The organism is Paenibacillus sp. EB106-05-06-XG162 (assembly GCF_058791655.1).
Window position 1 is genome coordinate 1,268,773 of sequence record NZ_JBYTDT010000001.1, and the last position, 57,671, is coordinate 1,326,443.

Here is a 57,671-nt window from a genome sequence, read left to right on the forward strand (position 1 = left end):
AGCAAAATCAACGGAATGGGCAAGCTGGAGTCCTATAACGCGGTCGCATCCGCAATTCTGGGGCAATCGGAAGTATTCATTTCCGTCAAAAAGCAAATCGGCATGCTGCCGAAGCATCGTCTTTATACGCTCTGCGCTTCCGCCATGTCCACGGTTTCAATGTCGATTGTCGGCGCATACATGCAAATGATTAATCCGAAGTTTGTTGTTACCGCGCTTGTGCTTAACTTATTCGGGGGCTTTATAATCGCTTCGATCATTAACCCGTATACTGTTTCGAGAGAAGAGGATATTCTGGTAGTACAGGATGAAGAGAAGCAGTCGTTCTTTGAGATGCTGGGCGAATACATTATGGATGGGTTCAAGGTAGCCGTCATCGTCGCAGCAATGCTGGTCGGCTTCGTTGCGCTGATCGCGCTGATTAACGGCATCTTTACTGGCATTTTCGGTATATCCTTCCAGGGCTTTCTCGGTTATCTCTGTGCGCCATTCGCTTTCGTCATGGGGGTACCATGGAGGGAAGCGGTGGAGGCGGGAAGCATCATGGCGACGAAAATGGTATCCAATGAATTCGTGGCGATGCTAGATCTCGGCAAGCATACCGCCTTCTCCGCACGTACGATTGGCATCGTATCGGTGTTCCTTGTATCGTTCGCCAACTTCTCGTCCATCGGCATTATTGCCGGCGCTGTGAAGGGACTACATGAGAAGCAGGGAAATGTGGTGGCCCGTTTTGGTCTCAAACTACTTTACGGAGCAACGATGGTCAGTGTATTGTCCGCTACAATAGCGGGATTGTTCCTGTAAATGGGAACATGTTTACTCCGTATGCTTAAGGCTGCCATATGGCAGCCTTTTCTCATCTGCGTGTCCAGAAGCACAAAAGTACTGGTTGGAGACCAGACGAGCGACATACCAGGGCGTAACATAAAGTGAATCCTGCCGAGTCCCGAGTTGATGAACGAAGGCCACGGAATCTGTAAAGAACTTGGAGCAGCAGAGAAGAATCCTCCGGCGTATGGGGATTGGCATAGCATGAAAGAGGAAGCAGTGCACTGGGGAGAACCCCCCCTGCACGGCTTTTTTTTTGAAAACTGTAACAAGGCACTCTATAAAGTGAAGGATTTCTAAAATTAAATGAGTTTAAGATACTGCCATCAGTTAAATCTTGACATATAATTACATTAATGCTCAATGGATTGAATTGAAGAGGAGGGTTATTGATGAAAAGTACAGTAGTGGGAACGATCGCTGCATTATTTGCCGTTTCCTTGCTGGTTGGTTGTAATCATGCAAAAGAAACGGAAGCTAAAGAGTTGAAAATAGAGGGGAACTGGAAGCTTGCCGCCGGTTCCCAATCGTCAGCTTGCTTTACCGGGATGAAATTTCTTGAAAATCCTACTTCCGATAGGGACCCTTTATCCGTTCATGAAACGACAGGGAACTTTACCCAAATATGGTTCGGGGAATACGAGAAGAATGGGAATGATATTCGGGTTATTTTGCACGAGCCCAAAGCGGAGCCATTCATTATGACCGCCGACCGAAGCGGAAACGAATTAATGCTTCGATACGAATGGAAATCGGCAGATTTAGTCTGCTCGTATCAGCCTGATTAACAGCTATATCCTCGGAAAAGCTTGATGCCCTATTCGGTCAATCTGCGTATAAATGGGTTCATACCTGCACCCAATGTTTCATACCTTAGAGATGGCAGTGGCGAACCGTCACCAGAAGAATATAAATTGGAGGTAAGTTGATGATTCGAAGGTCTATTTTCATATTTGTAACGTTAATCATATTCCTTGCTGGTTGTAGTAATGAACCGGAAAAGAATACCTCAAAAGTTCAGAACCCAACAAATTCAAATCAAAGCAATGAACCGGAAAAAAATACCTCAAACATTCAGAACCCATCCGATTCAATTCGAACTAATCCTCAGACTCCCTTAACAGATGAACAAATATTAATGAAACCTCCAGGACGTTTTGCTGGCTCTAACTTTGATGAACAGAAAGTTCAAGAGGCTCTGGACCAATTACCAAGCGATATGACAGCTGATCAATATGAGGAAGAACTACTCCTCTTATTGGCTGAAGACTATCGCTCTTATATGACCACTTTCAATAATTTTGAAACAGAAGTTAAAGTGAATAATGAGCGACCTAATGGTAACATCACATTACCCACAAGTAGGAAGTTACACATTTCGATCCTACTTGATGCCAGTGGCAGCATGAAAGCGCAGATCAATGGCAAATCAAAAATGGACTCTGCCAAAGAAGCTATTCAGATCTTCGCAGATAAATTACCCGAAAATGCAGAGGTATCTTTGCGGGTGTATGGACATAAAGGAACAAGCAGTCAGAAAGATAAAAAAGCATCCTGTAGCAGTACAGAAGAAATCTTTCATGGTCAAGGTGCGCAGACCAATCAAATAAAAACAGTACTTCAAGATATAGAACCAGCAGGATGGACACCAATTGCGAATGCCCTAAAATCCGTAAAACAAGATATTAATCCTGAGACAACCGATTCGGTCGTATACGTGGTAAGTGATGGAATTGAAACATGTGGAGGTAATCCAGTACAGATTGCCAAAGAACTCAACCAATCCAAAGTGAAGACAGTTGTAAATATTATTGGCTTTAATGTGGATAACGAGGGACAGAAATTGCTTCGACAAGTTGCTACATCTGGTGGTGGAGAGTTCACTTCTGTAGATAATGACGAATCACTAAAAAAATATATCAATAAAGCGTATGCCAAATTACAAGGCGAATGGACGACATGGAAAGAAAAAGGAGAAGGACAGGCAAATACACAAAAAGAACAGAAGCAGGGAGCTATCAATATTACAGAAATGGATATGCAAATTCTAGCGAACAAAGAATATGATAATCTGTTAGCAGCCCTTAAGTATCTAGAATCTAAAAACGGAAATGCTATCCCTCACGTGAGGACACAGATTACAGAACGTAAGAATATCGCATGGACTTATGCTCGTGATACCGGGAGGCGTTTGTATAACGAAGTCACTAAAAGTGGAAATCAGGTTTATGACGATATCAAGGATGAAGGCGATAAGAATATCGATGATTTGAAGAATAAGAAAAAATAATTAGCGGCAGAGGCTTGCAAGCAGTAGAGGCTGCTGATATTTTGGTGTTAACGCGTTACGGATATGTCTTTCTAAGCGGAGACAACCCCGATTTGTTGTTGGGGTTGTCTCCTTTTTCGTATTCATTCTCGCTCATAGTTCCGAAGTTTCCCGGTTTTTTATCGACAAAATCATCAAGATTTGAGACCATAGCCCTTTACCACATTTTGTAAGAACGTCTATAATACAAATATCTCGCGAGAAGTAGGTTGCGTTGCGGGTTGTTACTCTTTAAACCTCCGCTTCGATCGATCGGTAACCATGGTTTTCTGATCGGAGTCAAGGGAGACGTCCCGCTCGAACAAGATCGGCTTTTAAAGGAGGCGACCGTAATAAATACGATCTGGTCCATTCGAACTGGAATTCGGGATTTTCTTGAGGCCATCCACCGAACTTGCCAAGCATGGATTAAGAAATATCCGTTTATTAAAACGATGTATACGATTTATTCCTGGTTGTCGCTAATCATGTTTGTTTTAAGCTTGTTTTTCGTTAAAGAATCGCGTACCATGGTGGTTCAATATTTATGGTCGTTTTATGTGCTGCTTCAATTTTGGTTTCTGTGCCGCAGCAAAACGATGCCGTGGAAGCCGATCGTTCTGTTCGTATTGGCTGGCGTTTTTCTAGTCGTACCGTTCACGACGCTTACGGTCAATGCTCTCCACATGCTTTTCGGCGGAAAAACATCCGACACTTGGTCCATTGCCGTGATCACGCCAATTTTCGAAGAATTATGGAAGCTACTTCCGCTAGGCATATTCCTGTTGTTCTCGCGTCGAGCGTCCGCTTTGAGCTTGAGTGATTACACGCTTATCGGCGCGGCAACGGGCGTAGGCTTCCAACTGATGGAGGAGTTGTCTCGAAGGTGGATGAGTTCCGGCGCTCTTGCGGAAAAGTTCGGCTACAGCTATACATGGCTGGGCGGCGAAACGATCCATTGGGACTTTTTCTCGCTGTTTCCCGGACGTTTCGAAGAAAGTTTGTTTCCGACGCTAATGGCCGTCGGTCATCCCGTACATACCGCTATGATCGCGCTTGCGTGCGGAATAGCCTACCGGCTGCGAAGAAGACTGACGAAATGGGTTTTTCTGTTCCCGGTAATCATTTTGCTGTGGTCCATCCTAGATCACGCGGCTTATAACGGCCAACACCAGTTGCCGGGTTGGGTGTTCCGGCTTCATGAGTGGACCGGCAGCGGATATAAAACTCAGCCGGCCTTCCTGCTGATGCTGGTCGCATCGATTTTTGCCGACTACTGGTCGCTGAACAAAATACGAATCCGCCTTCCGTCACTGCCGAATGAGCCGTTTCTTAATCCATTTACCGAGCTGTGGAATATGATCCGCTCTTTTTGTCAGGACCGGGGAAAATTCATCTATTGGCTCGGATTTTACCGGGAGCGCAGGGAGCTTGGATTTCATATGCTTTATGGAAATGACGAAGCGGCCAGAAGACAGGAGCCTATCGATGCTCGGGTAAAAGCTTTTTGCCAGGCGTTAACCGGACTCGCTATAATTCTTCTCGTGGCCGGTCTGTTCGCAGGCATAGGGGCACATACGAGCGGAGGGGAACCGGCATGTTTCGCCTGCATGTTCGATTCGCTGCAAGATTGGTGGGATCGGCTGGATTGGTATGAACAGGGCGCGATCCTGCTTGGAGCCCTTGCCTTGTCACTGCTGTTCGTCGGATTCTGGCCGGCTTTTGGTATCGTAACGACGGGGATGGGAATCGCCGGGAGTGGGCATGAGATTGCCGGCTATATCCGTGATCCGAAGAAGCTGCTGACTCCCGAAAATGCGCTTTCCGTCGCTATAAACATTGCACTTAACCGAATCCCGTTTGGTAAAGTGCTAACATGGCTGGGGAGTAGAGGGCGTCACTATGTACGTATGATTCTGGATAAGCTCGGTTCCCGGAAGCCGGATATCCACGTCCCGGATAAACCGAAACCTCCGAAGAATGACGTCAAAGGGTCGGGTGATCATCCGGACGATCCCAATAAACCGGATGACGATACGCCGAATAAGGATAAAGCCGATGAGGGGACGGATTATTCTGGTAAGCCTTATGCAGGTACAAGGAATGCCGATTCTGATTTTACAAGAGGCAATGGCAGGAGTACTCTGACAGGACACTTTACCGATCATAAAGATGACTTTGGTTATACGACTGAAACTCAATATCTAAATGGTGCAAGAAATTTTCTTGAAAAGTCCCCGACTCCAACAACAAAATCTTTTGATTCATTACAAGGCACATATTTTAGATATGATACAGCTACTAACGAATTTGGAATAATAAACAAATATGGTGGGATATCAACTTATTATAAACCAACAAATGGGCTTGAATATTGGGAAGAACAAATAAAACTATATGCCCCCCCTAAGTGAGGGAGGAAGAGGAAAAAATGAAGAGATTACAATGTCCTTGTTGTGATAATTTCACTATAGAAAGCGAAGATGAGGTTGTTGTAGAGATTTGTGATGTATGTTTTTGGCAGTTTGATGCTGTGGCTCATGCTAAGCCCGATATAAGCATAGGAGCAAACCATATCTCATTGAATCAAGCAAGGGAGAATTACAAACTATTCGGTGTTTGCAAGCCCCAATACAAAAGTATGGTAAGAGAACCGCTAGAAGAAGAATTGCCGGAAAATAATGTAGAATAGATGTCCTCTTGAATCTTATACCCTAAGTATCGCTATTCCGTTACATTGAACAGGTCGATTATGGACAGATACCACCATGACTGACCTGTTTTTTGTTATCTTCGTTTCCTCGCAGGTTTTGGTCGCTGAAATCGGAGACTATGTAACAAGTTGGAAATTAGGCGAATATCCTGCTTATGCAACGAATGATAAGGAGGATTCGCAATGATTCCATATTATCCATATTACAATTATGAAATGCGCTGCAGGCAGGTGCCTATTACTTTTCCGCCGCAACATCAGAACGTTCAGCCCGGTCTAGAGTATTTAATGAACCTGTTACCGATATCCGACAATCCCGCATACCAGGGAAGCGGGAAATTGGCTGGGAAAATAGCCATCATCACTGGAGGGGATAGCGGTATCGGTCGTGCAATCGCGATTGGCTTCGCCAAAGAAGGTGCGGATGTAGCGATAGCCTACTTGTATGAACGCGTGGATGCGGAAGAGACTAAACGCAGGGTGGAGTATTACGGGCGTCGCTGCCTGCTAATCGAAGGAGATTTAAGGGATCCTGCTTTTTCTGAGGAAGTGGTAGGAAGGACATTGGAGTGCTATGGCACTCTTGACGTTCTCGTATTGAATCAAGGCGTTCAGTTCCCTCAGGAAAGCATATTGAACATTTCAAATGAGCAGCTTGAAAATACTTATCGCACCAATATTTTTCCGCATTTCTATATGACAAAAGCAGCACTCCCACACTTGAAGCCAGGAAGTTCGATTATTTCGACGGCATCCGTAACCGCCTATGCGGGCGCCCCTCTCCTTGTCGATTATTCCTCCACAAAGGGCGCGATTGTATCCTTCACTCGTTCATTGTCACTTCAACTTGTTAGCAAAGGCATTAGAGTCAACGCTGTGGCACCAGGCCCGATTTGGACCCCGCTTATCGTATCAAGTTATTCTGCCGAATATGTAAAAACATTTGGTTTGGAAACACCTATGAAACGCGCCGGACAGCCATTCGAGCTTGCACCCACCTACATTTATTTGGCCTCGGATGATGCTTCCTTTGTAACGGGGCAAGTACTACATGTTAATGGCGGTATCATGACGGAAACGTGAAGAATCGGATATTTATTTAACGACGGAGAGGGGGCATCTCCTTTACTCAAAGTGGGAATTAATACAGCCCCCCCTTTTTAGTTGAAATATAGTTTTAGTAGTTCTTGTATTTGTAAGCTATTTATATTGTTCACAGCAACAAAATATGGTAATTGCCATTTTTGTGTTGCTATAGCATGTTTACTAGTCGGGGTATCCCAACTAGGGTAAACTCTTATTGCCATTTTCCCTTTCGAAGTAGCTGTTTTAAGGATATTTTGTTTTACAAGAAGTTCTTTTGGGAAAATGAATTGTCCAAAATCATGATTGTTATTAGCAAAGGTATTAATAACCAATAAATCAGTAGCGTTTTCATATGAAAATGCTTGGTTCTTATTATCAAAATCTTTTTCCCAAAAGGCAACAAACTGTCCAATCTTAGTAGGTGTTATTTTTGCAACTCTAAATCTAACTAATTTAGAATTTAGCTGAAATATTCCAGCTCCATATTCTGAATTTTGAGTTTCTTCTCGGATGGAATTTATTTTTAAGTGATTAGGCTCATAAAAAAATTCATTTACATATGTTAACGCCCTATAAAAATTATTCATTGTTGTACTCCTCATTTTTATACTACGAAATAATACTTCTTAAATAGAATAGGCTAATCTTAAAAAGTCGTCAAAACTCATTCTACAACCGATATATGATTGTTCTTTGATGTCAGGTATAAACTCGGCAACTATAATAGAATAAGACATAAATAGACGACGATAGGTTGGGGGCAAGTATGAGCGAATTACTAGGACTTAGCAGGGAGAACTTGGGGCTCTTTAAGATCATTTGGGAGGATTCTGGGAGCGGTGTGCACGATACTGATGTCACCGATAGGTCGGTGGAACGGTGGTGAAGCATTTGCGGAGCGGGTATAAGACGATGAATCGGATCGTGGGATGGACGCTGATCCCGATCCTATCGTTCCTTGTTCTACTTGGCATCTATTCCTATACAATACCGAATAGGAATGCGCCTGTAGCGGTACAAGGCGTGCTAGATTTGAGTCATTGGGATTTCGGCACGAATGGATTTATCTCGTTAAATGGACAATGGGAATATTACCGCGGGCGGCTACTTTCTCCTGAGGAGCTAAAGGGCCATGCCGTTAAGCCGGATCGATTTATCGAGATTCCAAGCGCATGGTTCGGGGGACGCGCCCCGATTGAGGAGGATTATGGAATTGGTTCCGGCACCTATCGTCTGACTATCAAGTTGAATGATCCGAATGAAATGTATGGGATTCGGGTGAACAATATTTTGACCGCTCATCGGTTATTCGTGGATGGCTATGTCCGTGGAGAGAGCGGAACGCCAGCGGGCGATGAATTGTCTTACCGACCGGGAAACACGCCATACACGACGATTGTGAGCGCTGGCGGATCGGAAATGGTCCTAACGCTCCAAGTGTCCAATTATACATATTGGAATGGGGGCGGCGTAGACGACATCCAGTTCGGGCTTCAGAAGGATATGCTGCGGATGAGTCACGTGTTATACGGGACCGAATTGTCGGGAATCTTCATCCTGCTCTTGTTCGGCGGGTATCACATGAGCATCTATGTCATGCGGTTCAAAGACAAGGCCTATTTGTACAGCGGGATATTCTTCTTGACCTTGCTGTTGATGCTATCGATGATGGGGGAGAAACTGCTGCTGCAGCTTTGGCCGCAGTTACCTTTTGAATTCGCATCCAAGGTCTATGATCTAGGCGGATTCTCATGCTATGCTGTACTAGCTTTTTTCTTGCATCACTTGGATAAGAAATTAATATCACGGAAGCATCTTCTCTATTGGATTACGCCGATTGCAATCTATTTGGCTGCGGTGCTTGTTCTGCCGTACTCCGTCTACCAGCAGCTTGGCAACATTCCGTGGGATTACGTGCTGCTGTTGGTTATATTTTATTTCTACCGCACGGTTCGTCTGTTTATAAAGCAGGATGGCGAGCAATTGAATCGCAAAGAAGTCGCGATGCTCGGCGGGGTCATGATATCGATTGTGATGATCATGGTCCTCGGAGTACTCTACTCCTTGGGACTGCTGGAGACGGATGTGGGACGAAGAATCTTCTTCTTGTCCGTCATTGCCTTCATGAACACCTTGCTTGCATTCCGTCTTGCGCAGGCTACGGAACAGACCGAGAAGCTAACAGAGCAGCTGCTGCTAAGGGATCAGCTCAAGAATGAATTTCTGGCGAATACTTCGCATGAACTGAAGACGCCGCTGCATGGCATTCAGAATATGGCCTCTTATCTCCTCGAGGAAAAGGCGGGCGCATTAACGAGCAGGCAGCGTAAAGAAATAACGCTGATTCGCGACAGCACGACCAAGCTATCGACGCTCGTGAATGATCTGGTGGACGTCGTTCAGATGAAGAATGGTGATTTGCGGCTGCAGGAGTCGGTGATGGATGTGCGGGTCATCGCGGAGACCGTGTTCCAGGTGCTCGAGTTCGAGCTGATGGGCAAGGATGTGCAATGGGTGAATCGGATCGCTCCTCGGTCTCTGGTTCGCGGGGATGAGAACAGAGTGTGGCAAGTGCTGTATAACCTGATCCACAATGCCATAAAGCATACCCAGAGCGGTTGGATTGAGGTGTCTGCCGGGAAGATGGGAGATGATTTGTCCGTGTCGGTAGAAGATACGGGGACAGGTATCCCCATTGAAAGCCAGGAGGCGGTCTTCGGCTACTTCGAGCAGGCGGGACAAACATGGTCGCAGGACGGTTATACGGGGATGGGACTCGGCCTATACATCAGTCGTCAGCTCATCGAGCGAATGCATGGTGCAATCTATGTCGAACGTTCAACGCCGGGGGAAGGGACTCGCATGACGTTCAGACTCCCCTTGGTGGAACTTGCCGAGGCAATGGGGAGCGAGTCCGAGCTTGCGCCTATGAAACGGCGAGAGTCTTTGCAGTCAGGACATCTGGATATAGTCGATCCGCAGCATGGGCAGACGGTACTCATTGTGGACGATGAAGCGGCTAACGTTCGGGTACTGCTCAATTTATTAAGCGAGGAATACAACGTGTTGACGGCCTTCTCTGCTAAGGAAGCGATCGGCAAGCTAGAATCAAAGCCGAAGATTGATCTGATGATTCTGGATGTGATGATGCCGGAAGTCTCGGGGATTGAGTTATGCCGAATAATCCGGGAGACGCGCTCTCCGGTGGAGCTGCCGATCCTGTTCGCGACAGTGAACAACTCGAAGCATGATATTGACCTATGCTTCCAGGCCGGAGGGAATGATTTCATTGCAAAGCCCTTTGATGCAAAGACGCTGGCTGCGAGAGTACGCACGTTGTTATCGATGAAGACGTCGATGGAGCAGGCATTGAAGAATGAACTCGCTTTTCTGCAAGCTCAGATTAAACCGCATTTCCTATATAACGCGATTAGCAGCATTATCTCTTTTTGCTATACCGACGGAGAGAAAGCCGCCTATCTATTGTCCATGCTTACCCGCTATTTGCGGTTCGTATTTCGGCGTGATTATCTCTCACTCCACATCCCGATCGGAACCGAGCTGGAGTTAATCCAAGCCTATGTGGAAGTGGAGAAAGCGCGGTTCGGAGAGCGGTTGGAATTTAAGATGGCCGTTGATCCGGCATTGAAGAACGAGATGATTCCGTCGCTATCGATTCAGCCTTTTGTCGAGAATGCGATTCGCCACGGCTTGTTCGATAAGGAAGGTCCGGGGCAAGTTATGTTATCTATTTCTGAAAGCGACGAATACATCTGCTGCGACATTACCGATGACGGGGTCGGCATGACTCAAGAAATGCTGGTACGACTAAATGCAGGAGAGGGTACAACCGAAGGGATCGGCGTAGCGAATGCCCGCAAACGGTTATTGTCGATCCAGGGGGCTCGCCTAACGCTGGAATCGGCTTTGGGCCAGGGAACCCGTGTTATTATCCATTTACCTAGAAATCATGAGGAATCGGAGAGATAGGTTGTAGACAGAACGTGAGAGGAGATGAGCGCATGATTCGCGTGATGATCGTAGAAGACGAGCAGCCAATTCTTGATTTAATGGAGAGGCTTGTCCGCCAGCATCCGCAGCTGGTGATGGTAGGGGCGTTCACAAGTCCGGCTGAAGCGCTCGTTCAGTTCGATGTCATCAAGCCGGATGCGGTTTTCCTCGATATCGAGATGCCGCGAATGGGCGGGATGGAGCTGGCAGAGCGACTTATAGCGATAGATGAGGAGCTCCCCATCGTGTTTACGACAGCATATCCGGACTATGCCGTGGATGCTTTTCGCATCCGTGCGGTCGATTACTTGCTCAAACCCGTTCTCCCAGATGATATCGAGCGTGTATATGCCAGACTTGCCAAGCATCAAGCTTTGCGGTCGCGGCGACCAGCGCAAGAGGATCCGGTCGTTCGATGCCTGGGCACATTTGAGACGAGGGGTGCGAATGGGAATGTGATGAGTTGGCCAACGCGTAAGACGGAAGAGCTATTCGCATATTTCCTGATTTATCCGAATCGTTATGTGAGCAAGTGGCAGTTAGCCGACTTGTTGTGGCCGGATCTGTCCGAAGAGCGGGCCGCCCATAATGTGCACCATACGATCCACCGCTTGAAAAAGGCATTGAAGGATGCTGGAATCAGCGTAGAGCTGATCAGCATGAATGAAGGATATCATCTGCGGATTGCGGCGGAATTTTCCGATATCGAGAGCTTACGGCATTTCATGCAGAGAACGACTGCCTTCGACAATTGCAATGTAGGTGAAGGGGAAAGTTACTTCAAAAAGTATCGCGGTCAGCTCTTCGGGGGCAAGGATTATGTCTGGAGTACAGGAGCCGCGGCAGAGCTCGCGCTGCAGTACACGGGGTTGACGCGAATGTTAATCGCTTATTACCGTGCGAGAAAGGATAACGCGGCGCTAAAGGATATCCTTCGTGCATACTTAATGCAGGCGCAGCTCGATGAAGAGATGAATGCTGTATTGCTCCGCTTGTATCTGGAACTTGGGGAGAAGGGTCCGTTTCTTCGCCATTATGAGCAATATGCTAGAAAGTTAGAGGAGGAGTTCGGTATTGCTCCCTCAGCGGAGATCCAGTCACTTTACGTTGCCATTTCAAGTTCGTGATAGAGAGACGCTCAGGTCTCTCTTTTTTTTGTCTTTATCTATGTTCATGTTTTTGGGAGAATTCTGGGAGGCTGCTTTGCTACAATTCGACACAGTATTCTGAAATGGAGGAACGAAGATGAAGCAATGGAAATGGAAAAGGCGGCTGTCATTCATGCTCGTGATTACGCTTGCCGTAACGCTCGTGATCCCGATTCGAAGCACCGTATGGGCCGCGGATGGGACAGGACCGGAACTGGTACGTCCATCGGTTATGAAAGATGCAATAAGCCTATTTTTTACTCGCGATTTATTTGCGTCAAAAGGAAGCTTCACTGACCAAGATTTTGAAGTGAAGGTGAACGGTGAACCCGTCAAGGTTTGGAGCGTTAGTCCTTTGTTTGAATCGAATCATATTACATTCTCATTTCTATTTATTGATCGGCAGGTCGTGAAGGGGGATCAGGTCACCGCCCGCTATACGAACATGTCTGATCCGATTGGGGATGATCAGGGGAATCCGCTTTCTACTGCAGAGGTCGAGGTCAATAATATCACCCCTGGTACGTTCCTTACTACGCCTATACTCGAGCTGCCTGACAAAGTGGGATACAAGCTTAAAGCGAATGACCCGATTGTGACGTTCACGCCAACCAGCGGGAATGCGAACCGAGTTCAGTTCCGCTTTCCTGGTGATGAGTTGAATGCGTCGTGGCTTGAATCGAATGATAAGCTTCATCAGAAAAGCGACTATATCATTTATAACAATACGGATCATACCTCGTATTCGCCAAGAGTCATGTTTCTGAATGCTGGCTTATCGATGGTGGATTTCATCCTGCCTGAAGGTATCTATATGCAAGAAGGAAAGTCGTACACGCTTGCGATGTCGAGTACCGTAATAGGGACTAAGGTGAGACTTCCCGCGAGAGCAACGGCGACGAGCCAAGCGAATATTATATTATTTCGGGACGCGATGGATGGATTAGGTATTATCGATGACTATACATTTAGCCCGCTCAAATTCATAGAGTACCCGAATCAGCCGCCGGTTGCGGTTACAGGGAAGGTTGCACAGTTCCAGCGAGGCGATATGCCCTATATGTTCCAACCCGGCCAATTGGCAACGGATGAGGATGAGGATGATCTAACACTATCCAATCCGAGTTCGGATGACATGAGTATAGCCACGGCTGTTGTAGAGTCTAATATATTGCAAGTCAATCCTGCGGGCGCAGGGACGACCCATGTGCGAGTTGATGTTAGCGATGATCACCAACATACGGTAACGGTGACGCTGGAGGTCATTGTGAAGAAACCTCAGACGCCGATGATTGCCCCACAAAATATACAAATAGTAAAAAAAGACGGGACCTATACCGTTTCAATTGCTGAGGTTGCCGGTAGTGCCGAGGTAAGAGTGTATGATGCAGCGGCCGGAGGGAATCTCCTTGGGAAGAAGATTCAACGAGATGAACCCGGTTCCTTGATAATTTCACTTGATGCCGAAATCCTAAGCGAGCAGGTCTATGTCACACAGACGGATCATGCAGCGGATAAAGCAGAAAGCGAACGGACATCAGTCACGCTCCCGCACGACGATTATACAGCTCGATTATCAGCTGCGGTTCGAGCGGCCGAGCAACTCTATTACGATGCTGAGAAAGGGGATCAAGAGGGGCAATATCCAGCAGACGCCATGGCGTCGCTGCGCAGCGCCATTGATGTTGCGGCAGCTGTACTTGATAATAATGAAGCCGCACAGTCGGAGGTCGAGACCGCAGTAACCGTGCTGAATCTGGCTGTCGATGTCTTCAAATCCAAGCAAGTGCATATTGATAAAACGTTGCTAAGCACAGCTATCACATCGGCGCAAACGCTGCATGATAGCGCGGTGGAAGGAACATCCTTAGGACAGTACAAAGCAGGCGCGAAAACAGCGCTGCAAACGTCGATCAACGCAGCGAAGACGGTGCTAAGCGATGCAGAGGTTACGCAAAAGAAAGTGGATGCGGCCGTAACCGCATTAAACCAAGGGGTAAAGACATTTAACGAAAATAAATTCACGAGCAGCGGCGGCGAAGATGGTGGACAGGGCAGTGGCGGATCAAGTGGCAGTTCGAGCGACAACTTGTCAAACGCTGGATCGCAGCAGCAACTGACGGCTATACTTGTCGTTATTGATGGTAAGATCTACACGGTATATATGGAGCGGGGTAGAGACGCGGCCGGACAGGTGAAGGATCGTCTTGAGATTACGAAAGATGTTGCAGCTAAGCTCGCGCCGCTGTTAAAAGCTGCTGGATTGGATAAGCTGCGGCTTGTCATTCCAGATGCAAGCCAGAGTGCCGAATTGAATGTCACAATTCCACAAGATGCAGCTTCGATCCTGGCAGACAACGGGCAGGCCTTCAAACTCGTATGGCAAGACGCAGAGATTGGAATTCCTATTCGCACGTTAAGGGACAGCAAACAACCGATTCCATTGAAAATTTCGCGTGTACAGGTGAAATCCAATGGAACGACGGATGCTGATTCCAAGAAAAATGGCGGGACAACGAACTACGCGTTCGACCTTCCAGCTGCGTTCTTGTCCGAGAATCCGAATTTTGTCATTGAAGTAAACACACCAGATGCATCGGTTGACTTGAACGGACAAATGTTCAAGAAGTCGGAGCTTGGCAAGCAAATGCGCTTTATCGTCAGTGAAGGCGATCGCAAACCGTTAAGCAAAGCGGTGCAAGCGCAAGTCGGAAACCGGCCGGTAGTACAATTGTCCGTGCAGATGGATGGCAAATCCGTAGCTTGGAAGAACGAGAAGGCTTCGGCTCTGGTAAGGGTTCCTTATGAGCTCGTCGGTAAGGAGATGGCATCTGGCATCGGTATTCTGTCGATTGACGATCAGGGTGTTGCAACCGTAGTCAAAGACGCAGCGTACTCCGCTGCCGACAAGCAGCTTCGCTTCCAAGCGAACCAAGATGGCATTTATGCGGTATTTTATGTGCAGCCAGCTGCATCTTTTGCAGATCTTAGCAAGCATGCATGGGCACAAGAGGCGATCGATCAATTGACTTCGCTAGGTGTCGTGCAAGGAACGTCTGCAACGACGTTCAGCCCGGCTGAACAGGTAAGCCGTGCGGACTTCGTCGTGATGCTGGTCAGAGCGCTGAATCTGAAGGCAGGTGCTGGTACGGCATTCACGGATGTCGACGCACAGGCATACTACTACGACGCTGTAGCGATTGCGAAGCAGCTTGGCATCGCGACGGGTACGGATGGGGATCAATTCGCGCCGCAAGCGAAGATCTCTCGTCAGGATATGATGGTCATGGCAGCGCGTGCGCTGGTTACAGCACAAGCCAAAGATATCAAGGGGGACCTCAAAGCGCTGGATCCTTTCAAGGATGCCGACAATGTGTCAGAGTATGCAGCAAGTCGTGTTGCAGGCATGATCGAGCAAGGGCTGATCCAAGGAGATAGCGGCTTGATCAATCCAAGCGGCCATACGACGCGTGCAGAAAGCGCTGTGTTCTTAAGCAGATTGTTGAAAGTGCTGGCGGAGTAAAGTAGCTATCGCGATAGCATAGGAAGGACACCCCGCGGGGTGTCTTTTTCTTGTGGGTTTAAACAGTGACCTGATGCTAATCGTGGAAAAATGCTGGACATTCAAGGTCTGTAAAGGCAGGTTTAATCGAATCACATCTGGAATGCATCTACATATATGCCGCATGCCATTGGGCAAATACATACAATACCCAGAGCTTACGGGAGTAGTCGCCATACCCATCCTTGTGGAGACGGAACATTTTTTCTACGGTATTTAAGTTAATAATCGATTCAATACCACTCCCCGAAATGTGCTCCCACATCAGATCAGAACGTTGTGTGCGCATCCAGTCACGCAGCGGGACAGGGAAACCGAGTTTTGGACGATTGATGATTGAATCTGGAATAATACCTTGCATGGCTTTCCGTAACGCATACTTGGTTGTGCCATCCGCGATTAGGTATTTCATCGGGATCCGGCTCGCTACATCAAACACTTTGCGATCTATGAATGGTACACGAAGTTCCAAGGAGTGAGCCATGGTCAGTTTGTCCGCTTTCATCAAGATGTCGCCTGGCAGCCACAGGTTCATATCAATATACTGCATGCGAGTCACCGGTCCTAAATGAGGTGTACGATCATAGTACTGTTTTGCCTTGTCGAACGGTTTCGAATACGATAGGATCTGTTCTACCGTTACACGTAAAAGATCGGGCTTCACGTCATCCGTGAAGATATTCGCATTCCCTAAGAAACGCAGGGCGAGCGGTGTCGTGCCGCGGAGTATATAGTTCTTTCCATAAAATTGATAGGGGATCTTCTTCAGCATTTGATTGATGACACGCTGCGTGCCATCGGACATCCATGAGAGGAAGCGCAAAGCGTTCGGCTCACGATATATGCGATATCCGCCAAATAATTCATCGGCACCTTCACCGGATAGAACGACTGTAACATGTTCACGCGCGAGTCTTGCTAATTCATAGAGCGCAATGGCAGCTGGATCCGCAACAGGTTCATCCAAATGCCATATGGCTTGTGGGACCGCATCAAAGAACATATCCTCTGTAATCATTCGGTCATAATGCTCCGTATAAATTTGATTAGCCGTTTCTCGTGCAATGATCGTTTCGTTATTAACTCCTTCAAAGCCGACACTAAACGTCTTCATTGGCTCCATCGAACGCATGAGCGTTGAAGTGATGGTCGAGTCGATTCCGCTGGACAAGAAGCATCCGCGCTGGACACCATGGTCGCTATAAATGTGATGTTGGACGGAGTCTGTTAGAACATCGCGAATTTCTTCCAGCAATTGCGCCAATGGACGATCAACTGGCTCAAACATAGGATCCCAGTATTTCCGTAGCTGCGGATTACCTTGGAAAGGAATAGTCATCGTATGCGCTGGCGGCAGCTTCTGAACGCCTTCATACATCGTATCTGGATCCGGGACATATTGGAACGTCAAATAATTATAGAGACTGTTCATATTTAATTTGCGAGGCAACCCGGGTACTGTAAGTATACTCTTGATCTCGGAGCCAAAGGCCAGCATGCTGTGATCGTAGTAATAATACAAAGGTTTAATGCCAAAATGATCCCGTGCTAGAAATAACTGTTTCTTTCTACGATCCCATATCGCAAAACAGAACATTCCCCTAAGATATTCTACGCAATTTTCCCCGTGCTCTTCATACAAGTGTACAATAACTTCCGTATCTGTTCGCGTCTTAAATAGATGACCACGTTGAAGCAAATCATTTCGAAGATCTAAGTAATTATAAATTTCACCATTAAATATGATCCATATCGAATCATCTTCATTACTTAGAGGCTGTGAACCTTCCGCCACATCGATAATGGACAGACGTCGAAATCCAAGTCCAACACAATCACCGATCCACAACTTGCCGTCATCTGGACCTCGGTGATGAATGATCGATATCATGTTGTCAATTAGATCCTCTGAGGGCTGCTGACCGTCAAAATTCAATAGACCCGCTATGCCGCACATGCTTCCTAACTCCTTCTTTTACATACGAATCGTAGTTCCGGTTTTTTTATTAAGTGGTTTATTTCCTGACATGAGCAAAGGTACATAGATAGTATGCGGTCCAATAGAAATCTTATGACGAATATGCCATTTTAAATAATTATGGCTCACTAAGAAGAGGTCATTAAAGTTCAAGTCCTTAATCACTACATCTTTGTTGGACCCACGGATTATGACTTTCCGCACCTCATATTCTCGGATACTTTCAGTATAGAGGCGTAATATTAATATTTGATGAGAAGATACAATTCCTGCGATGAATTTTACACAATGATTACGTAGCGTTCATATAACTCCCGAAGTCCTTTTATATACTTAAATTGTTTGATATAGCGAATCAAAAGGACTAGGTGATAGAAGAAATGTTAAAAAAACGAGATTTGCATGAATGCCATTCACTGTATAACTTAATGATGGATCCTGTCGTTTTTCCTTATGTTCGTTATAAATGCCAATCGTATGAAGAGTATTTATTCATAACCAAACAGTTGATCGTCGAAGAAGAACAGAGGACATGTATTTCTAGAACGATTCTTAACGAGATGGGACATCCCATTGGTACCATTGATCTATATAATATTGTTAATAAAACAGGCTTCTTGGCCACATGGATTGGAACGCCTTATTTTGGAAAAGGATATAACCAACGAGCGAAGGAATCCTTTTTTGCAGAACTGTTTCTTGAGCATGATATAGATACGGTATTCTTGAAAATCCGTAAACAAAATATTCGGTCGAAAAAAGCAGTAGAAAAACTACAGTATGTCAAATTAGCCAATGATACCAACCATGAAGTATATCAATCGATAAATCTTACGGAACAGATCTATGATTTATATTATGTGGAACGGGTAGGCTTTTTAGAAAGTAATGAAGACATGCAACATGTAGTTGCTACGTAACAAATGATGTTCAGTGAGAGGCAAATAATGATGATCTGTCTCCCAGAATGTCTTATATTTGGGACACCATACGGCAATAATGATTCCCATTGGAAGCCCATACCATGATGTGGATTTTGCTGACTGACAGTTTTCATGTGGTATATAAAAATGATGTTGACACGACACCAAATGGTGTCTTATAATCAAAGCGTCACTAAAAGGTGTCTAATTAGCAGCTTGCAGTCTACTACAGAATTAAGATATTGGAGAGGGTGTTGTGACCGAGAACAATCAGATGCGGGATGTGTTTGATGCAATTGCAGATCCAACGAGACGCCGACTGATTCAGCTATTAGCAGAGGCAGAGGAGCTACCGCTTCATGAGTTAACGACACAGTTTCAAATGGGCCGCACAGCGGTATCCAAGCATTTGACAATCCTGAAAGAAGCCGGATTGGTGCTTGACCGTAAAGTGGGCAGAGAAACACGATTTAGACTAAACGCCGAACCCCTCAAAGAAGTTCAAGATTGGGTGGGTTTCTACAGAAAATTCTGGCTTACGAATATGATGCGCTTGAACCAACTATTAGAGGAGGAAGAAGAATGAGTTTAACATTATCATTAGATTTTCAGTATACGTCATCAATCGAGAAGGTGTGGGCCGCTTTAACCGATTCCAATAAGCTTGCGAAGTGGGTAGTCAACAATCAAACTGGTCAGCCGATGGAAAATGACTTCAAGCCCGTTGTAGGATATCGCTTTCAATTCCGCACACAGCCAAGCGAATGGTGGAATGGCATTATTGAAGGCGAAGTGCTTACCGTGGAAGAACCACACCAGTTGTCTTATACGTGGGAAAGCGGGGAGAAGCACACGGTTACCTGGACGCTGCAGGATTTAGGAGACGGCAAGGTGAACCTTCATCTGGAACAAACCGGTATCTCCAATGAGCAAGCCCTTGGAGGCGCTAAGTATGGCTGGAGTAATTGGTTCAAAGGGTTTGATCAGGCGTTGGAGGACTAATCGCATTCGGTCGGTAGATCATAAAACCTGCTTTACCCGAAACAACATAAACCGGCTGCATGTCGTTTGCAGCCGGTTTGTGTCTACTTCGGGCAATTCTAAGAATGCTAACCATGTAATATGAATAAAAATTAACACGATCGGAAGGATGTTATGCATGAGTGACTCTAATCAGGAGCATATCGTCATCTCGGGTGCGAGGGAAAACAATCTCAAGAACGTATCCTTGCGCATTCCCAAGCGGAAGATTACAATCTTCACCGGCGTATCCGGCTCCGGCAAGTCATCGATCGTCTTCGATACGATCGCTGCAGAATCCACGAGATTGCTGAATGAGAACTTCAGCATGTTCGTGCGCACTTTCCTGCCCAAATATCCGCAGCCGGATGCGGACGCAATCGAGAACCTGAGCATGGCTGTTATTGTCGATCAGAAGCGGCTAGGCGGGGGTTCCCATTCCACGATGGGTACCATTACCGACATTTCCCCCATTCTCCGACTTCTTTTCTCACGAGTAGGACAGCCCTATGTTGGAGGAGCGAACATGTTCTCGTTTAACGATCCGCAAGGCATGTGTCCCGAATGCAACGGGATCGGCCGCAGCCTTTGCGTCGTCATGGACAAAGCGGTAGACAAGTCCAAGTCGTTAAACGAAGGGGCAATTATGCTGCCGGGCTATACGGTGAACGGCTGGGAATGGAACATGCTTGTACAGTCGGGTTCCTATGATCCCGATAAGAAGCTCAGCGATTACTCGGATGAAGACCTAGAGCAGCTGCTGTACGGCAAGGCAAGGAAAGTGAAGATGGATTTCGCCGGGAAGGCAACGAATATTACCGTGGAAGGCGTCATCGAGAAGTTCACCAACAAATACATCAAGCAGGACGTAAAGACGAAGTCCGAACGCACGCAACAAACCGTTGCGCCGTATATCTCCGAGGGTCCCTGCTCCAGCTGTCACGGTGCGAGACTCAGTCAAGCCGCACTTGGCTGCAGGATCCATGGACATAACATTGCGGAGCTGTCCTCCATGGAGGTCGGACAACTCATCCACACCATTCGGGAGATTGACGATGCTGCCGCCGCGCCGCTGGTCAAGTCGCTGAAGGAGCGGCTGCAGCATCTGGTGGATATCGGACTTGACTACTTGACGCTGGACCGCGAGACGGATACCTTATCCGGCGGCGAGTCGCAGCGCGTCAAAATGGTGAAGCATCTGAGTGGGAGTCTGGTGGATGTCACTTATATTTTCGATGAACCCAGCGTTGGCCTCCACCCCCGCGATGTACACCGACTAAATGAATTCCTTCAGAAGCTGCGCGACAAGGGCAATACCGTGCTTGTCGTCGAGCATGATCCCGATGTCATCAAGGTGGCGGATCATATCGTCGACGTTGGGCCTTATGCCGGCAGCCGAGGAGGTAACATTGTGTATGAAGGAAGCTACACAGGACTGCTGGAGTCAGGTACATTGACAGGCACTCATATGAAACAGCCGCTACAACTAAAGAATGATTGCAGGCACCCATCCGGCAAGCTGTCCATCAAGAACGCCAAGCTGCACAACTTGCAGAACGTGAGCGTAGATATTCCAACCGGAGTGCTGACAGTCGTTACCGGCGTCGCCGGCTCGGGTAAGAGCACCCTAATTAACGACGTATTCCTGAGCCAGCATCCAGATGCGATCGTCATCGACCAATCAGCGATTGGCGTGTCGACACGCTCGAATCCCGCGACCTACACGGGCATACTGGATGATGTCCGCAAAGCGTTTGCTTCCGCGAACAAGGTGAGCCCAAGCTTGTTCAGCTTCAACTCCAAGGGAGCTTGCGAAAACTGCCAAGGGTTGGGTGTAGTGTACTTGGACCTTTCATTCTTCGAAAGCGTGAAGCTGCCATGCGAAGTATGCGGAGGGAAAAGATTTAAGGAAGAGGTACTCGCATACAAACTGAACGGTAAGTCTATCGCAGATGTGCTTGAGATGACGGTGGAGCAGGCATTGGAATTTTTCCAACTAAAAGAGGTTGTACACAAACTCCAGGCGATGAGCGATGTGGGGCTGAACTATATTACGCTCGGCCAGCCGCTCAGTACACTATCGGGCGGAGAGTGCCAACGCATCAAGCTGGCAAGCGAGCTTCACAAAAAAGGTAGTATCTACGTGATGGACGAGCCGACGACCGGCCTGCATATGTCAGATATCGGTCATCTTCTGGAGATCATGAACCGCCTTGTCGATGCTGGCAATACGGTGATCGTCATCGAGCACAACATTGGTGTGATCAGCCATGCGGATTGGATCATCGATATGGGACCGGACGGAGGTAGCAGGGGCGGCCAGGTGGTGTTCGAGGGCACACCTCCGCAGATCATCCATACGGAGCAGTCGATCACTGGACAATACTTGAAGTAAACTTTAAATTCGCTTAGACTAATAATTCCTTTAAAGAAGTTGCCAAAATGGCGGCTTCTTTATTTGATATGTTCTACTAGCCTGCACCTTACGTAACGTTAGGATTTATAATGAAGCTACCGGTTTAAAGCTAGCGCCAAAGAGAGGGGAGGACAGCTTAAGCCCATTTGCGAAGAGGCAAATGAACAAAATTTAGACAGGCTCGGATCGCTATTGAAATCCATTTCCTAACGAGAGTCGTATAACAAATACAACCTTCCTAAAGATCCAATTGTTTTGGGAAGGTTGTATTTATGATGTGTTGTGGTATATGGCCTCTAGAGAATGGATACGGCAATATCCCCCAAGTTTGAAACCACATACTTTGGTGCTCCATATATTGAAGATAGGACAAGCCTCCATTTTAGAAATGCTTCTGCATCAATTCAGACATTTGCCCAGTTACACGGGACAAATCATGTACATTGCAAAGATGAGGAAGGGGCAGCTACAATGGTGTTAAGAAGAACTTAAGGGGGATTTCAGGTTACCAGCCTGAACTGTCTGTTCATACGATGACGAGAGACCCCATGGGATCACAATTGTATTACAAGTTCATATATATTTGGGGGGAGAAAAAATGACATTCGGGCAAACGATTGAACAATTACGTAAGCAGCAGAATATGACGCTACGCAAACTGGCAGAAAAAAGCGGAATCAGCTATTCGCTCATCCAGTCCATGGTGAATGATGAGAGGGTGCCCACCAAGGAGGCTATTGGTTCTTTGGCTAGAGTTCTGCAGTATGATGACATAGAGGATTTGCTAAGGCTTGCTGGCTATTGATCTGAACGATTTCATTTTTTGGGAGGGAACAACATGGAAGTTTTCGCAGAGTATTTAGCACATATTGTTCATCCACAACATAGGGCCCGAACGGAAGAAGTTTTGTCATGGGTACATAAAAATTTTCCGAATTTAATGCCAAAAATTGCGTGGAATCAGCCTATGTTTACTGATCACGACACATTTATCATTGGATTTAGTATAGCCAAACCTCATTTGGCTGTTGCCCCTGAGAGGGCGGGGATTACTCATTTTTCTGATGAAATTGTGCAGGCTGGATATGATCACACCAAGGAGTTAGTTCGTATTCGGTGGGATCGTCCAGTTGATTTCATATTACTTGAGAAAATGATCGAGTTTAATATTTTGGATAAGGCAGACTGTTCAACATTTTGGCGGAAATAAGAAACCCATCCTTAATGGACGTACGAGTAGCAGACCTTCCTGTTATCTCACTTATTCATGGAAAACGAGAAAGTATTTTCTGTTTATAACAAGACGATTATAATGAGATACAATTGAATGATAGTAAAATAGTAGAGGGGTGTTCCTTGATGATAAAAGGTGAAAGGAATTCTAAGATTGATCCCTATTTTAACAAGCTTAAGAAGTGGAAGGAAGAATTCGAGCTGCTCCGAGAAATCGTTCTTGACTGCGGGCTGACCGAGGATTTTAAGTGGATGCATCCTTGTTACACGTTTGACGATAAAAACATCGTTCTGATCCATGGGTTTAAGGATTATTGCGCGCTATTGTTTCACAAAGGCGTGTTGTTAAAAGATCCCCATGGGATCCTCATCCAACAAACGGAGAATGTGCAAGCGGCGCGCCAGATTCGGTTCACCAACGTTCAAGAAATAGATGAGATGCAGCTTATCTTGACTGATTATATTGATGAAGCCATAGAAGTTGAGAAAGCCGGTTTGCAAGTGAACTTAAAAAAGAATACGGAATACGTCATGCCTGAAGAATTACAAAATAAATTCGTTGAAATCCCCGAATTGAAATCGGCTTTCGAAGCCTTGACGCCGGGACGGCAAAGAGCGTACATTCTGCATTTTTCAGCACCCAAACAATTCAAAACGTGAGAGTCAAGGGTTGAAAAATATATCCCGCAAATCCTCGACGGAAAGGGATTAAATGATTAGTATATGCTATGGAGCCGCGGAAATCGCGGTTTTTTATGTTTATGGCGAACTTGAGCATCACCAGCAAGAATGATTAAATGAATCTGCAAAGAATGAAATATTGTAGGAACCTTTGTCGATACTATTGCTTAAGATTTACCTATCCCTTATTTTAGGGGAAGGGAACGTTAAAACATATTTAGTAACCATCACAATCAGGCGTGTAACTAGCGTTGCTAGGCATGAGCTTAAAGAGATGCTTCTTTAGGCTTGTGCCTTTTTGCGTGTTCAAACGTTCTCTAGCTGTAAGAATTTCTCGGGAAGGAGAGATGTGTGAGTAGCATAGCCGTCATATAAGTAATGCAAAATATTAATTCTGAATTGAGAAAGTAGTAAACGCTTTATTTAAATGAAATGGTTGCCTGTACTTCCGAATTACTCGTCCAAAACATAGAAGGGGTGAAATAAGGTTGAAAAAATTAATGTTTAAAAAAGCAGTTTCTACAGCCTTAACCTTACTTATATCATTGCAATTGATGAGCTTATTTCCAGATCCGGCTAACGCAGCAACTAGTCAGCCTTCGATATTACCCAAGCCTGTAAGTTACACGATTGGGACGGGCCAATTTCTTCTAACACAATCCACTTCCATCTATGTAGCAGGTAACAATGTAGCGGAAACAGATGAATTATATAAAAATGGACAAATGCTCGCGAATAAGCTGAATAAATCAACCGGATACCAGATCAGCGTTATAAAATCAAACAATCCTGTTGCCGGTAGTATTGTTCTAACGACAATAGGTGGAGATGCTGACCAAGGAAGTGAGGGATATAAGTTGATCACGTCTTCCGATCAAGTTACCCTAACTGCTAATAAAGCGGAAGGTGTCTTTAGAGGGATTCAAACCTTATTACAACTATTACCGGCAGATATTGAAAAGAGCACCGTTGTTCCTGGTGTACAATGGGTGATCCCGAGTTCCAATATCAGTGACAAGCCTGCATACGAATATCGTGGACTCATGATGGATGTGGCACGACACTTCTTTACCGTGGATCAAGTGAAACGTCAGATCGATCTGGCATCGCAGTATAAGATCAACAAGTTTCATATGCATTTGTCTGATGATCAAGGTTGGCGAATTGAAATTAAATCTAGACCTGCTCTCATAGAGATTGGAAGCAAAGGGCAGGTTGGCGGTGGTCTTGGCGGATATTATACGCAGGAGCAGTTCAAAGAAATCGTCAATTATGCTGCTGAACGCTATATTGAAGTCATTCCAGAAATCGATATGCCTGGTCATACGAATGCGGCGCTAGCTTCCTATGGAGAATTAAATCCGGATGGGCAAAAAAAGTCGATGCGCACCGATATTGCTGTAGGGTATAGCACGCTCATGGCTCGCTCTGAGGTAACCTATCAGTTTGTTGATGATGTCATTCGCGAGCTTGCTGCGATATCACCTTCACCTTATATTCATATTGGGGGAGACGAATCTGACGCAACTTCAGCGTCTGATTACGATTATTTTGTTGGCAGAGTGACGACGATTGCTAAAAATTATGGCAAGAAAGCGGTTGGATGGGACCCTTCTGATACTTCAAGCGGAGCAACTAGTGATTCTATTCTACAGGACTGGCATTGCACCGCTTCAGCTGGAACTTCAGCGAAAGCAAAAGGGATGAAGGTCATCGTATCTCCGGCAAATGCTTATCTCGACATGAAGTACTACAGTAATACGCCAATTGGCTTATCTTGGAGAGGATTAGTCAGTACCAACAAAGCTTATGCTTGGAACCCAACGGATTGTATATCGGGAGCCAATATTTATGGCGTTGAAAGTACTCTATGGTCAGAAACGCTTGAGACATCAGATCATTTGGATTACATGCTCTATCCACGATTAATCGCGAATGCTGAAGTTGGCTGGACTGCGCAGAGCAATCGAAATTGGGATGATTTTAAAGGAAGACTGATCGATCACACTTCAAGATTGCAAAATAAAGGCATCAAATATTTCGCTGATCCGATCGTATGGGAGCCTCCGTTCGTCCCTATTCATTCCGAGTGGAAGATGGATGAAGGAAAAGGAACCACCTTGGTCGATACGTCCGGCTATAAGAATGGAACGTTAGTTGGCGGCGCGACGTGGGCAACGGGTAAGTTCGGAAATGGAATCAGCTTCGATGGCAGCTCCGGTTACATCACTTTAGGCGGCGAAGATATAACAGGAAACTGGACGGCAGGCGTGTGGGTCTACGGTCAGCCGAATACGACGGGAAATGAGGCACTTCTAAGCGGCGCGACTTCAGCCATAAAAATCAACCAATATAATAAAACAGGTAAAGTTGGGATTACCGTCTACGGTTCTAAAGATCATATTTACAACTATAGTATCCCTTCCAACCAATGGACTCATCTGACTTTTGTAGGTACCAGCACCGGAACTGCTCTTTATGTAAATGGTGTGCTAAAAGAAACGATCAACGCTAAAATGAATGGTCCAATGGCGTTAATCGGCGCAGAAGTATCTGGAGGTTCTAGAACTTCCTATTTCAAAGGCAGCCTTGATGAGTTGAACATATTCAACAGGGCGCTCAGCGCAAGCGAGATTGTTGACTTGGCCAAAGCGACTAGAGATCCGAATGCCGTATTAACGGGTCCTCAGACGGCGAATTCCGGCCAATCCTTCGATCTGACCATGGGATTAAGCGACGTTACCTCGAGTGTATTCCAGCAAGTGTATGGCCAAGATCTGACGCTTAATTATGATCCGGTAAATTTGATTTTCGAATCTGCCCAATCGGTTAGAGACGGATTTCAAATCATCGATCAAAAGGAGGCCGTGTCTGGTAAAGTTCGAATTGTCGCTGCCAGTGTAGGAGTAAATCAAGGCGTGCTTCCTAAAGGCGATTTGGTAAAATTCAAATTTAAGGTTAAGCCGGTAACCCAGGCTACGAATACGTCAGTGTCTGTAGGCAATGTTGTGATTGCTAACGGACAGGGGGATGAACTACAGATAAACGGTGCCTCGCGCCAGATCCAATTAAGCATCCCAGCAGTAGATAAATCATCGCTGAATGCTCTGATCGCAAGCACGCTTGCCAAGTATAATGCTGCAGTGGAAGGAAATGAGGACAAACTGTATGCGATTGGCTCCAAAGCGCAATTGCGTACTTCCCTTGATGCGGCCCAAGCGATAGCGAACGATCCGAATGCTACTCAGCAGCAGGTAGATAGTGCAAAATCCGCATTGGATGAGGCCGTTCGTGTGTTTGAAAGCAAGAAAATATCCGCAGATGTCAATGGAGATGGGAAGGTTTCGATCGGAGACTTGGCTATCATTGCAAGTGCCTATGGTACGGAGCAAGGTCAAGCAAGGTGGAATGAGAAAGCGGATGTGAATCACGACGGTAAAGTGGAATTAATAGACCTTACCATCGTAGCTAAAGCGATCTTGCAATAATACACACTACACAGTGTTGAATCGAAGGTTAGATTGTATGATGATTGTTACGAAATGTTGGATTGACCGGTAATGAAGCGGGGAGAGCTAATGTTCTCCCCGTCACTATTTGCTCGCTAGGAAGCGGGAGACAAGGGAAGGGGAATACATGATGAAGCTTATAGACTTGAGCGTGCCGATTAGTCCGCGCATCCGCGAGCCGCTGCCGGCAAAGATCGAGTATGCGACCCATGAAGACGGGGCGCTGCAAGCGGCCACGGCACTTGGCCTCAAGCAGGAGGATTTTCCGGAAGGCAAGGCATGGGCGACGGAAACGGTGACGCTGAATACGCATGCAGGTACTCATATCGACTCACCGTGGCATTACTGGCCGACTTCGGAAGGCAAACAGGCAAGAACGATTGACGAACTGCCGCTCGAATGGTTTTATTCCGATGGCGTAGTGCTCGATTTCAGCGCAAAGCCGCCGGGTTACGAGATTACGACGGATGACCTGATCGCTGAGCTGAAACGGATCGCGTATACGCTGAAACCGCTCGATATCGTTCTCATCCGGAGCGATGCGGACAAACGGCTGTACCACGAACATTATGCGTTCCTTCATGCCGGGGTATCAGCCGATGCTACGCTGTGGCTTCTGGACCAAGGCGTCAAGGTAGTTGGTACTGACGGCTGGGGCTGGGATATTCCGCTCAACCTACAGGCCGAAGCGTATAAAAAGCAGCCGAGGGAAGGCGTTCTGTGGGCAGCGCATTATGTCGGCAAGGACCGGGAATATTGCCAGATCGAAAAGCTGGCCAATTTGGAGAAAATTCCGAAGCCGCATGGCTTCAAAGTCTGCTGCTTCCCGATCAAAGTAGAAATGGCGAGTGCCGGCTGGGCCCGTCCGGTCGCAATCGTGGAGGAATGAGACGGCAAAAATATAGGCGTATCATCGGGTAGTAGCGTATAACTTGCCCAACGGTATTCAAGATCGGTTAAGAGAGCTTTCCAATAGACTGGAATTTATAGTATGCTGAACCATATGAGAGGAGATGAATTTATGGTCAAACAACTGATCGTCGGCGACGCAATGCATGAACTGGCCACTACGCGCCGCATTCTGGAACGCTTGCCTGAGGAGCATATGTCGTGGAAGCCGCACGAGAAATCGATGAGTCTCGGCGGGCTGGTCACGCACCTGATCAACCTGCTGAACTGGCAAATCGCGATTTTTCAGTACTCGGAGTTCGATCTTTCGACCGTACCGCAGCGGCGGGAGGCTTTGGAAAAACGCGCTGACGTTCTAGAGGAGTTCGACGCGAACGTCGGCAAGTTTGAAAAGTTACTCGCCGAATGCGACGAGAAAACGCTCGGCGAGGAATGGACGCTGCGCCACGGCGACCATATCATTCTCCGCCAGCCGCGGGCGATCGCGCTCCGCACCTTCGGATTAAGCCACATGGTCCACCACCGGGCGCAGCTCGGGGTATACTTGCGGCTTCTCGATATTCCGGTGCCGAGCATGTACGGTCCCTCGGCCGACGAGCAAGCCCAATGAACTAAGTTTTTCGATACGATACTCGCCAAACAGTCGCAGGACACCGGCATAACCGCTGGTACTCTGCGACTGTTTTTATTCGAGAAGTGGCGTAAACGTTGTGAACCACGAGGGAGCACACAAAATAACAGCCGTTCGCCTGGGCAAAGTATTTGGACTTAAGTTCGAATACTTTTTTATTTTGCGAAATTCTGAAAGGGGATTAATGCGACTGCGGCTTTCATAAACAAAACAGCTGCGATAATGGCTGGCACGAAAATTATCCACACTCCGGTTTTATCTGAGATGTTGCTTAAACAGTGCATGGAAAAGAATAACAATGGGTACAATATTTTCAAATCTATGTGATTGAAATGAGGGGGTCTTTATTCACACCAGTAGCCGCAAAACCGAAGCAACAGTTCGTTCATTCCTAGCTGCTTCGCTAAAAGGGGTCTCTCAAGTCATCTTGATCGAGAATGCAATATCAGGACTCATCATTCTTGTGGCGATCGCGATCAACAATATTTGGTTAGGGATCACCACCTTACTCTCAACCATGATTGGAACGTTGATTGGTCTTGCAGGCGGGAAAGACAGAACTGTAGCCGATCAAGGCTTGTTCGGATATAACTCGGCATTAACCGGGTTAGCCCTATCGTTGTTTCTCACTGGAACGACCAAATGGGCTATTGCTCTGGCCGGAGCAGCTATTACTGCGCTGGTTACGGCTGCTGTTATGCATGTTATGAGAAATTCCGAGCTCCCCGTGCTCACGCTTCCATATATCCTCTTAACGTGGTTCTTTTTGCTCTCAACATTCCTGTTAGGGGGAGTGACCTTAAGTCCAGAGCTAGTACCGCAGGATCTAACCCACTGGAAATTTAGTACAGAAGGTACAATCGATTGGATCAGCGGGATGATGAATGGCATTGGACAAGTGTATTTTCAAGATCATCCGTGGTCGGGCATCCTCATTCTAATCGCCGTATTCTGGGCAAGTTGGAAGATGGGGTTATGCGCGGTTTTGGGAACGATTGTTGCATGGATCACGGCTTATGGCTTAGGTGCAGAAGTGAAGATGTTGAATCCTGGTCTCTATGGGTTTAATGCTGTCCTGACGACACTTGCAATCGCGATAGTATTCCATTCCAAGAAGAATATCGCATGGTTGATGGCGATCATCGCCGCCATGGTCACGGTGCCGATCACAGCAGGATTGGGGACTTGGCTCACTCCGTATGGGGTCCCTGTCCTAACGATGCCATTCGTTCTCGTGACATGGGTGTTTATCGCGGCAAGAAAGATTCTTCCCAAGCTATAAAGGCAAAAATAACAACTTAAAGAACGATGTAAAGGAGAAACGGACGGAATGAAACTCTCTGCTAGAGAACAGGAGAAGTTAATGATTGTCGTGGCCGCCGATCTTGCGAGACGACGGAAGGACCGCGGACTGAAGCTGAATTATCCAGAAGCCGTGGCTTTGATTACATATGAAATTCTGGAAGGTGCACGTGACGGGAAGACTGTGGCAGATTTAATGAAACAAGGCCGAGAAATATTGTCCAGTGATGATGTGATGGAGGGGGTTCCCGACATGATTAACGATATTCAGGTCGAGGCAACATTTCCTGACGGTACGAAGCTAGTCACCGTTCACGACCCTGTTAGTTAGGTATTTATCTTAGATCAGAAAGGAGACAAGCGATGAGACCAGGGGAGTATGTTTTTGGCGAGGGCGATATCGTGTGTAACGAAGGCAAGGAAACGCATGTGATCCATGTATTAAATACAGGGGATCGTCCGATTCAGGTCGGATCGCACTATCATTTTTATGAAGTGAACCGTGCTTTGCAATTTGATAGAAATCAGGCTTTTGGATTGCATCTGAACATCCCGTCCGGGGCGGCAGTTCGCTTTGAACCTGGAGATGGCAAGGAAGTAGAGTTAGTGGCTTTCTCAGGTGAGCGTAAGGTATACGGACTGAATAATAAGACCGAAGGACCTTTGGATAAGGAGGGATCGAGATGAGCTTGCGTTTAACAAGACAACAATATGCGGATTTATTCGGACCGACTACAGGCGATGCCATTCGGCTGGCAGATAGCGAATTATTCATTCAAATTGAGAAGGACTATACGCGATATGGCGATGAATGCAAGTTCGGCGGTGGCAAATCGATTCGTGATGGCATGGGGCAGCATCCACTCGCAACCCGTGCAGATGGAGCGCTGGACGTCGTAATTACGAATGCGGTTATTGTAGATTATACCGGTATCTATAAAGCGGATATTGGCATTGTTGATGGTAAAATTTCCGGTATCGGGAAGAGTGGTAATCCGCTTCTGATGGATGGTGTCGATCTGATTATCGGTGCGGGAACCGAAGTGATCTCTGCTGAAGGGCTTATTGTGACTGCGGGAGGCATTGACAGTCATGTTCATGTGATTAATCCCTATCAAGTGGAGACAGCCATCTCTGCCGGCCTAACGACGATGATCGGAGGAGGTACAGGTCCGGCGGAAGGATCGAAAGCCACCACATGTACGCCAGGCGCCTGGAACATACATCGCATGTTGGAAGCAGCGGAAGGGCTGCCGATTAATTTCGGTTTCCTGGGCAAAGGGAATGGATCGGCAATAGAACCGCTAGCGGAGCAGGTTCGTGCCGGGGCCATCGGATTGAAAATCCACGAAGACTGGGGGGCTACTGCTTCAGTGATTGACCATTCGCTGCGTGTTGCCGATGAGTACGATGTACAGGTCGCGATTCACACGGATACCTTGAACGAGTTCGGATTTGTTGAAGATACGATTGGAGCAATTAATGGCCGCGTCATTCACACGTACCATACGGAAGGAGCGGGTGGAGGGCATGCGCCAGACATTATTAAGATGGCCGGCTACCCGAATGTCTTGCCTGCTTCCACGAATCCGACGAAGCCATTCACTGTGAATACGATTGATGAGCATCTAGATATGTTAATGGTATGTCATCATCTGAGCCCTAAGGTGCCTGAAGATATTGCATTTGCCGACTCGCGGATTCGTCGTGAGACGATCGCGGCAGAAGATATCCTACATGATCTTGGTGTCATCAGCATCATGAGCTCGGATTCGCAAGCGATGGGTCGGATTGGTGAAGTCATTACCCGTACGTGGCAGACGGCAGATAAGATGAAGAAGCAGCGCGGCAAGCTGACAGGCGACGAAGGGGTTGGCGATAATAACCGCGTCAAGCGATACATTGCTAAATATACGATCAACCCTGCTATTGCACATGGAATTTCTGAATATGTGGGTTCCGTTGAAGTGGGGAAAGTGGCGGATCTCGTTACATGGCACCCGGCTTTCTTTGGCGTGAAGCCCGAAATGATTATTAAGAGCGGTATGGTGGCTCATTCGCTGATGGGGGATGCGAATGCAGCGATCCCGACACCGCAGCCTATACTGTTCCGTTCCATGTTCGGTTCGTTCGGTAAAGCACTGCAGAGTACTTCGATTACATTTGTATCTCAAGCGGCATTTGATCTGGGCGTGCACAAACAATTGGGGCTGCAGAAGCAAATTCTTCCGGTTCGAGGCATTCGCAATCTGAAGAAACAAGATATGAAACATAACGCAGAAACACCCGAAATTGAGGTAGATCCTCAGACGTTCGAGGTGAAGGTAAATGGAGAATTGATCACTTGCGAGCCTGTCGACGTGGTGCCGATGGCGCAGCGGTATTTTTTATTCTGAGAAAGGGGATGTACATATGATTATTGAGGAAATTGTAGCCCGGCTAGAGCAGTTAAGCGCAGAAAACACAGGAAACCGCCATTTGGAGAAAGTATATTTGCCAAGCGATGACCTTGTGAAACGAATTCAGCGGGTCGTTACGGATCATGGTCGAGAGTTAGGCATTTCGTTGCGTCAACCAATGGATCTGAGTCATGGTGACGTTCTCTATATGGATGACCATAATATGATCGTGGTGGAGGTTCTCCCTGAGGATATTCTAGTGATCCAGCCGCGTTGTATGCGTGAAATGGGAGATATCGCACATAAGTTGGGAAATCGACATTTACCAGCGCAGTTCGAAAGCGATCGCATGCTTATTCAGTATGATTACTTGATTGAAGAGATGTTAGTGCAAGCGGATATCCCATACCTTCGCGAGACCATGAAAGTGAGTCAACCGTTCCGTCATATCGGACACAGTCATGGATAGTTATTTATTATCGCTGCTGCAGCTATGTGATTCCAATTTGCCAACGGGGGCCTTCAGCCATTCCTTTGGGCTCGAGACCTATATCCAGAACGAGCAAGTCGTGAGTAAGCAGACCTTTGCCAAATGGTTGCAAGTCTATGTCAGAGAGCAGATGGTCTATAATGATGGACTGGCGCTCCGATTGGCATATGAAGCGCTTGTTCAAGAACAGTGTGAGATGCTCTGGAACTTGGATCGCATGATCACGGTGCAGAGCATGGCACGCGAGACGCGGGAAGGTAGTACAAGAATGGGCCAACGAATGATGCAATTGGGAATGGAGCTTTATCTTATCCCGGCACTTGTAGGTTACCAAGAACGTGTGCAGGCGATGCAATCCTCTGGTCATTCGGCGATTGTGTTTGCCATTATTGCCCATCATCTGGCTGTTCCGAAATCCACCGCAATCCTGTCCTATCTCTATTCTTGTACGGCAAGCTTGATTCAGAATGGCGTACGAGGAATTCCGCTCGGACAGACAGATGGGCAGCGTTTATTTCAAGAGCTTCAATCTCATTTGTTGCAAGCGGTAGAAAAGATTGAAGGTTTAGACGAAGATGACTTTGGGATCACATCGCCCGGCATCGAAATATCACAAATGAAGCATGAGCGGCTGCATATACGGCTGTTTATGTCCTAGAACAAGAACGATACAACGGTAAGGAAGGGATAACAATGCAACCTATTCGGATTGGCGTAGGAGGCCCGGTTGGGGCCGGCAAAACCATGCTCGTGGAGAAATTAACCCGTCATATGCATGAGGATCTTAGCATGGCGGTTATTACGAATGACATTTATACCAAGGAAGATGCCAATTTTCTCATCCATCATGGAATTCTTCCCTCAGACCGTATTATTGGCGTGGAGACTGGAGGATGCCCGCATACGGCGATCCGAGAAGATGCTTCTATGAATTTTGCTGCGATTGCGGAATTAACAAGCCGGCATCCCGATGTGGAAATCATCTTTGTGGAGAGCGGAGGAGATAATCTGGCCGCTACCTTCAGTCCAGAGCTTGTTGATTTCTCCATCTATATTATTGACGTGGCGCAGGGCGAGAAAATCCCGCGTAAAGGCGGCCAAGGGATGATTAAATCCGATTTGTTCATCATTAATAAAATTGATCTTGCTCCCTATGTGGGGGCGAGTCTTGATGTCATGGAGTCAGATACGAAAACGTTCCGTGGCAACAAACCGTTTGTGTTTACAAATTTAAAAGAAGATGTCGGTCTATCAGATGTCGTCCATTGGATTCGAGAAAATGCACTGCTGTCGGGATTACAATAGATGGAGAATTGGACCGGATTTCTTCGGCTTGCAGTTCGGCACAAGGAAGAGAGAACGATTCCTGCCGAGGTCTATAACCGGGGAGCCTTCAAAGTTACACCTCCCATCTATCTCGATGATCCCAGTCAACCTTGTTTCTACTTGATGAATCCGGGTGGCGGCTATGTCGGCGGAGATCGGTACAAAGCCGAAATCCATGTAGGTGAACGAGCTCAGATGCTGCTCACCACCCAATCCTCCACCAAAATCTTTAAAACGTTAACATCCCCGGTAACCCAAGACACATCTATTGTAATGGAGAAAGATAGCTATCTGGAGTACATGCCCGACCCCATCATCGCGTACCAGCATGCGCAATATCTACAGAACACCGTGATACGAATGGATCGGGGAGCATCGCTGATTTACGGCGACATCATCACGCCTGGATGGTCTCCAGATGGAAGCTTGTTCCGGTACAACAGGCTTCAGTTAAAGACAATCGTGTATTACGAGGGCGAACTCGTGGTGCTCGATCATCTTCAGCTTCGTCCAGAAGTGCATGAAGTAAAGGGGTTGGGAATCCTTGAAGGGCATACCCATTTCGGAACGATGATGGTAATAGGGGAGAAGGCGACCTCTGACTTCGTTGAACAAATGAGTGATACCCTTAGCGCTTGTGCAGGTTCTTGTAAAATAGGTTTGTCTGCGTTGATTCTCCCTGGGTTCTCCTTGCGCGTACTTGCCTCTTCGACCCAGCAAATCGAAGCGATATTTGAAGCGTGTCAGCGGTGTGTACGTAAGCAGTGGTTCGGGAAGAAACCTATTTCATTTCGGAAGTATTAATAGAAGCCCCCCTTCATAAGGATAAAGATAGAACTTTGAAAAGGGGGGGCTTTCGTGGGTCTAGGGTTATTATCGGTTCTGGGTGTAGGCTTTCTTCTGGGGATAAAGCATGCGATCGAACCTGACCATGTTATTGCTGTTTCTACGATTGCAAGTCATAGCAAGAAGCTCTGGCGAACATCGCTTGCTGGGGTGTTTTGGGGTATTGGACACACGACTACGTTATTTGTAGTAGGTCTTATTCTGATTTTGACGAAAAATAATATCTCTGAGAAGGTATCCGGATCGTTAGAATTTTTGGTGGGCATCATGCTCGTATATCTCGGGATTAGCAGTTTAATCTCGGTGGGTAGGAGTAAGAAAGCGTATTTGCATCAGCATCAACATCATCATGAAGAACATACCCACTATGTTTCCCAGCCGACTGCATCACACAAGCGGATTTCTTACATCAAGTCGATGGTCATTGGTCTCGTCCATGGGATTGCCGGCAGTGGCGCCATGGTTTTACTTACGATGTCGACGGTACAATCGGTTTGGGATGGAGCTTTATATATTCTGATATTTGGCTTAGGCACGATTGCGGGGATGTTGTTGTTTACAACCATTCTGGGTATTCCGTTTGTCCTGAGTGCAAGCAATAGGCATGTGAACCTGACATTGACGCAAGTCACGGGTGTTGTGAGTACATTATTCGGGTTCTATTACATATATAGTCTGGGGATCACACAAGGGTTATTTGGGTGATTTATGTGAAGATATTGCAATCTAAGAGGCTGTCCCAAAAGTGAAATTATCTCCTTTAAGTAGACACATGCAAAGTAAGGTTTTATGGTGTTGACTTAAGGGGGATTTTTTCATGTGAGAAAAACGGAGAACGTACACAAAGGAATACGATTTAGAACTAATATAAGAACCGCTCATGTATAAGAGCGGTTCAATCAATGTACGATCATTTAATTATTTATTATAATACCAAGCTTCTTCATCAACTTCTGGGATTTACTAAATGCTTCTTCTCTGTCTTTCGCAGGTGCGGTTATCATGAATCCGTCTGTTGGAGTCCATGGTATATCTCCATTAGCAATTACTTGTATGGTGAATTGAGTAAAGTCGTCGTTTATATATACTAAGCCATAATTATAAATATCTGGAGATATTCTACCTACATCATCTATAACGCGGAAAGGTGAATATATTGAACTAAAATTATCACCATGATAATCTAAAATTAGCTCGCCTCTGTCTTTTGGAATATGAGGAATTTTATTTCCCTTGATTTCGATGACACCTCTAAATGCTTTTTTACCATTGATAAGGTTTTGTAACTTTCCGTTGAGACGTAACTTTACATCCTCAACAACTCCTTTTTTTCCTAATTGATAATAAACACCATCCAATGTCATTGTGTACCGTTTAGGTGTGAGGTACCAAATTGAGAATATTGCTAGAACAATCATAATTATGACTAGAATTTTGACCTTCATACCATGCCCTCCATGATAAATAATACAACAATCTGTTAGTTCAACAGAATACACCGTCTGTCGAATCTTCGCATTCGTCTCATTTACTGTGAATAAACATGAACTCAATAACATATTTTTCTTATTCGCCGTGGTGCTTTCTTATTCCTTGCTATCTAAGAATTGAAACCACGCTAGGTAGTCCTGTAAATACCTTCGTCGCTACCCTGTTAAACCGATATTTTTTGTTTTCTTAGAGGCTTGGAATGTAGGCATATTTAAAGTTGTGGATGAGCATGTTGGTTGGCGCCAGAACTATCAGCCACAAGATTTGCCGGTGATTACACCTTATGATAAGACTTCGCAAAGCTTCCAAGATACAGCAAATCATATGCGCAGCGTATTCAACGAATTGTCCTCCAAGCTTCGCACGGAATCGCTGCCATGGCATACGGCCGGCCGCTTTTGGGGTCATATGAACTCGGAAACGTTAATGCCGGCGATTATTGCCTACACAGCTGCTATGCTCTGGAATGGTAACAATGTTGCTTATGAATCGTCCCCGGGTACATCACAAATGGAAGAAGGAGTCGGACATCACTTGTGCAAAATGATGAGTTACAGGGAAGGGATAAAAGCTGGGGACACATCTGTGTCGACGGTTCCATTGCGAACTGAGACCGCTCCACTAAACACGCAAAAAACACGACAGATTGGGTCGTGTTTTTTGCGTGTGGCCGATCATATGGAATTGCCGAAGCGTCGACTCCCTGAAAAATATGCGTGATCCGTGGGTCAGCATACCGAATAGCAGCAGCGTTCTCATGCTTGTAAAGCGAAAATTTATTCATACAAGCCGGAAATTCCGTACGTTAAGGAAGTCCGGCTTGTTTTTTGCCATTCAACTCTTAAACCGTATTTCTTATTTGCATCCTTGCCGGTTATTGAGTCTTCCTTATTACCGGTAAGGTTATTTGTAAGCTTCTGTATGGGGCCATCCTCTCCTCATGAGGCACAACTAAGGAATGAGAGGGCTACGCCCCAGCGTAGATGGTCAATTGTTGGAAGTATAGATGTTTGTCTATAGCAGCAGAGATATTTATGAATATGCTCTTTATATCTGGAACCTAACAAGAGAAGAGGATGTCAATGACCATTGGAAAAATGAAAAAGCATAAGGAAATGATACGGAACCCTATATTGCGTCCTCATTTGCCTGAAACTCACTGGATGACGGGTTCAAGGACCTTACGAATGCTCCAAACCTATTCATCTGTCTTTATAAAACCCAATCACGGGAGCGGTGGTAACGGAATCATTCGTGTCAAGAAATTGAGAAAGGGATATGAGGTTCGTTGCGGATCAAGTCTGAAGATTGCAAGACCTTCCTCTGTCTTAAAAGCGATTCGCTCGTACCGGAAATCAAAGCATCGGTATTTGGTACAGAAAGGCCTACGATTAGAGAAGTATCATGGAGTAATTTTTGATATCCGAGTATACCTGCAGAAGCCAAAGCACAAATGGGAGATTTCAGGTATGGCCGCCCGTGTTGCCGCTCCTCATAAATTTGTGACCAATTATCATAAAGGGGGCCATGCAGAACCTTTGCGGAAGGTACTCATAAGTCTTTTTCAGAATAACCAATCCAAAGTGGACGCCTGTTATCGCAAAATAGAAGAACTATCCATTGTCATCGCCAAAACGGTTAATAAAAGGCATTCGATTCATGAATTAGGGGTTGATCTTGCCATAGATAAGAAAGGCCGCATATGGATCATTGAAGCTAATTCACATCCGGGCCATATGTTGTTTACTCAACTCTCCGATCACACAATGATAAGAACCATTATGGAAAACAAACGATCCATCGGGATCTAAGCTCCAATTAAGCGGTTGTTGGATGCCATGAGTTCAGTAGGGAATGCCCGGCGTTTCGTTCGTAATCGCTGCGATTAAATTCGAGAAAGGCGGAGTACTGTGGGAAAAATAGCAAAAAATAAATATAAGAAATATTTGTTTATGAAAAGGAGTGCCTCCCTATCGCCATACCTGCCGGAAACCAGGAAGATGAGTCGTGAATCCTTGTGGAGCCTTGTGGACAAATATGGGCACGTCATGGTTAAGCCGGTTTGGGGGAGCCGTGGACGGGGTGTCATTCAAGTCTCCGATTTGGGTAATGACAACTACGCCATACATTACGAAAATAAGGAAACGATGAAATGGGGAAGAGAGGATACCTATCATTTTATCAAAAAGAAAATCGGGGCTGCCGCTTATATGGTACAAGAGAGAATAACTCGTCCGACCATAAAGAATCGCCCCTTTGATATGAGAATTATCGTTCAACGGAAAAAATATTCATCCAGATGGGTAGTCACGGGAAGGGTAATCAAGGTTGCGGGCAAAAATTATATAGTTTCCAATAATACACGGAGTAATGGAAAACTGCTTAGGTTTAGAAAGGGGATCAAGCGTTCATCCATTAGTCACTTGTCTGTTACGGCATTAAAATCCCGAATAGATAAGGTTTCGCTTCTCTCCGCGAAAAAGTTAAAAGTATTGTTCCCTGGACACCGTATTTATGGCCTGGACGTAGCAACAGATCGGCATGGGCGTGTTTTCATTATTGAAGCTAACCTTTATCCGGCAATGTCCCATTTTCTTAAGCTGAAGGCTAGGAAGATGTATCGCAGAATACTTTCGTATAAAAGAAGTTAGTATATACGCAACCATCGCCTTTTGAACAATGATTTTACCTAGTCTATATTCAACTATTTTTGTTTCCGAATGAAAATAACCTCAAGCGTCGTCCTGGTGGTGTGTTTGGCTGATTAAAAGGAAATAAGCCGACCAAAACTGTATTGTTCCAGTTTTGGTTGGCTTTTTTGGTTTCTTACTTAAACATGACTTGCAGTGCAACTAACTTGATTCTTTGGCAGCGCCGGGTACTGCTTCTGGAATACTGCCGGATTGGCTAGACTGAGTCTCTCCAATTGGTCGTAGGTGCCGAAGTCGCGTAACGACAATGACGATGATAACCAGCATGATTGCGCCGCTGGCTGCCGCAACGGAGTGCATCCCGTTCGTAAAGGCTTCGCGGGCCCCCGTGAGTAGTGCCTTGCCGACTTGTTCGGAGAGATCTCCAGCTATAGCCGTGGCACCAGCCAAGCTGTCGCGGGAAGCTTGAACCGCGGAAGCCGGCAAGTCGGCGGGAATAGAGCTCGCCACCTGGTTGCGATAAACGACCGTGCCGATGCTGCCCAAGACTGCAATACCCAGCGCGAAGGCGAATTCGCCGCTGGTTTGCAGCATGGACGCCGCCGATCCTGCCTTCTCTGGCGGGGCTGATCCGACGACAAGGTCGCTGGACAGGCTCAGTAGCGGGGCTGAACCTATATTGAAGCAGATATACCCGAGCACCAGAAACGTGAGACCTGACTCAACTCCCACCTGGGTTAGCAGAAAACAGCCCGCAGTCGATATCAATAGTCCCGTTCCGATAACACGGGCTGGTCGGATCCGGCGTGCGATTAGCGGTGAGAAAAACATACCGACCATCGAGGCAATTACCCCAGGGAGCATATGCAACCCTGCCTGAAGTGGCGACAATCCTTGCACGAATTGGAGGTACTGCGCGATGAAGAGCATGGTCGCTCCTGTCAGTGTAATACCGAACACGCCCCCCAGTGCAGCGCTGAATCCGGGACTCGCGAACAGGCGCAGGTCCAGCAGGGGACTCGTCAGCCTGCGCTGCCGCAACACGAACACCGTGCCTAGGACGACACCCGCTAGTATTAACAGCGCAGGCACCATTTGCAGACCGTACTTGGCGATTTCCTTGAGTCCGTAGATGATCGGCAGGATGGCGCCCAGCGATATCGCAACACTGGTCAAATCCAACCGACCGGATTCGGGATGCCGGTATTCAGGCAGCAACATGGGTCCGGTTATTAGTAGAAGCAACATGACTGGCACGCCTAGAAGGAACACCGAGCCCCACCAGAAGTGATCTAGCATGATACCTCCAACCACAGGCCCGAGCGCCATGCCGCCCATAGAGCACGTTAACCATATGCCGATGGCAAGGGAGCGCTGCTTATGGTCACGGAACATGTTACTAATCAAGGCTAGAGTAGAAGGCGATACAGTCGCTCCGGCTATACCGAGTATTGCGCGGGCCGCAATGAGCATCTCAGCGCTTCGGGAGAATGCAGCCAAAATCGAGGCTATCATGAATGCGCTCCCGCCGATCAACAGCAGTTTGCGGCGGCCGATCCGATCTCCCAGCGTCCCCATGGTGATCAAGAACCCGGCGAGCATGAATCCGTAGATGTCGATGATCCACAACTGTTGAGCACTATCAGCGCCGAGGTCGGCACCAATGTGCGGCAGTGCGAGAATCATTACCGAGAGATCAATCGAGACAAGAAGGGCGGGTAAGGCCAGTACCGCGAGCCCGATCCATTCACGCATGCCGGCCATCATCTCATTTCCATGCAATGCGTTCTTAATAGCCCTCACCCCGTTTCACTCCGTAGACAAGCCCTACGACTCCAGAACTAAACGTTTTGGTTTCTACAAGTTTAAGATCGATTCTGTCCTTGATATTTTTAAACAGAGGTTTTCCTCCCCCAACAACAATTGGATTGACATTAATCCGATATTCGTCAATCAAGCATAGCTGCATAAACGTTTGCGCAATGCTAGGACTGGCGATCATCACAATGTTTTTGCCGGGTTGTTGTTTCATTTTTGCTATTTCTTCCGCAATATGTTCTTTCACCAGTCTGGAATTGTTCCAGTCCACCTTTACCAGAGTCTTGGAGAATACGATTTTCTCTGTCTTCTCGATCCAGACAGCATGTTCGGCATGGTACTTCGATTTTGACCAGACGGGATGTGCGGGTACAGTCGGCCAGAAGCTTTCCATCATTTGATAAGTCACACGTCCAAATAAAACGGTGTCTACGGTGTTAAGCAAGTCGGTGACATAGTTCTGTTCTTCCTCTGTATGGATAATCCAATCGATTTCACCGTTGGGTCCTGTTACGAAGCCATCAAGCGATACGTGCATGAGTAAAATGATTTTTCTCATTGCTATAGTCTCCTTTAGTTTACATGGAGAAAAAATCACTCAAAACGGGAGCGAGGTAATCCGGAGCCACGTTATGATCCTGACCTTCCAGAATGTGACAATTTGCATTGGGGAGTCTGTCCACGAGCGCTTTCACCGCATTTTGCTGGTACTCAGGACTTGTCCCTCCACCCACCACGAGCGTAGGGATCGAGACGGAAGACCACCGCTCGGCTGGCAATGGGTTACCCGACATGGTGTCACCCATGATGGTGCCATCATAGACCAATGTGTGCGCTACATCTTCCATTGCCGGCCAGAATGGCGCGCTTCGCATCGGAGCGACGAAATCGGCAGGAACGCCTGCTGCCTTCGTCAAGAAATGCTCGACTGCGTCGCCTCTGCGGCCCGATGTTGTCAGCTCTTTGAGCTGCTTTAAATAACCCTTCGGCAGCGGAGGACGCGTATTGTCAACAACGAACGGTGGCTCGTACACTACCAGCTTCGCGATAGCAAGCTTGCGAGCCACTTCGAGGGCAAGGACTCCACCAGAAGACATGCCGAATACGAATGCCGATCCGCCAGCCTCGTTGATGAGAGCTTCGATATCTTCGACTTCGCGCTCAATCGCGTACGGTGAAGTGTCGCCACTATCCCCTCGACCCCGACGATCGTAGTTGAACACGGTATAGTGGGGTGACAGAAGGGAAGCAAGTTGCGACATCATCGGATCCGAACGAGTTTGAAATGCAGCGCATACCAGGATGATCGCCGGTCCATTCCCGGATTTATCAAACGCAATGGCAGTTCCGTCTTTCGAAATTACTTTTTTCATTGAATTTTCCTCCTGAGATTTGGGAATTAAGTCCAATCAGTGACTCTTAACGTACGATTTATTCCGTTTCGTGAGGTGACCCCTTCATTCGTTCTGCAGCTCCAAGCCCAGCTTATCTAACATAAATTTTGTGCCGTGCTCGCGTTGTTCTGGTAGATCGTGACCATCGAAGAAAGCTCCTTGTTCGGTGTAGATGAGTTGAGTGCTGTTGCCCAATCGCTTTATTTCTACCGTTGTCACGGAGACTGACATCCGAGTCTCTCCTTGATCCAAGGTGTAAGTATAAACGATGCGACTGTCTTGAACGATCTCATTGTAGCAAGCGTCGAAAGTGTAAATCGGACCGTTCGGCGGGCCGCCACGGTTGATTTCTCGACCACCAACCCGGAAGTCGAACTCATCGGCTTTCGGGAACCACCGGGCTTTGGCCGACGGATCCGACCAGGCGGAGAATACCCGCTCGGGCGATGCATTATAATTTCTCTCGATAACAAATGTAGAGTACTCTACAGATCGTTCATTCATGGTTTATTTGTCCTCCCTTGGGATGCGTCATCTGGATACTCGCCAAGATAATCGCCAAGTCGGTCGAGATGGGATTCCCAGCTCGCTTCCCGCTCGGCAGAATATTTATGATGGCTCTTCCTCATGGCGCTCAATATTTTGGTGAATTCTTGAACAGTCAACGGTTCTTTTCTCTGCATAAGGCTTGTTACATGCTCTAATTCCTGTAAAAGTTTTTGTTGTATGCTTATATTTTCCTTCAGACGCTCAATTTGAAGGGAAACAATGTTGAACAGGCTGAAATGATTGCCGGCAATAACGGATTTGACCTGATCCAACGACAAGCCGAGCTCCTTCAACGACAGAATTTGCTGTAGGCGTGCAATATCGGATTCGGTATAGATCCTGTGTCCGGATTCGGTATGACCGGATGGCGAGTACAAACCGATCTGGTCGTAGTATCGCAATGTTCGAACCGTTAATCCCGCTAATTTCGCAAGTTCTCCAACTTTCCACTTCCGTTTCATGATCAGCCCCTTTTTTCGCGCGAGGTTTTTACCGGTATCCAAATCATAAGACATTCCGTTACGTAAGTTTCAAGTGCAAAATGAAATTTTTGAATTTATATATGAAAATAGGGGGTTTTTCTTGAGGGACTTGGAACAAAACTGAAAATAAACAGCTTCAGCTCATATGAAATTGATTCAAGTATTTTTTATAGTTAGAATTAAATGAAGAAATGAGTTGCTAATCACAGAAATCACTTTCGACTATGTCGTATATCGTGTTATTTAAAACTAGGAGGTTGCAGGTATGGATTTAAAGTTATCTGAAAAAAAAGCACTTATTGTTGGAGGAAGCCGTGGCATCGGTAAAGCGATTGCCCGTCAAATGGCTCTGGAAGGTGTAGACTGTACGATTTGTTCAAGAAACGAATCCTCGTTAAAAATCGTTGCAGAGGAATTGGCTCAGGAAACAAAAAGAAATATCTATCCGATCGTGGCAGATACCACGAATCCTGACTCTATCCGAAAATTAGTTGAAAATTCAGTTGCGGCGATGGGGAGTATTGATATTCTAATCAACAGCGGGGCTCGTGTTGGCGGCCAGGAGCCAGAGGATTTTAACAGCATTAAAGATGAACTTATTCTGAAAGATTTTGAAGAAAAGTATTTGGGCTATTTTCGCAGTATCCGTGCTGTAGCACCTTATATGATAAAAAATAATTGGGGACGTATCATTAATATAAGCGGTTTAGCAGCAAGAATAGGCGGGAGTTATTTTAGTTCCGGTCCGCGTAATGCATCTGTTGTCCATTTAACAAAATCCGCATCAATGGAATTAGGGAAGCATGGAATTACCGTCAATGCGGTTTATCCAGGGATTGTAAGTACGGAAGCATTTAGAGAACGTGTTACTGATGAGGGCGCTTTACGTCAGTTAGAGGCAATGAATTCACTCGGTCGCTTGATTACAGCGGAGGAAATTGCTAATGTCGTTACCTTCCTGGCGTCACCTTTATCGGCATCGATTAGCGGCGATGTCATTTCGGTAACCGGCGGTATTGGAAATTCCGTTTATTACTAGAACCATGGTTTTTGATGTGAGGAATGATAGCAAGAAATCAAAAAAGAACCTGATAGCTTTATCAGGTTCTTTCATATTGCATATAAACAGTCACGATGATATAATCGGATTACGTCTGAACTGGTTTGTGTCGACATAAGTATCTTATCTTACATTTTAATTGTACCACCCCGGTAAGCTCTTGTCAAATGTTTTTTCACAATTTTATGGTTAGGAGAGATGTGGAATGAGTTCTTTGGTTCTCGGTTTTCAGGAAATGGGGAAAACGCAGTTTTCGCTCGTTGGCGGAAAAGGGTTAAATTTAGGGGAATTATCCAAGATTGAAGGGATACACGTACCCGAGGGATTTTGTGTTACAACCGTGGGGTATCAAAAAGCCATCGAACACATCGAAACGTACCATGCTCTGCTCAATCGACTAACCATGCTAAAAGCAGAAGATCGAGATCAAATTGGTGAGATCAGCAGGAAGATTCGACAAATCCTTATGGAAGTAGAAATTCCTTCCGATGTTGTGAAAGCAGTGACTCACTATCTCTCCTTGTTTGGCGAGGAACATGCCTATGCAGTGCGTTCTAGTGCGACTGCTGAAGATTTACCGCATGCCTCTTTTGCAGGTCAACAAGACACTTATTTAAATATCATTGGCGTCGATGCCATCTTGCAGCATATCAGCAAATGTTGGGCTTCCTTATTTACGGATCGCGCGGTCATCTACCGTATGCAAAATGGATTCGACCATAGTCAAGTTTATTTATCCGTTATCGTTCAAAGAATGGTTTTCCCACAGGCTTCGGGGATTTTATTTACCGCTGATCCGATGACCTCGAGTCGAAAGTCACTTTCAATCGATGCCAGTTATGGACTTGGAGAAGCGCTGGTCTCTGGCTGGGTATCTGCCGATTGTTATACAGTACAGGAAGGGGAAATCGTCGATAAGCGGATAGCAACCAAAAAATTAGCTATCTATGGACGAAAAGAAGGTGGAACAGAGACACACGAGATCGCTCCTGATCAGCAAGAGACTCAAACACTTACTGACCAACAAATTTTACAACTCGCACGCATCGGAAGACAGATCGAAGCTCATTTTGGTTGCCCACAAGATATCGAATGGTGTTTGGCCCATGATACCTTTTATATTGTCCAGAGCAGGCCAATCACGACTTTATACCCGATCCCTGAAGCGAATGATCAGGAAAATCACGTTTATGTATCTGTTGGTCATCAACAAATGATGACTGATCCTATGAAACCACTGGGATTGTCTTTATTCCAGTTAACATCTTTTGGACCCAGGTTTAAAGCTGGTGGAAGGTTATTTGTTGATGTTACACCTATGCTTGCTTCACCTGATAGCCGAGACAATTTATTAAATACCCTGGGATCCGATCCGCTCATAAAAGGCGCACTCATGACCATAATAGAGCGAGATTTTATAAAATTGTTACCAAATGATCAAAAAGCACCGATTCCGGGCAGAAGTAATACAGATATGCTGGCACAATTCGAGAACGATCCGACAATCGTTTCTGATTTGATTAAGCGTAGTCAAACATCGATAGAAGAGTTAAAACAAAACATCCAAGCGAAATCGGGATCAGATTTATTGGATTTTATTCTGGAAGATATCCAGCAATTAAAGAAGATCTTATTTGACCCTCAAAGTTCGGCTGTGTTTATGGCTGCTATAAATGCTACATCATGGATCAATGAAAACATGAACGAGTGGTTAGGCGAAAAAAACGCAGCAGATACTCTTTCTCAATCTGTACAGAACAATATTACTTCGGAGATGGGTCTGGCGCTACTCAATGTCGCAGATGTGATTCGTCCTTATCCAGAAGTCATTGATTATTTACAATATGTAAAAGACGATAACTTTTTGGATGAACTGCCTAAGCTTCGTGGTGGACAGGAAACGCAAGACGCTATCAATGCTTATCTGGGTAAATACGGAATGCGATGTGCTGGTGAAATCGATATTACTAAAACGCGTTGGAGCGAAAAACCAACTACACTTATCCCCATGATTCTTAGTAATATCAAAAACCATGAGCCTAATGCTAGCCATCGGAAATTTGAGCAAGGGCGACAGGAAGCTTTGAATAAAGAACAAGAATTATTAGACCAATTGATGCAATTACCAGATGGTGAACAAAAAGCCAAAGAAACAAAACGAATGATCGACCTCATCCGTAATTTCATCGGTTATCGGGAATATCCCAAATATGGGATGGTTAACCGCTACTACGTGTATAAGCAGGCTTTACTGAAGGAAGCGGAACTACTCGTTAAAGCGGGCGTTATTCTTGAAAAAGAAGATATATACTATCTCACTCTTGAAGAACTTCATGAAGTCGTACGCGTAAATAAACTAGATTACCAGATCATCAGCAAACGAAAAGACGAGTACAGATTATTTGAAAAACTAACTCCACCACGTGTTATCACGTCTGATGGTGAAATCATTGCAGGGAAGTACAACAGAGAAAATCTCCCAGCCGAAGCGATTGTAGGTCTACCTGTTTCTTCCGGAGTTATCGAGGGGCGAGCACGTGTCATCTTAAACATGGAAGATGCTGATCTGGAGGATGGAGATATATTAGTCACCGCCTTTACGGACCCTAGCTGGACACCATTGTTTGTATCCATAAAAGGTCTAGTCACCGAAATTGGTGGACTGATGACCCATGGAGCAGTTATCGCGCGTGAATATGGCTTACCAGCAGTTGTCGGTGTAGAAAATGCTACCAATCTGATAAAAGACTTGCAACGAATTCGCGTGCATGGAACAGAAGGGTACATTGAAATATTGTAATGGCGTTCCGCTAACGGGACACGATAGTTCATTTAACCGCCTTAATGATAGGGCGGTTTTTCTTTTGATTCAAAATCAGCAATATAGAATAACTGAGCAAAAAAAAATGAATTGAAGTCGCATCGTTTCAGTTATATAATTCATAAATATCCTATATTTACTAAATTTATTTTATTTATTTTCTAAAGATTAGTAAATATAAAGGCCAATTTTTAGCAAATAAGAGGTGATATTGATGAATTCAATAACGGATAGCGGGAACTCCTTATGGCGTGTATATCGTTGGGTGCTGCGATATTTGAAGCCGTATCGGGTGAAGGTTTTTCTCATGATTGGGTGCGGGCTGGCTATAACGGCTGGAGAAGTCTTATTCCCCAAAGCGATTCAATATTTCATCGATCATATTTACAAGATGAAAGATTATAATGCCTTTATAATGCTTCTGCTGTTGTTGATTACGATGGTCATTATCGTCATTGCGGCCGGAAATGGCCGTAATATGCTGGAACGAATCGTAGGAGTCAAGGCGTCGCGAGACTTGCAGCATGACGTCTTCTTGCATTTGAGAACGCTTGGCTTCTCTTACTTCGAACGGCATCCCGTCGGGGAGACGCTTTCGCTGCTCAATACAGAGGTGGCGGCTGCAGAGAAAATCTTTAGGCGATTCCTTCCGGTGATTATGGTAAACATGATGTCTGTCATTGTAAGCATTACGGTCATGATCACGCTCAGCTGGAAGCTTTCCCTCATCATCGTTCCTTGCTTTTTACTCTATTACATATTTGGTCCTTCGATTGATCGCAAAGCATCGACATACGCTAAACAAAAAACACAAAACCGGATAGATTTGGATAAAAAAATATACGAAGGTATATCTGGACTTCAAGAGTTTCGCGCTTTTGCTCGTGAAAGCTGGGATTTGGAACGTACGTTCGATAGGATGTCGACTCTGTTTCATAGTTATATGAAGTGGTGCTTCTTCGCCAACTTTCGGGGGTCTTACCGCCGCTTTACATTTTATACGGGAGCTATCGCCTTGTTTATAATCGGTTATGTATTGATTCGCAATCAGTCACTTTCCGTAGGAGAATTCGTCGCTTTCATTCTTATGTATTTCACAACGATGTGGAACTTAACGTCGATCGTTGCACTCATTGCCGAGCAGAAGTCCCTGATGTTTCAGATTGTGCCTCTGTACAATTTCATGAAGTTAACGCCTGAAGTGGAGGAATGTGCGAATCCTATCCTTTTGCCACAAGTAAAAGGCGAGATTCATTTCAGGGAAGTCAGCTTCGGTTATTCTGAAGGGGAGACAGTCCTGCAGCACTTCAATTTACGAATTCGTGCAGGAGAGCGAGTCGCCTTCGTTGGTATGAGCGGTAACGGGAAATCGACGGCACTTAAGCTTATTGGGCGGTTCTATGATCCGCTTGCGGGCGAGGTGTCACTTGACGGCGTTTCACTAACTGAGCTGACGCTTGATCAGCTGCGTGAATCGATCGGATATGTGTTTCAGGAAACGTACTTGTTCGGGGATACTGTGAGAGAAAATATTCGTTTCGGCAGGCCGGATGCGACAGAAGAGGAAATCGTTGAAGCTGCGAAGGCTGCTAATGCCCATGACTTTATCCTGAAGCTGCCGGAAGGATATGATACGTCCGTTGGTGAGCGGGGAATCAAGCTTTCGGGCGGGCAAAGACAGCGTATATCGATTGCGCGAATGCTGCTCAAAAACCCAAAGATCGTATTGCTTGACGAAGCGACATCAGCGCTCGACAACATCAGTGAAAAAGACGTGCAGCAAGCACTCGATACGCTGTTCGTCGGGCGAACTACAATTGCGGTGGCACATCGGTTATCGACGGTACAGGATTACGACCGCATCGTTTTGATTGATCAAGGAAGTGTAGTTGAAGAAGGTAGCTATGAAGCGCTGATGAACCGAAGAGGCGCATTTTACCAATTGGCTGAAGGTCAGGTTTCTGAAAGCGAGGTGAACAGGGATGAAGAATCTGCGCTGGATGTGGCGCTACATCAAATACGTTAAGGCAGGCTTCGCAGTAGCGCTGTTTCTGCTTGTCTTAGATACGTTGGTGAATCTATCAACGGTATACTTGCAAAAAAGTTTGATCGATCAAGTTTTCATTGGCCGTGACTATAGTATGTTTCCGCTAATGCTGTTTTTATTCGCTCTCGTATTTATCGCCTATGCTGTATTAGGTACGGTGAAGCCGTATATGTTCGTTCGAAATGAATATTCGTTAATTCGACTGATGTTCGCTGATATGATCCAGGCGATCCACCGAATGCCCACTAGACGGTTTCATAGCGAACGGACGACCAAATACGTCCACTATATCACGTCCGATATGATGAGCGTAGCTAGCTTGATCACATGGCAGATGCCGCACTTGCTGCAAGCCCTGCTTACCACGTTGTTCTTGATGATCACGATCGGCATGTTCAGCCCGCTCATCTTGGCTGCGGTTGTGACTTTTACTGTCGTCTATGTCGGGCTTGCGAAATATTTCGTGCCCAAGATGAAGCAGGCGTCAAGAGCGGCGCATGATCGGAGAACCGCGATGCTTATTCATTTGGAAGAGGGGATATCCTCAACGCGTGAAGTCATTTCCTTCCACCGTATGAAGTGGGAACGTCACATTTACAATGGTTTGTTTGAACAATATTTCGACCGAGTCATGGCCGAGGGCAGGCTGAAAAACAAACAGATGATGATGAGTAATCCGATCAAATGGGGTGTCATGATCGCTGTTCTCGGTATTGGCGGTTACCAGCTCATGGCGGAAGATATCACAATAGGGATATTTGTGATCGTCTTCCAGTTCGCAAATCAATTGCTTGACTCCTTGAATCGGGGATTTGAAATGATCATGGAGTACTCATCAAGTCTTGCTCAAGTGGATCGGATTAATCAAGTGCTGCAGGAGGAACGCATGGACGATGGAGATAGGAAACTGCAAGGCCGAGTCACAAGCCTTCGTCTGAACGACGTATCATTTCGATACGACGAACAGCTTCCTCTTGTGCTCAAGAATATGACTATAGACATCCCCATCGGTCGGAAGGTGGCCTTCGTAGGTACAAGCGGCGGGGGCAAATCGACCATTGCGCAGCTGTTACTGCGCTTTTACGATCCGTCGAGTGGAAATATTGTAGTGAATGAAGTACCTCTGGGGCAGTTAAGGCGTGACAGCTGGTCAGAACGTATTCGTATTGTATTCCAGGATCCTTACTTGCTGCCGGATACGATTCGGCAAAATTTGCTGCTCGGACGTGACCACGTTACGGAGGAGAAGATGATCGAATCGTGCAGGGTCGCACAGATCCATGATGTTATTGCCAAGCTTCCTGAAGGTTACGACTCGGTTATTGGTGAGCGAGGCATTACATTGTCCGGAGGACAAAGACAACGGCTTGCCTTAGCGCGTGCGCTGCTGGATCAACCCGAAATTCTAATCCTGGACGAAGCGACGTCAGCGCTCGATCTGGAAACCGAGCGTCAGGTTCAGCGCAGTCTTGACGAAATTCGCCAAGGGCGTACGACAATCATCATTGCGCACCGATTGTCCACGGTGATGAACGCTGACCTGATCATCGTTATGGATCAAGGACGGGTGGCTGAACAGGGATCGCATGAAGAGCTCATGGCAGGCGATACGATTTACAAATCGTTGGTGTATGCGGAGCAGCAGTCCGCGTGAAGCGGCCGGGACTGATATCGGCTACTATTTACATAAACGGTGATAGAAGTTGAGCGTTTGCGGCTGAACTCTAATATGAATATAATAGAAAATTAAAAATGACAAGCTCTACGAGAAAAGGCTGCTGAGATGTATCAGCAGCCTTTGTTACGCAAATGGACAGAGTAATTGATTATAACAAAACTTTATCTTGAATCCCCTTTAAAACCTTCATATATTTATAAAATAGTAGAAATTTACATTTAAACTAATGGAGTTAAAGGGGAAATGAATAATGTTAGAAATAGTAGATGTTAACAGCATAATAAATATTCTTAATGAAGAAGGCATAATTGATAACAATGTTATTGCAACTAATAATAAGACTGGGTCTACTGATGGTATTGTTTATGTTCTTTCAGAGCACGACGATGCAAAATACGTTCTGAAAATTGATCGTCCGCATCAAATTACTTTGACCGAACAATTTCTTGGTACTTATCGGCACCTTAGACTTTTTCCTGAAATTCTCTATACCGATCCTGCAAAAGCATATATCGTGTATACATATATCACAGGTACAACGCATTATAATCGTGGATTAAAAATAGAATGGCTTACAATCTTAGTAGAAGAACTTTTTAATAATTACGAAAAATATGTACAAACGGATAAATGGGGAAGGCTAGGATCACCGATTCAGTCTTGGCGTGAGTGGAACTATCGGAGTTTAGTGGATACAAGAAATGATTGGGGAAGCCTTTTATCAATTGAGGATTATACAAGAGTAGAATCAATATTTGAGAACATATCGAAAAATGAAGATCAAGAAGTAAGATATTTGCTGCATGGGGATACTGGTGTGCATAATTTTGTATTTCATGAAGACTCACTTGTTGGTGTCATAGACCCATCACCGATGATTGGTCCTATGCTATACGATTTTACTTACGCTTTTTGCTCTTCTCCAGACGATTTGAACCTAGAGACTTTAATGGCAGCCTTTAATTTGCTTCATCATGAATCTATTGAAGAATCAAGGCTGATTGAAGAAGTAATCTTTCAACTTTATTGTCGAATTGGGATCTGTATAAAATTACATCCGCATGATTTGGAAGATTACTTGAAAGCGTGGGAATATTGGAAATCGTTGCAATTCTTGAAGATTTCCTTATAGCTAGCCAATTCACAGAAACATCTGACAAATGAAGCACAGAGAAATCGGTACGACACTATTATTAGGGGCATGACCCTGCTTGGCAGGATTACGTAGTGTCGGATGAAAAACATTTACAAATTGTTGCATACTACGATATGCTTTAAATGGATATTTTTTCTAAATAATGATCTGTATCAAAGATGAGGACGGGGTATTAAAATGTACGAAGCTATGAGTGAGCGAAGCGACTTATTAGACAGGTGTGCTGTAATTATATTCCCGTCACTACCAAGAAATTTGCTGAAGGGTACGTAAACATTTTAAATTTAATTGGAACGGCGATGTCAAATACAAGAGTGAGAGGATTGATAGGAAAGTGAATGCCTACAACAAGAAACGGAATACTTGGGTTAGGTTTTCGTTTTTTTTTGGCATCATGGTTTTGATAGTCGTCATTATTTATTTATACTTCTTCTCGAAGAGCGGGTATGTGTACGAACGTAAAATCCTGGGCGAAATGGAGGATCGGCATGGGGTCGAATTCATCGTGACGGACAGACTAGAACGTAACGAGGATGGCTACCGGACGCTTGTCGTTGCTCCGAAGGATGATCCCGCCACTACCTTTATTGCCGAGCGGAAGAACGGTGCCCACACTGAAGGTGGACTGCCATTCTGGGGACAGTTAAGAGAGGAATACCGGACTACACGTTATTTTTATCACTATCCGGAACTGGTGGAGAAGCATTTTGGCATCGGGCCACAGGACCTTATCTCCTTGTACTGGGGAGCGGTGAAAGCGGGTGAACCGTATAGCTTTGATGATGCGCTTCGAGAGAAGCCGAGCCAATACGTACCGGTCACGTTAACTAATATGGACGAGACGATCCGTAAGGCGAAAGCTTTCTTTGAGGATGGCCTGCGGCATAAGATCCATGAGCTACACATGATTTACCAGGACGAGCGGCTGCCAAAAGATCAAAGCCCTCATTCTTTTGTGGACCGCGTGTTTACCTTGGAAGGCGTGAAAAAGGATCAGTACAATCCCTTCGGCTTTAGTACGAATTTATTGAGTGAGAAGGAACTTAAGGAACAGACCCTCAAACAGATCAAAAACCTGCTTTATAGGAGTTTCGATTATCAATTCGACAAGCTCTACACTTTCCTGGAGCGGAAAGAAGTGGGCATATGGAGTTTGCATCCACGCATCGACGACCAGTTGACCCATTACTCGCTGGAACTGGTTATCGATGACGAAAAATACACAAGCCAGGAAAAGGATGTGCTCTACAAGAGCTATAGTAAGGTGTGGCACCTCATAGAGACCATGAAGCCCTTCCACGCTACTGAGGTCGTATTTAAGCTCCCTGGTGATGAAGGACGTATGGTTTACACCATACAGGACCAAGATAACGCACAATTGGTAGACAAGGAAATCTTCTACGCCCTCTTGCAACCGCAAAAAAGCAGCGAGTAAAGAGTTCATCGTTGAACGAACGGGACACACTAGTATAATCACGATTAAACCTTCCAAAAGGAAGAGAACTAGGAGATATCCAGGGGTTTAGTCCGAGTACATTGAATGCCTATACTGGCTGCCGGGTTTGAGAAGTGGAGAAGTTAAACAGCAGATGCCGCCTACATCGAGGCGGCATCTTTACTGCGGCTGCTAAGTCAAGACGAGCAAACGAGTTGTGCTTTTGTCGCCTCTCATGTATCCATACTTACCCTGTAAATTCCCGACGCAAGGTGATCATGTCTTTGAGCGCCTCCGTAGAGAGCTCGGTGATCCAGCTGTCCGAACTGGTGATCACTTGGTCGCTTAACTGTTGCTTACTTTCCAACATCTCATCAATCCGTTCTTCTAAGCTGCCGATCGTAATGAACTTGTGAACTTCTACGTCGCGAGTCTGCCCCATTCGGTAGGCACGGTCAGTTGCCTGATTCTCCACGGCGGGATTCCACCAACGGTCGAAGTGGAAGACATGGTTAGCCGCCGTCAGATTCAGTCCGACGCCGCCGGCCTTGAGCGAGAGAATGAAGACATTAGGCTGAAGCGATGGGGGTAGGGCATCGGATTGGAACTGTTCAATCATGCGATCACGCGCGGATTTGGGCGTTCCGCCATGCAGATAGAGCACAGGCTCTTGCAGAATCTCCGCAAGGACTCGCTGTAGCAGCCGTCCCATCCCGATGTACTGCGTGAAAATCAGACAACGATCACCTGTCTCCCGCAATTCTTTCACCATATCAACCAAGCGCTCTAGCTTCGAAGAACGCGCAATGATCGTCTCCGTATTCATTGACTGATCGTTCTCCGCGGCGCTATCCGCCTTCATCAAGTCTTCTTTCAGGAGGAGTGCAGGATGATCGCACAGCTGCTTGAGCTGTGTGAGCGCGGCAAGGATCGCTCCCTTCCGTTCGATGCCTTCCAATACTTTCATACTCTCCATCAGCTGATGGACGGTCTGATCGTACAATGCGCCTTGTTCTGCTGTGAGATGGACGTAGGTTTTCATTTCGTTTTTGTCCGGCAGATCCAGCTGAATGGCAGGGTCTTTCTTCTTGCGCCGTAGCATGAACGGCTTAACTAGCTTCTGCAGCGCAGCAGTTTGCTCCCTATCCCGCTCTTTCTCCACAGCCGTATTGAATTGTTGCTGGAAGCTGCGCAGGGTTCCGAAATAGCCTGGGTTCATGAAATCGTACAGGGACCACAGCTCAGAGAGATTGTTCTCGATCGGCGTGCCTGTGAGCACAATCCGGTGATGGGCCGTGAACCGGCGCACCGCTTGCGACTGCTTCGTCTGGGCGTTCTTAATATTCTGTGCTTCGTCTAGACAGACGGATGACCAAGTATGAGACTCAAGCACCTCGACGTCCAACGTAGCCGTCGCGTAGGTGGTAAGTACGATGTCGGCCTGTCTTGCTTCATCTGTAAACTGCGAATCGCTCAGTCGCTGAGCACCATAGTGAACCATGACGTTCAGCGTTGGAGCGAATCGCTGCAGCTCCTTCTGCCAATTGCCGAGAACAGACGTTGGACAGATAAGCAGGGAAGGGAAGCGATCTTCCTGCGCAGTCGAAGCAGCCAATTCTTTCACATGCAGCAAATAGGCGATGAATTGCACGGTTTTGCCAAGTCCCATATCGTCGGCAAGACAAGCACCGATGCCGAACCGACGTAAGAAAGCAAGCCAAGCAAAGCCTTCTTGCTGATAGGTTCGCAAATCTGCCTTCAGCGCAGTTGGGATGGCTGGCGTCGGGCAATGGGCAGGCTGATTTAATTGTCCGATCAACTCCTGCAGCTGCGCATTGAGCTCTACTTCAAGCCTGATCTGCTCCTCCGTGTCTACTGCGTCCACCGCGCTCACGGACGGCTGGGATCGTTCGTGATCCTGCAATAAGTGGATCTGTAGGAGGGTCTGAAGTGACATTCCTTGTCGTTGGTCGGCGCTGCGCATCGCTTGCCGGATTTGTGTCAGCAGTGCAGGATCCAGTACGATCCATTGGCCGTGGAAGTTGATCAGCCGCTCACCTCGCGCCGCAAGTTCCGCGAAATCCTGCTCGCTAAGATCCATATCGCCGATCGCGACCCGCCAGTTGAAGTCGACCAACGACTTTAGGCCGAATAGCGACGGGCTTGCGTTCGGAGTCGATATGATTTGGGCACGCACCCGAGGTTTCTTGCGGCGAACATCCTCCCACCAAGCTGGCAGCAGTACTTGCCATCCCGCTTCGAGCAGACGATGGCTATCCGATGTGAGGAATTGCCAAGCGGCTTCATCGGATAGAGCACTATCTAATAACTGTTCCGGCTGTTCAGCGATCTGATCATCCGTCAACACGGCGCTTAGACGTTCGAGCCAAGAGCCAGACCGTTCGCGAACACACTGCGTCCACGCTTCGGGCCAATCCCCGTGTGCTTGGCCGTCTTCCGCAAGCTGAACCGGAATGAGGAGCGACGGGTCTTGCTTGTCCTGCAGTATCAACTGAAGGCGCCATGCGGGCTCGACTTCACCCGGCTCAATCAATTGTAGGATAGGGCGGAACGGCGCTGTATCTGGCTTCCAGCCGATGCGGAAGAGCCACTCGTCTTCATGAAAGGCCGCTTCGTGAGCGGTAGCATCCGTGAATAACAGTGGATATTCTCTTCGCAAATCAGCTAGTTCAGCTTCGCTACTGTAATACCGCTCGAATACAGTTTGCGAGAAGGTAGCCTTCATCCCTCTGAGCAACATAGAATCCGGTTCCACCATTGCTTCCAATGCCATGCGGCTGGCTTGCTCCATTTCACCGTTCTCCCAGTCCCACTGTAGCTTTCCTGCTTGATACGCGGCAAGGCTAGGTGCATACTGCCCTGCATCGATCATCGCGGATAACGTGGGGGCCAGCTTGATGAGTACGGTCGCGTCGTCCTCCCAGTTCCATGATACATGCTGCAGTACCCGCAGCTTCGCGAAGAAGGACAGCACAAAATCGGCAGGCAACACCACAATCTCAAAATCTTGGACCTCACGCGTCGATAGGGTCGTCCCGTAGAAGGAAGGTTCATGATAGGCGAATAGCCGATCTTTCAGTAAACCGCCCGAAATAGCCTCGTTATTGTTCGAGTATCCATGGATTAACGCATCGCCTTCATCGTTTATATTCACGTGAATCGTCAGCGTTTTTCGTTCTGTGCTTGCATTCATAGCTGTAGATTTCCTTTCTGAAGCTCCTGCTGCAAGGCGCGAAGACGGCTGTATCGTGCAGTGAAAGTCTCAAGATACAGCATCCAGCGGTCTTCTTGCTTCATTTTTTTATACATTCTGAACAATCGTTTGAGCAATTTCACTGCTAATTTGTAACTGTCCCGATTTTTCTGCTGCACATAGCGTTCCACGGCTTGATGATAGAAGGGAAGCAGGGCTTCCGGCGCGTTTTTCTCAATAGGCGCTAGCGTCGTAGCTCTGAACTCGAGCGGCTCGCCTCCTGAGGCTAGCTGATAGTCGATCCATTGCTCCCATTTCTCGTAGGTCAAGAGAGTCTCTTGGTAGTAGGTTCGGGAGAAAGGCAGCATCTGCGCCAATGTCTCGAACAGGAGCGGCTCCGCTTCCGGTGAATGGCGCAGCATTCCGCTCCAATAATCTAAGTATTCCGATTGGAAACGCTCGTTGTGATATTTACGAAGCATGGGTCCTGTCGCGGCTAACCACGCCGTCAGACGAGGCCAATCTTTGGCCTCATAGAGGGGATCGAAGAAAG

46 protein-coding genes and 1 pseudogene (2 of these 47 only partly in view) are annotated in these 57,671 nt (G+C 46.4%); 37 read left to right on the plus strand and 10 right to left on the minus strand.

Annotation, left to right across the window (positions count from 1 at the left end; genetic code table 11):
* The 6 genes from AC3WU2_RS05550 to AC3WU2_RS05575 all read left to right on the plus strand — a co-directional run.
* On the plus strand, window positions 1–807 hold the 3' portion of the coding sequence (locus AC3WU2_RS05550) for a NupC/NupG family nucleoside CNT transporter (RefSeq protein WP_492452025.1). It extends 372 nt beyond the left edge of the window; the window shows 807 of its 1,179 coding nt (coding positions 373–1,179); its start codon lies beyond the left edge, outside the window; its stop codon occupies window positions 805–807.
* A 416-nt stretch (window positions 808–1,223) separates the two neighbouring features.
* Window positions 1,224–1,619 carry a hypothetical protein gene (locus AC3WU2_RS05555; protein ID WP_492452027.1) on the plus strand — a complete coding sequence of 132 codons (396 nt, stop codon included), beginning with the start codon at window positions 1,224–1,226 and terminating at the stop codon, window positions 1,617–1,619.
* Window positions 1,620–1,759: 140 nt separating this feature from the next.
* The gene (locus AC3WU2_RS05560; protein WP_492452029.1) at window positions 1,760–3,121 is read left to right on the plus strand and encodes a VWA domain-containing protein; all 1,362 of its coding nucleotides are present in this window, start codon (window positions 1,760–1,762) and stop codon (window positions 3,119–3,121) included.
* 260 nt (window positions 3,122–3,381) lie between these two features.
* Window positions 3,382–5,553: a PrsW family glutamic-type intramembrane protease gene (locus AC3WU2_RS05565; RefSeq protein WP_492452031.1), complete on the plus strand. Its 2,172-nt coding sequence runs from the start codon at window positions 3,382–3,384 to the stop codon at window positions 5,551–5,553.
* A 17-nt stretch (window positions 5,554–5,570) separates the two neighbouring features.
* Entirely contained in the window at window positions 5,571–5,831 is a 261-nt protein-coding gene (locus AC3WU2_RS05570) for a CPCC family cysteine-rich protein (protein ID WP_492452033.1), read from the plus strand.
* A gap of 204 nt (window positions 5,832–6,035) precedes the next feature.
* On the plus strand, window positions 6,036–6,935 hold the full coding sequence (locus AC3WU2_RS05575) for an SDR family oxidoreductase (RefSeq protein WP_492452035.1): 900 nt from the start codon (window positions 6,036–6,038) through the stop codon (window positions 6,933–6,935).
* A 77-nt stretch (window positions 6,936–7,012) separates the two neighbouring features.
* Here the strand turns inward: AC3WU2_RS05575 and AC3WU2_RS05580 are convergent, their stop codons facing one another.
* On the minus strand, window positions 7,013–7,525 hold the full coding sequence (locus AC3WU2_RS05580) for a MepB family protein (protein ID WP_492452037.1): 513 nt from the start codon (window positions 7,523–7,525) through the stop codon (window positions 7,013–7,015).
* A gap of 295 nt (window positions 7,526–7,820) precedes the next feature.
* On the opposite strand from AC3WU2_RS05580, the gene AC3WU2_RS05585 reads away from it, so the two are divergent.
* The 3 genes from AC3WU2_RS05585 to AC3WU2_RS05595 all read left to right on the plus strand — a co-directional run bounded on the left by AC3WU2_RS05585 (window position 7,821) and on the right by AC3WU2_RS05595 (window position 15,620).
* Window positions 7,821–10,928, plus strand: coding sequence for a hybrid sensor histidine kinase/response regulator (locus AC3WU2_RS05585; RefSeq protein ID WP_492452039.1), 3,108 nt, complete (start codon window positions 7,821–7,823; stop codon window positions 10,926–10,928).
* A gap of 32 nt (window positions 10,929–10,960) precedes the next feature.
* A complete protein-coding gene (locus tag AC3WU2_RS05590) occupies window positions 10,961–12,076 on the plus strand; it encodes a response regulator (protein ID WP_492452041.1) in 1,116 nt (371 codons plus the stop codon).
* Window positions 12,077–12,194: 118 nt separating this feature from the next.
* Complete coding sequence (locus AC3WU2_RS05595) at window positions 12,195–15,620, plus strand: S-layer homology domain-containing protein (RefSeq protein WP_492452043.1); 3,426 nt, start codon at window positions 12,195–12,197, stop codon at window positions 15,618–15,620.
* Between the two features lie 148 nt (window positions 15,621–15,768).
* Here AC3WU2_RS05595 and asnB read toward each other — a convergent pair whose 3' ends face one another.
* A complete protein-coding gene (gene asnB / locus AC3WU2_RS05600; RefSeq protein WP_492452045.1) occupies window positions 15,769–17,616 on the minus strand; it encodes an asparagine synthase (glutamine-hydrolyzing) in 1,848 nt (615 codons plus the stop codon).
* Window positions 17,617–18,017: 401 nt separating this feature from the next.
* Here asnB and AC3WU2_RS05605 point away from each other — a divergent pair, with 401 nt between their 5' ends.
* From AC3WU2_RS05605 to AC3WU2_RS05695, 19 genes are all read left to right on the plus strand, one after another.
* Window positions 18,018–18,557, plus strand: coding sequence for a GNAT family N-acetyltransferase (locus AC3WU2_RS05605; protein WP_492452047.1), 540 nt, complete (start codon window positions 18,018–18,020; stop codon window positions 18,555–18,557).
* Window positions 18,558–18,816: 259 nt separating this feature from the next.
* Window positions 18,817–19,146: an ArsR/SmtB family transcription factor gene (locus tag AC3WU2_RS05610; RefSeq protein WP_018759053.1), complete on the plus strand. Its 330-nt coding sequence runs from the start codon at window positions 18,817–18,819 to the stop codon at window positions 19,144–19,146.
* Window positions 19,143–19,562 carry an SRPBCC family protein gene (locus AC3WU2_RS05615; protein ID WP_492452049.1) on the plus strand — a complete coding sequence of 140 codons (420 nt, stop codon included), beginning with the start codon at window positions 19,143–19,145 and terminating at the stop codon, window positions 19,560–19,562. The genes AC3WU2_RS05610 and AC3WU2_RS05615 overlap by 4 nt, the downstream gene beginning before the upstream one ends.
* A 157-nt stretch (window positions 19,563–19,719) precedes the next feature.
* The gene (locus tag AC3WU2_RS05620) at window positions 19,720–21,975 is read left to right on the plus strand and encodes an ATP-binding cassette domain-containing protein (protein ID WP_492452051.1); all 2,256 of its coding nucleotides are present in this window, start codon (window positions 19,720–19,722) and stop codon (window positions 21,973–21,975) included.
* Window positions 21,976–22,594: 619 nt separating this feature from the next.
* Window positions 22,595–22,801 carry a helix-turn-helix domain-containing protein gene (locus AC3WU2_RS05625; protein WP_018759056.1) on the plus strand — a complete coding sequence of 69 codons (207 nt, stop codon included), beginning with the start codon at window positions 22,595–22,597 and terminating at the stop codon, window positions 22,799–22,801.
* A gap of 33 nt (window positions 22,802–22,834) precedes the next feature.
* Window positions 22,835–23,206, plus strand: a complete 372-nt coding sequence (locus AC3WU2_RS05630) for an iron chaperone (protein WP_492452054.1) — start codon at window positions 22,835–22,837, stop codon at window positions 23,204–23,206.
* A gap of 149 nt (window positions 23,207–23,355) precedes the next feature.
* Window positions 23,356–23,889: a YdeI/OmpD-associated family protein gene (locus AC3WU2_RS05635; protein ID WP_492452205.1), complete on the plus strand. Its 534-nt coding sequence runs from the start codon at window positions 23,356–23,358 to the stop codon at window positions 23,887–23,889.
* Window positions 23,890–24,398: 509 nt separating this feature from the next.
* Entirely contained in the window at window positions 24,399–27,398 is a 3,000-nt protein-coding gene (locus AC3WU2_RS05640) for a family 20 glycosylhydrolase (protein WP_492452056.1), read from the plus strand.
* Between the two features lie 151 nt (window positions 27,399–27,549).
* Complete coding sequence (locus AC3WU2_RS05645; RefSeq protein WP_492452207.1) at window positions 27,550–28,308, plus strand: cyclase family protein; 759 nt, start codon at window positions 27,550–27,552, stop codon at window positions 28,306–28,308.
* Between the two features lie 132 nt (window positions 28,309–28,440).
* Entirely contained in the window at window positions 28,441–28,938 is a 498-nt protein-coding gene (locus AC3WU2_RS05650) for a DinB family protein (protein ID WP_018759224.1), read from the plus strand.
* A 367-nt stretch (window positions 28,939–29,305) separates the two neighbouring features.
* Window positions 29,306–30,241 carry an urea transporter gene (locus AC3WU2_RS05655; protein ID WP_492452209.1) on the plus strand — a complete coding sequence of 312 codons (936 nt, stop codon included), beginning with the start codon at window positions 29,306–29,308 and terminating at the stop codon, window positions 30,239–30,241.
* A gap of 48 nt (window positions 30,242–30,289) precedes the next feature.
* Window positions 30,290–30,592 (plus strand): urease subunit gamma, encoded by a 303-nt coding sequence (locus AC3WU2_RS05660; RefSeq protein ID WP_018759222.1) that lies wholly within the window; start codon window positions 30,290–30,292, stop codon window positions 30,590–30,592.
* 32 nt (window positions 30,593–30,624) lie between these two features.
* Window positions 30,625–30,948: an urease subunit beta gene (locus tag AC3WU2_RS05665; protein WP_078501658.1), complete on the plus strand. Its 324-nt coding sequence runs from the start codon at window positions 30,625–30,627 to the stop codon at window positions 30,946–30,948.
* A complete protein-coding gene (ureC, locus tag AC3WU2_RS05670; RefSeq protein ID WP_492452059.1) occupies window positions 30,945–32,657 on the plus strand; it encodes an urease subunit alpha in 1,713 nt (570 codons plus the stop codon). The genes AC3WU2_RS05665 and ureC overlap by 4 nt, the downstream gene beginning before the upstream one ends.
* Before the next feature lie 16 nt (window positions 32,658–32,673).
* Window positions 32,674–33,129: an urease accessory protein UreE gene (gene ureE / locus AC3WU2_RS05675; RefSeq protein WP_078501656.1), complete on the plus strand. Its 456-nt coding sequence runs from the start codon at window positions 32,674–32,676 to the stop codon at window positions 33,127–33,129.
* Window positions 33,122–33,808 carry an urease accessory protein UreF gene (locus AC3WU2_RS05680; RefSeq protein ID WP_492452062.1) on the plus strand — a complete coding sequence of 229 codons (687 nt, stop codon included), beginning with the start codon at window positions 33,122–33,124 and terminating at the stop codon, window positions 33,806–33,808. The genes ureE and AC3WU2_RS05680 overlap by 8 nt, the downstream gene beginning before the upstream one ends.
* 35 nt (window positions 33,809–33,843) lie before the next feature.
* Complete coding sequence (ureG, locus tag AC3WU2_RS05685; RefSeq protein WP_078501654.1) at window positions 33,844–34,455, plus strand: urease accessory protein UreG; 612 nt, start codon at window positions 33,844–33,846, stop codon at window positions 34,453–34,455.
* Window positions 34,456–35,280, plus strand: coding sequence for an urease accessory protein UreD (locus AC3WU2_RS05690; RefSeq protein WP_492452064.1), 825 nt, complete (start codon window positions 34,456–34,458; stop codon window positions 35,278–35,280).
* 54 nt (window positions 35,281–35,334) lie between these two features.
* Window positions 35,335–36,027, plus strand: a complete 693-nt coding sequence (locus tag AC3WU2_RS05695; protein ID WP_492452066.1) for a HoxN/HupN/NixA family nickel/cobalt transporter — start codon at window positions 35,335–35,337, stop codon at window positions 36,025–36,027.
* 209 nt (window positions 36,028–36,236) lie between these two features.
* Here the strand turns inward: AC3WU2_RS05695 and AC3WU2_RS05700 are convergent, their stop codons facing one another.
* Window positions 36,237–36,767, minus strand: coding sequence for a hypothetical protein (locus AC3WU2_RS05700; protein WP_492452068.1), 531 nt, complete (start codon window positions 36,765–36,767; stop codon window positions 36,237–36,239).
* Window positions 36,768–37,020: 253 nt separating this feature from the next.
* Between AC3WU2_RS05700 and AC3WU2_RS05705 the strand changes: the two are divergent.
* The 3 genes and pseudogenes from AC3WU2_RS05705 to AC3WU2_RS05715 form a co-directional block, all read left to right on the plus strand.
* A pseudogene (locus AC3WU2_RS05705) lies at window positions 37,021–37,421 on the plus strand (tyrosine decarboxylase); the annotation flags it as partial.
* Between the two features lie 474 nt (window positions 37,422–37,895).
* Window positions 37,896–38,624: a YheC/YheD family protein gene (locus tag AC3WU2_RS05710; protein ID WP_492452070.1), complete on the plus strand. Its 729-nt coding sequence runs from the start codon at window positions 37,896–37,898 to the stop codon at window positions 38,622–38,624.
* 99 nt (window positions 38,625–38,723) lie between these two features.
* Complete coding sequence (locus AC3WU2_RS05715; protein WP_492452072.1) at window positions 38,724–39,464, plus strand: YheC/YheD family protein; 741 nt, start codon at window positions 38,724–38,726, stop codon at window positions 39,462–39,464.
* A gap of 201 nt (window positions 39,465–39,665) precedes the next feature.
* Here AC3WU2_RS05715 and AC3WU2_RS05720 read toward each other — a convergent pair whose 3' ends face one another.
* The 5 genes from AC3WU2_RS05720 to AC3WU2_RS05740 all read right to left on the minus strand — a co-directional run bounded on the left by AC3WU2_RS05720 (window position 39,666) and on the right by AC3WU2_RS05740 (window position 43,686).
* Window positions 39,666–41,267 (minus strand): MFS transporter, encoded by a 1,602-nt coding sequence (locus AC3WU2_RS05720; RefSeq protein ID WP_492452074.1) that lies wholly within the window; start codon window positions 41,265–41,267, stop codon window positions 39,666–39,668.
* Window positions 41,254–41,841: a dihydrofolate reductase family protein gene (locus AC3WU2_RS05725; RefSeq protein ID WP_492452076.1), complete on the minus strand. Its 588-nt coding sequence runs from the start codon at window positions 41,839–41,841 to the stop codon at window positions 41,254–41,256. The genes AC3WU2_RS05720 and AC3WU2_RS05725 overlap by 14 nt, the downstream gene beginning before the upstream one ends.
* A 19-nt stretch (window positions 41,842–41,860) precedes the next feature.
* Window positions 41,861–42,655, minus strand: coding sequence for an alpha/beta fold hydrolase (locus AC3WU2_RS05730; protein WP_492452078.1), 795 nt, complete (start codon window positions 42,653–42,655; stop codon window positions 41,861–41,863).
* An 84-nt stretch (window positions 42,656–42,739) separates the two neighbouring features.
* Window positions 42,740–43,180 carry an SRPBCC family protein gene (locus AC3WU2_RS05735; RefSeq protein ID WP_492452080.1) on the minus strand — a complete coding sequence of 147 codons (441 nt, stop codon included), beginning with the start codon at window positions 43,178–43,180 and terminating at the stop codon, window positions 42,740–42,742.
* Window positions 43,177–43,686, minus strand: a complete 510-nt coding sequence (locus AC3WU2_RS05740; protein WP_492452082.1) for a MerR family transcriptional regulator — start codon at window positions 43,684–43,686, stop codon at window positions 43,177–43,179. The genes AC3WU2_RS05735 and AC3WU2_RS05740 overlap by 4 nt, the downstream gene beginning before the upstream one ends.
* Before the next feature lie 286 nt (window positions 43,687–43,972).
* Here AC3WU2_RS05740 and AC3WU2_RS05745 point away from each other — a divergent pair, with 286 nt between their 5' ends.
* From AC3WU2_RS05745 to AC3WU2_RS05770, 6 genes are all read left to right on the plus strand, one after another.
* Window positions 43,973–44,746 (plus strand): SDR family NAD(P)-dependent oxidoreductase, encoded by a 774-nt coding sequence (locus AC3WU2_RS05745; RefSeq protein WP_492452084.1) that lies wholly within the window; start codon window positions 43,973–43,975, stop codon window positions 44,744–44,746.
* A gap of 226 nt (window positions 44,747–44,972) precedes the next feature.
* Window positions 44,973–47,567, plus strand: a complete 2,595-nt coding sequence (ppsA, locus tag AC3WU2_RS05750) for a phosphoenolpyruvate synthase (protein ID WP_492452086.1) — start codon at window positions 44,973–44,975, stop codon at window positions 47,565–47,567.
* A gap of 235 nt (window positions 47,568–47,802) precedes the next feature.
* Entirely contained in the window at window positions 47,803–49,614 is a 1,812-nt protein-coding gene (locus AC3WU2_RS05755; RefSeq protein ID WP_492452088.1) for an ABC transporter ATP-binding protein, read from the plus strand.
* Window positions 49,571–51,289, plus strand: a complete 1,719-nt coding sequence (locus AC3WU2_RS05760; RefSeq protein WP_492452090.1) for an ABC transporter ATP-binding protein — start codon at window positions 49,571–49,573, stop codon at window positions 51,287–51,289. The genes AC3WU2_RS05755 and AC3WU2_RS05760 overlap by 44 nt, the downstream gene beginning before the upstream one ends.
* Window positions 51,290–51,563: 274 nt before the next feature.
* The gene (locus tag AC3WU2_RS05765; RefSeq protein WP_492452092.1) at window positions 51,564–52,445 is read left to right on the plus strand and encodes a phosphotransferase; all 882 of its coding nucleotides are present in this window, start codon (window positions 51,564–51,566) and stop codon (window positions 52,443–52,445) included.
* A gap of 472 nt (window positions 52,446–52,917) precedes the next feature.
* Window positions 52,918–53,904, plus strand: coding sequence for a hypothetical protein (locus AC3WU2_RS05770; RefSeq protein WP_492452094.1), 987 nt, complete (start codon window positions 52,918–52,920; stop codon window positions 53,902–53,904).
* Window positions 53,905–54,151: 247 nt separating this feature from the next.
* Here the strand turns inward: AC3WU2_RS05770 and AC3WU2_RS05775 are convergent, their stop codons facing one another.
* Both AC3WU2_RS05775 and AC3WU2_RS05780 read right to left on the minus strand, forming a co-directional pair.
* Window positions 54,152–57,118 (minus strand): DEAD/DEAH box helicase, encoded by a 2,967-nt coding sequence (locus AC3WU2_RS05775; RefSeq protein ID WP_492452096.1) that lies wholly within the window; start codon window positions 57,116–57,118, stop codon window positions 54,152–54,154.
* On the minus strand, window positions 57,115–57,671 hold the 3' end of the coding sequence (locus tag AC3WU2_RS05780; RefSeq protein WP_492452098.1) for an SWIM zinc finger family protein. Its footprint extends 1,060 nt past the window's final position; only the last 557 of its 1,617 coding nucleotides appear in the window; the start codon falls outside the window, past its right edge; the stop codon is at window positions 57,115–57,117. The genes AC3WU2_RS05775 and AC3WU2_RS05780 overlap by 4 nt, the downstream gene beginning before the upstream one ends.

Bases quoted from the DNA above. Each gene is read 5' to 3' on its own strand.
- AC3WU2_RS05730 (WP_492452078.1), bottom strand. From the start codon at position 42,655: ATGAAAAAAGTAATTTCGAAAGACGGAACTGCCATTGCGTTTGATAAA.
- AC3WU2_RS05620 (WP_492452051.1), top strand. From the start codon at position 19,720: ATGAGTGACTCTAATCAGGAGCATATCGTCATCTCGGGTGCGAGGGAA.
- AC3WU2_RS05690 (WP_492452064.1), top strand. From the start codon at position 34,456: ATGGAGAATTGGACCGGATTTCTTCGGCTTGCAGTTCGGCACAAGGAA.
- AC3WU2_RS05635 (WP_492452205.1), top strand. From the start codon at position 23,356: ATGATAAAAGGTGAAAGGAATTCTAAGATTGATCCCTATTTTAACAAG.
- asnB (WP_492452045.1), bottom strand. From the start codon at position 17,616: ATGTGCGGCATAGCGGGTCTATTGAATTTTGACGGTCAGCAGCCCTCA.
- AC3WU2_RS05595 (WP_492452043.1), top strand. From the start codon at position 12,195: ATGAAGCAATGGAAATGGAAAAGGCGGCTGTCATTCATGCTCGTGATT.
- AC3WU2_RS05760 (WP_492452090.1), top strand. From the start codon at position 49,571: ATGAAGAATCTGCGCTGGATGTGGCGCTACATCAAATACGTTAAGGCA.
- AC3WU2_RS05745 (WP_492452084.1), top strand. From the start codon at position 43,973: ATGGATTTAAAGTTATCTGAAAAAAAAGCACTTATTGTTGGAGGAAGC.
- AC3WU2_RS05560 (WP_492452029.1), top strand. From the start codon at position 1,760: ATGATTCGAAGGTCTATTTTCATATTTGTAACGTTAATCATATTCCTT.
- AC3WU2_RS05725 (WP_492452076.1), bottom strand. From the start codon at position 41,841: ATGAGAAAAATCATTTTACTCATGCACGTATCGCTTGATGGCTTCGTA.
- AC3WU2_RS05765 (WP_492452092.1), top strand. From the start codon at position 51,564: ATGTTAGAAATAGTAGATGTTAACAGCATAATAAATATTCTTAATGAA.
- AC3WU2_RS05575 (WP_492452035.1), top strand. From the start codon at position 6,036: ATGATTCCATATTATCCATATTACAATTATGAAATGCGCTGCAGGCAG.
- AC3WU2_RS05735 (WP_492452080.1), bottom strand. From the start codon at position 43,180: ATGAATGAACGATCTGTAGAGTACTCTACATTTGTTATCGAGAGAAAT.
- AC3WU2_RS05740 (WP_492452082.1), bottom strand. From the start codon at position 43,686: ATGAAACGGAAGTGGAAAGTTGGAGAACTTGCGAAATTAGCGGGATTA.
- AC3WU2_RS05650 (WP_018759224.1), top strand. From the start codon at position 28,441: ATGGTCAAACAACTGATCGTCGGCGACGCAATGCATGAACTGGCCACT.
- AC3WU2_RS05775 (WP_492452096.1), bottom strand. From the start codon at position 57,118: ATGAATGCAAGCACAGAACGAAAAACGCTGACGATTCACGTGAATATA.
- AC3WU2_RS05570 (WP_492452033.1), top strand. From the start codon at position 5,571: ATGAAGAGATTACAATGTCCTTGTTGTGATAATTTCACTATAGAAAGC.
- AC3WU2_RS05680 (WP_492452062.1), top strand. From the start codon at position 33,122: ATGGATAGTTATTTATTATCGCTGCTGCAGCTATGTGATTCCAATTTG.
- ureC (WP_492452059.1), top strand. From the start codon at position 30,945: ATGAGCTTGCGTTTAACAAGACAACAATATGCGGATTTATTCGGACCG.
- ureG (WP_078501654.1), top strand. From the start codon at position 33,844: ATGCAACCTATTCGGATTGGCGTAGGAGGCCCGGTTGGGGCCGGCAAA.
- AC3WU2_RS05665 (WP_078501658.1), top strand. From the start codon at position 30,625: ATGAGACCAGGGGAGTATGTTTTTGGCGAGGGCGATATCGTGTGTAAC.
- AC3WU2_RS05605 (WP_492452047.1), top strand. From the start codon at position 18,018: ATGTTAAAAAAACGAGATTTGCATGAATGCCATTCACTGTATAACTTA.
- ureE (WP_078501656.1), top strand. From the start codon at position 32,674: ATGATTATTGAGGAAATTGTAGCCCGGCTAGAGCAGTTAAGCGCAGAA.
- ppsA (WP_492452086.1), top strand. From the start codon at position 44,973: ATGAGTTCTTTGGTTCTCGGTTTTCAGGAAATGGGGAAAACGCAGTTT.
- AC3WU2_RS05645 (WP_492452207.1), top strand. From the start codon at position 27,550: ATGAAGCTTATAGACTTGAGCGTGCCGATTAGTCCGCGCATCCGCGAG.
- AC3WU2_RS05590 (WP_492452041.1), top strand. From the start codon at position 10,961: ATGATTCGCGTGATGATCGTAGAAGACGAGCAGCCAATTCTTGATTTA.
- AC3WU2_RS05660 (WP_018759222.1), top strand. From the start codon at position 30,290: ATGAAACTCTCTGCTAGAGAACAGGAGAAGTTAATGATTGTCGTGGCC.
- AC3WU2_RS05700 (WP_492452068.1), bottom strand. From the start codon at position 36,767: ATGAAGGTCAAAATTCTAGTCATAATTATGATTGTTCTAGCAATATTC.
- AC3WU2_RS05630 (WP_492452054.1), top strand. From the start codon at position 22,835: ATGGAAGTTTTCGCAGAGTATTTAGCACATATTGTTCATCCACAACAT.
- AC3WU2_RS05580 (WP_492452037.1), bottom strand. From the start codon at position 7,525: ATGAATAATTTTTATAGGGCGTTAACATATGTAAATGAATTTTTTTAT.
- AC3WU2_RS05625 (WP_018759056.1), top strand. From the start codon at position 22,595: ATGACATTCGGGCAAACGATTGAACAATTACGTAAGCAGCAGAATATG.
- AC3WU2_RS05755 (WP_492452088.1), top strand. From the start codon at position 47,803: ATGAATTCAATAACGGATAGCGGGAACTCCTTATGGCGTGTATATCGT.
- AC3WU2_RS05615 (WP_492452049.1), top strand. From the start codon at position 19,143: ATGAGTTTAACATTATCATTAGATTTTCAGTATACGTCATCAATCGAG.
- AC3WU2_RS05555 (WP_492452027.1), top strand. From the start codon at position 1,224: ATGAAAAGTACAGTAGTGGGAACGATCGCTGCATTATTTGCCGTTTCC.
- AC3WU2_RS05710 (WP_492452070.1), top strand. From the start codon at position 37,896: ATGACCATTGGAAAAATGAAAAAGCATAAGGAAATGATACGGAACCCT.